Annotated in this window: 51 protein-coding genes (1 of these 51 cut by a window edge); 15 read left to right on the forward strand and 36 right to left on the reverse strand. The window is 45.1% G+C overall.

The features are described 5' to 3' along the window. Nucleotides 1-27: 27 nt before the first annotated feature. The 3 genes from MHH89_RS20845 to MHH89_RS20855 are packed head-to-tail and all read left to right on the forward strand — an operon-like array spanning nucleotide 28 to nucleotide 3,379. Nucleotides 28-936: a LysR family transcriptional regulator gene (locus MHH89_RS20845; protein ID WP_305953676.1), complete on the forward strand. Its 909-nt coding sequence runs from the start codon at nucleotides 28-30 to the stop codon at nucleotides 934-936. A gap of 36 nt (nucleotides 937-972) precedes the next feature. Continuing rightward, on the forward strand, nucleotides 973-1,947 hold the full coding sequence (locus MHH89_RS20850; protein WP_076278279.1) for an aldo/keto reductase: 975 nt from the start codon (nucleotides 973-975) through the stop codon (nucleotides 1,945-1,947). Nucleotides 1,948-1,987: 40 nt separating this feature from the next. After that, a complete protein-coding gene (locus MHH89_RS20855; RefSeq protein WP_076309979.1) occupies nucleotides 1,988-3,379 on the forward strand; it encodes an aldehyde dehydrogenase in 1,392 nt (463 codons plus the stop codon). Nucleotides 3,380-3,430: 51 nt separating this feature from the next. On the opposite strand, the gene pgmB is transcribed toward MHH89_RS20855, so the two are convergent. The 5 genes from pgmB to MHH89_RS20880 form a co-directional block, all read right to left on the reverse strand. Next, nucleotides 3,431-6,436, reverse strand: a complete 3,006-nt coding sequence (gene pgmB, locus MHH89_RS20860) for a beta-phosphoglucomutase (RefSeq protein WP_081390533.1) — start codon at nucleotides 6,434-6,436, stop codon at nucleotides 3,431-3,433. A 46-nt stretch (nucleotides 6,437-6,482) separates the two neighbouring features. Then, nucleotides 6,483-7,574: a carbohydrate ABC transporter permease gene (locus tag MHH89_RS20865; protein ID WP_076124061.1), complete on the reverse strand. Its 1,092-nt coding sequence runs from the start codon at nucleotides 7,572-7,574 to the stop codon at nucleotides 6,483-6,485. Next, nucleotides 7,574-8,692 carry a carbohydrate ABC transporter permease gene (locus MHH89_RS20870; RefSeq protein ID WP_254847721.1) on the reverse strand — a complete coding sequence of 373 codons (1,119 nt, stop codon included), beginning with the start codon at nucleotides 8,690-8,692 and terminating at the stop codon, nucleotides 7,574-7,576. Before MHH89_RS20870 ends, MHH89_RS20865 begins: the two co-directional genes overlap by 1 nt. 143 nt (nucleotides 8,693-8,835) lie before the next feature. Next, nucleotides 8,836-10,257 (reverse strand): ABC transporter substrate-binding protein, encoded by a 1,422-nt coding sequence (locus MHH89_RS20875; RefSeq protein WP_038574978.1) that lies wholly within the window; start codon nucleotides 10,255-10,257, stop codon nucleotides 8,836-8,838. Nucleotides 10,258-10,592: 335 nt separating this feature from the next. Beyond that, entirely contained in the window at nucleotides 10,593-11,597 is a 1,005-nt protein-coding gene (locus MHH89_RS20880) for a LacI family DNA-binding transcriptional regulator (RefSeq protein ID WP_036682112.1), read from the reverse strand. A gap of 258 nt (nucleotides 11,598-11,855) precedes the next feature. On the opposite strand from MHH89_RS20880, the gene MHH89_RS20885 reads away from it, so the two are divergent. From MHH89_RS20885 to pepT, 4 genes are all read left to right on the forward strand, one after another. Then, nucleotides 11,856-12,869: an LLM class flavin-dependent oxidoreductase gene (locus tag MHH89_RS20885; RefSeq protein WP_081383185.1), complete on the forward strand. Its 1,014-nt coding sequence runs from the start codon at nucleotides 11,856-11,858 to the stop codon at nucleotides 12,867-12,869. A gap of 477 nt (nucleotides 12,870-13,346) precedes the next feature. Continuing rightward, on the forward strand, nucleotides 13,347-14,357 hold the full coding sequence (locus MHH89_RS20890; protein WP_076282159.1) for a hypothetical protein: 1,011 nt from the start codon (nucleotides 13,347-13,349) through the stop codon (nucleotides 14,355-14,357). 36 nt (nucleotides 14,358-14,393) lie between these two features. Next, nucleotides 14,394-15,047, forward strand: coding sequence for a sortase (locus MHH89_RS20895; RefSeq protein WP_076124065.1), 654 nt, complete (start codon nucleotides 14,394-14,396; stop codon nucleotides 15,045-15,047). A gap of 95 nt (nucleotides 15,048-15,142) precedes the next feature. Further along, nucleotides 15,143-16,375 carry a peptidase T gene (gene pepT / locus MHH89_RS20900; RefSeq protein WP_076220750.1) on the forward strand — a complete coding sequence of 411 codons (1,233 nt, stop codon included), beginning with the start codon at nucleotides 15,143-15,145 and terminating at the stop codon, nucleotides 16,373-16,375. 95 nt (nucleotides 16,376-16,470) lie between these two features. Here pepT and MHH89_RS20905 read toward each other — a convergent pair whose 3' ends face one another. From MHH89_RS20905 to hxlA, 3 genes are all read right to left on the reverse strand, one after another. Further along, nucleotides 16,471-16,848: a winged helix-turn-helix transcriptional regulator gene (locus MHH89_RS20905; protein WP_036682121.1), complete on the reverse strand. Its 378-nt coding sequence runs from the start codon at nucleotides 16,846-16,848 to the stop codon at nucleotides 16,471-16,473. Nucleotides 16,849-16,932: 84 nt separating this feature from the next. Continuing rightward, nucleotides 16,933-17,481, reverse strand: coding sequence for a 6-phospho-3-hexuloisomerase (hxlB, locus tag MHH89_RS20910; protein WP_076191679.1), 549 nt, complete (start codon nucleotides 17,479-17,481; stop codon nucleotides 16,933-16,935). Nucleotides 17,482-17,488: 7 nt separating this feature from the next. Beyond that, nucleotides 17,489-18,121, reverse strand: coding sequence for a 3-hexulose-6-phosphate synthase (gene hxlA / locus MHH89_RS20915; protein ID WP_036682127.1), 633 nt, complete (start codon nucleotides 18,119-18,121; stop codon nucleotides 17,489-17,491). A 263-nt stretch (nucleotides 18,122-18,384) separates the two neighbouring features. Between hxlA and MHH89_RS20920 the strand changes: the two genes are divergently transcribed. From MHH89_RS20920 to MHH89_RS20940, 5 genes are all read left to right on the forward strand, one after another. Beyond that, on the forward strand, nucleotides 18,385-19,776 hold the full coding sequence (locus tag MHH89_RS20920; protein ID WP_076124068.1) for an MATE family efflux transporter: 1,392 nt from the start codon (nucleotides 18,385-18,387) through the stop codon (nucleotides 19,774-19,776). Between the two features lie 152 nt (nucleotides 19,777-19,928). Further along, nucleotides 19,929-21,602, forward strand: coding sequence for a GAF domain-containing sensor histidine kinase (locus MHH89_RS20925; protein WP_076181935.1), 1,674 nt, complete (start codon nucleotides 19,929-19,931; stop codon nucleotides 21,600-21,602). Between the two features lie 16 nt (nucleotides 21,603-21,618). Further along, entirely contained in the window at nucleotides 21,619-22,311 is a 693-nt protein-coding gene (locus MHH89_RS20930) for a response regulator (protein WP_076309978.1), read from the forward strand. A 153-nt stretch (nucleotides 22,312-22,464) separates the two neighbouring features. Beyond that, nucleotides 22,465-23,028 (forward strand): NADPH-dependent FMN reductase, encoded by a 564-nt coding sequence (locus MHH89_RS20935; protein WP_076219647.1) that lies wholly within the window; start codon nucleotides 22,465-22,467, stop codon nucleotides 23,026-23,028. Next, nucleotides 23,025-23,486 carry a VOC family protein gene (locus MHH89_RS20940; RefSeq protein ID WP_076282161.1) on the forward strand — a complete coding sequence of 154 codons (462 nt, stop codon included), beginning with the start codon at nucleotides 23,025-23,027 and terminating at the stop codon, nucleotides 23,484-23,486. The genes MHH89_RS20935 and MHH89_RS20940 overlap by 4 nt, the downstream gene beginning before the upstream one ends. A 69-nt stretch (nucleotides 23,487-23,555) precedes the next feature. On the opposite strand, the gene MHH89_RS20945 is transcribed toward MHH89_RS20940, so the two are convergent. The 3 genes from MHH89_RS20945 to MHH89_RS20955 form a co-directional block, all read right to left on the reverse strand. Then, entirely contained in the window at nucleotides 23,556-23,786 is a 231-nt protein-coding gene (locus MHH89_RS20945) for a cold-shock protein (RefSeq protein WP_036682139.1), read from the reverse strand. A 118-nt stretch (nucleotides 23,787-23,904) separates the two neighbouring features. Continuing rightward, nucleotides 23,905-24,105 (reverse strand): cold-shock protein, encoded by a 201-nt coding sequence (locus MHH89_RS20950; protein ID WP_019914790.1) that lies wholly within the window; start codon nucleotides 24,103-24,105, stop codon nucleotides 23,905-23,907. Between the two features lie 259 nt (nucleotides 24,106-24,364). After that, nucleotides 24,365-24,643, reverse strand: coding sequence for a hypothetical protein (locus MHH89_RS20955; RefSeq protein ID WP_038573758.1), 279 nt, complete (start codon nucleotides 24,641-24,643; stop codon nucleotides 24,365-24,367). Nucleotides 24,644-24,881: 238 nt separating this feature from the next. On the opposite strand from MHH89_RS20955, the gene gdhA reads away from it, so the two are divergent. Further along, nucleotides 24,882-26,267, forward strand: coding sequence for an NADP-specific glutamate dehydrogenase (gene gdhA, locus MHH89_RS20960; RefSeq protein ID WP_036682144.1), 1,386 nt, complete (start codon nucleotides 24,882-24,884; stop codon nucleotides 26,265-26,267). A 93-nt stretch (nucleotides 26,268-26,360) separates the two neighbouring features. On the opposite strand, the gene MHH89_RS20965 is transcribed toward gdhA, so the two are convergent. Beyond that, nucleotides 26,361-27,074, reverse strand: a complete 714-nt coding sequence (locus MHH89_RS20965) for an HAD family hydrolase (protein WP_076124076.1) — start codon at nucleotides 27,072-27,074, stop codon at nucleotides 26,361-26,363. Nucleotides 27,075-27,108: 34 nt separating this feature from the next. Further along, nucleotides 27,109-29,682, reverse strand: coding sequence for a DUF2339 domain-containing protein (locus MHH89_RS20970; RefSeq protein ID WP_076282162.1), 2,574 nt, complete (start codon nucleotides 29,680-29,682; stop codon nucleotides 27,109-27,111). Between the two features lie 191 nt (nucleotides 29,683-29,873). Here MHH89_RS20970 and MHH89_RS20975 point away from each other — a divergent pair, with 191 nt between their 5' ends. Further along, nucleotides 29,874-30,914, forward strand: coding sequence for a stalk domain-containing protein (locus MHH89_RS20975; RefSeq protein ID WP_076140656.1), 1,041 nt, complete (start codon nucleotides 29,874-29,876; stop codon nucleotides 30,912-30,914). 459 nt (nucleotides 30,915-31,373) lie between these two features. Here MHH89_RS20975 and MHH89_RS20980 read toward each other — a convergent pair whose 3' ends face one another. The 8 genes from MHH89_RS20980 to MHH89_RS21015 form a co-directional block, all read right to left on the reverse strand. After that, entirely contained in the window at nucleotides 31,374-34,091 is a 2,718-nt protein-coding gene (locus MHH89_RS20980; RefSeq protein WP_081390532.1) for a CHASE3 domain-containing protein, read from the reverse strand. A gap of 214 nt (nucleotides 34,092-34,305) precedes the next feature. Then, complete coding sequence (locus MHH89_RS20985; protein WP_076305882.1) at nucleotides 34,306-35,013, reverse strand: DNA alkylation repair protein; 708 nt, start codon at nucleotides 35,011-35,013, stop codon at nucleotides 34,306-34,308. Between the two features lie 33 nt (nucleotides 35,014-35,046). After that, the gene (locus MHH89_RS20990; protein WP_076278267.1) at nucleotides 35,047-36,621 is read right to left on the reverse strand and encodes a histidine kinase N-terminal 7TM domain-containing diguanylate cyclase; all 1,575 of its coding nucleotides are present in this window, start codon (nucleotides 36,619-36,621) and stop codon (nucleotides 35,047-35,049) included. 83 nt (nucleotides 36,622-36,704) lie between these two features. After that, a complete protein-coding gene (locus MHH89_RS20995; protein WP_076124082.1) occupies nucleotides 36,705-37,226 on the reverse strand; it encodes a YcxB family protein in 522 nt (173 codons plus the stop codon). 131 nt (nucleotides 37,227-37,357) lie between these two features. Beyond that, entirely contained in the window at nucleotides 37,358-37,606 is a 249-nt protein-coding gene (locus MHH89_RS21000; protein WP_036682161.1) for a type B 50S ribosomal protein L31, read from the reverse strand. A 223-nt stretch (nucleotides 37,607-37,829) separates the two neighbouring features. Next, on the reverse strand, nucleotides 37,830-38,618 hold the full coding sequence (locus MHH89_RS21005) for an SDR family oxidoreductase (protein WP_076181913.1): 789 nt from the start codon (nucleotides 38,616-38,618) through the stop codon (nucleotides 37,830-37,832). Nucleotides 38,619-38,634: 16 nt separating this feature from the next. Then, a complete protein-coding gene (locus tag MHH89_RS21010) occupies nucleotides 38,635-39,405 on the reverse strand; it encodes a DODA-type extradiol aromatic ring-opening family dioxygenase (protein ID WP_076309975.1) in 771 nt (256 codons plus the stop codon). Next, nucleotides 39,402-40,055: an alpha/beta hydrolase gene (locus MHH89_RS21015; RefSeq protein ID WP_076191656.1), complete on the reverse strand. Its 654-nt coding sequence runs from the start codon at nucleotides 40,053-40,055 to the stop codon at nucleotides 39,402-39,404. Before MHH89_RS21015 ends, MHH89_RS21010 begins: the two co-directional genes overlap by 4 nt. A 144-nt stretch (nucleotides 40,056-40,199) precedes the next feature. On the opposite strand from MHH89_RS21015, the gene MHH89_RS21020 reads away from it, so the two are divergent. Beyond that, on the forward strand, nucleotides 40,200-40,751 hold the full coding sequence (locus tag MHH89_RS21020) for a helix-turn-helix domain-containing protein (RefSeq protein WP_076191653.1): 552 nt from the start codon (nucleotides 40,200-40,202) through the stop codon (nucleotides 40,749-40,751). 6 nt (nucleotides 40,752-40,757) lie between these two features. On the opposite strand, the gene MHH89_RS21025 is transcribed toward MHH89_RS21020, so the two are convergent. From MHH89_RS21025 to MHH89_RS21095, 15 genes are all read right to left on the reverse strand, one after another. Continuing rightward, complete coding sequence (locus MHH89_RS21025; protein WP_036682174.1) at nucleotides 40,758-41,609, reverse strand: diguanylate cyclase domain-containing protein; 852 nt, start codon at nucleotides 41,607-41,609, stop codon at nucleotides 40,758-40,760. Then, nucleotides 41,599-43,695: a cellulose biosynthesis cyclic di-GMP-binding regulatory protein BcsB gene (locus MHH89_RS21030; RefSeq protein WP_081390530.1), complete on the reverse strand. Its 2,097-nt coding sequence runs from the start codon at nucleotides 43,693-43,695 to the stop codon at nucleotides 41,599-41,601. Before MHH89_RS21030 ends, MHH89_RS21025 begins: the two co-directional genes overlap by 11 nt. A 52-nt stretch (nucleotides 43,696-43,747) precedes the next feature. Continuing rightward, nucleotides 43,748-44,998: a glycosyltransferase family 2 protein gene (locus tag MHH89_RS21035; protein ID WP_036682179.1), complete on the reverse strand. Its 1,251-nt coding sequence runs from the start codon at nucleotides 44,996-44,998 to the stop codon at nucleotides 43,748-43,750. Nucleotides 44,999-45,026: 28 nt separating this feature from the next. Next, the gene (locus tag MHH89_RS21040; protein ID WP_340033797.1) at nucleotides 45,027-46,580 is read right to left on the reverse strand and encodes a hypothetical protein; all 1,554 of its coding nucleotides are present in this window, start codon (nucleotides 46,578-46,580) and stop codon (nucleotides 45,027-45,029) included. Then, the gene (wsfD, locus tag MHH89_RS21045) at nucleotides 46,577-48,130 is read right to left on the reverse strand and encodes a glycan biosynthesis hexose transferase WsfD (RefSeq protein WP_076124090.1); all 1,554 of its coding nucleotides are present in this window, start codon (nucleotides 48,128-48,130) and stop codon (nucleotides 46,577-46,579) included. Before wsfD ends, MHH89_RS21040 begins: the two co-directional genes overlap by 4 nt. A gap of 31 nt (nucleotides 48,131-48,161) precedes the next feature. Further along, the gene (locus tag MHH89_RS21050) at nucleotides 48,162-49,316 is read right to left on the reverse strand and encodes a glycosyl hydrolase family 8 (protein ID WP_340033798.1); all 1,155 of its coding nucleotides are present in this window, start codon (nucleotides 49,314-49,316) and stop codon (nucleotides 48,162-48,164) included. A 169-nt stretch (nucleotides 49,317-49,485) separates the two neighbouring features. Beyond that, the gene (locus MHH89_RS21055; RefSeq protein ID WP_076278262.1) at nucleotides 49,486-51,531 is read right to left on the reverse strand and encodes a catalase; all 2,046 of its coding nucleotides are present in this window, start codon (nucleotides 51,529-51,531) and stop codon (nucleotides 49,486-49,488) included. A gap of 137 nt (nucleotides 51,532-51,668) precedes the next feature. After that, nucleotides 51,669-52,682: a potassium channel protein gene (locus MHH89_RS21060; protein ID WP_076181897.1), complete on the reverse strand. Its 1,014-nt coding sequence runs from the start codon at nucleotides 52,680-52,682 to the stop codon at nucleotides 51,669-51,671. An 87-nt stretch (nucleotides 52,683-52,769) separates the two neighbouring features. Continuing rightward, complete coding sequence (locus MHH89_RS21065; RefSeq protein ID WP_038573772.1) at nucleotides 52,770-53,162, reverse strand: DUF350 domain-containing protein; 393 nt, start codon at nucleotides 53,160-53,162, stop codon at nucleotides 52,770-52,772. After that, nucleotides 53,159-53,752 carry a hypothetical protein gene (locus MHH89_RS21070; RefSeq protein ID WP_232061559.1) on the reverse strand — a complete coding sequence of 198 codons (594 nt, stop codon included), beginning with the start codon at nucleotides 53,750-53,752 and terminating at the stop codon, nucleotides 53,159-53,161. Before MHH89_RS21070 ends, MHH89_RS21065 begins: the two co-directional genes overlap by 4 nt. A 69-nt stretch (nucleotides 53,753-53,821) precedes the next feature. Then, nucleotides 53,822-55,024, reverse strand: coding sequence for a glutathionylspermidine synthase family protein (locus tag MHH89_RS21075; RefSeq protein ID WP_076282170.1), 1,203 nt, complete (start codon nucleotides 55,022-55,024; stop codon nucleotides 53,822-53,824). Next, complete coding sequence (locus MHH89_RS21080; RefSeq protein WP_076124098.1) at nucleotides 55,021-55,710, reverse strand: hypothetical protein; 690 nt, start codon at nucleotides 55,708-55,710, stop codon at nucleotides 55,021-55,023. The genes MHH89_RS21075 and MHH89_RS21080 overlap by 4 nt, the downstream gene beginning before the upstream one ends. A gap of 28 nt (nucleotides 55,711-55,738) precedes the next feature. Further along, complete coding sequence (locus tag MHH89_RS21085) at nucleotides 55,739-55,957, reverse strand: hypothetical protein (protein ID WP_036682196.1); 219 nt, start codon at nucleotides 55,955-55,957, stop codon at nucleotides 55,739-55,741. Nucleotides 55,958-56,024: 67 nt separating this feature from the next. Continuing rightward, nucleotides 56,025-57,380 carry an MFS transporter gene (locus MHH89_RS21090; protein WP_254848694.1) on the reverse strand — a complete coding sequence of 452 codons (1,356 nt, stop codon included), beginning with the start codon at nucleotides 57,378-57,380 and terminating at the stop codon, nucleotides 56,025-56,027. Nucleotides 57,381-57,472: 92 nt separating this feature from the next. Further along, on the reverse strand, nucleotides 57,473-57,671 hold the final stretch of the coding sequence (locus MHH89_RS21095; protein ID WP_076181893.1) for a CdaR family transcriptional regulator. It continues 836 nt past the right edge of the window; only the last 199 of its 1,035 coding nucleotides appear in the window; its start codon lies off the right edge, out of view; it ends in the stop codon at nucleotides 57,473-57,475.

A 57,671-nucleotide genomic window follows, 5' to 3' on the forward strand; every position in this document is an offset into this window, starting at 1 on the left:
GATACAATAAACAAGAGCATAAATGAAATGAATAATAATCATAAGGGGCATATCATATTTGTTATGAACAATACTCAAATTCGTTTATTCGTCAAAATCGCCGAAAGCGGCAGCTTTACTAAAGCTGGTGTAGAACTGAATATGACACAGCCTGCGGTCAGCCGGGCGATCTCGTCCCTCGAAGCCGAATTAGACGTGAAGCTCTTGCTTCGAGACCGGCGTAATGGCCTGATGCTTACGGATATCGGCAAACGTATTCTTGTTATTTTCCGTGAAATTCTAATGGGCTTTGATAAGGTCAATCAGGAGATTTACGCGGAGAGAGGTCTTGAAAAAGGAAGTATCCGCATTGGAGCTTTCCCTGTGGCATCGGCTCATTTTCTACCGAAGATTATTAGCTCTATCACTAAAAGATATCCAAATATTACAATTAGCTTACAGGAGGGTTCTATCGCTGAAGTCAGAGAATGGCTGGATTCAAAAGAAATTGATGTTGGCTTATTGCTCGCTCCCAGTGCAGAATTCGAAACCATTCCATTATATAGAGAGAAATTGTTTGCCGTTTTTAGAGATGACCATCCCCTGCAAAAGCGATCCATTGTATGTGTGCAGGAATTAGCGAACGAGCCCATGTTGATTTGCAAAGCAGGATATGAACCGCCTGTTGTAGAGCTATTCCGCAGAAGTAATAGCCATCTGAATGTAAAATATGTGGTTAATAACTTTGCAACAGCTCTTAATATGGTTCAGGAGGGACTGGCGATCGGCGTGATGTCTGAACTGTCCTTGTTATCTCTGCCTCCAAATGTGGTTACCCGTGAGCTGCAACCGGATGCTTATAGAGATATCCAAATTGCGGTCAGCTCGCTTGCCGACACTTCAATTGCTGTAAAGCTCTTCATTGAGACAGCGCTGGATCTTTTCACTCAAAAATAAAATGGATTAATTAATAGATGATAAGGAGTGCTGAAGATGGACTTTAAAAGACTTGGAAATAGCGGATTACAGGTATCCGCATTAGGACTGGGAACGAACGCTTTCGGCAAACGTGCGGATCAAGAGACCTCCATTCAGATTGTACATGCTGCGCTCGATCATGGAATTAATTTCATAGATACTGCTAATATTTACGCTGGCTCAGAATCCGAGCGAATCATCGGTCTGGCCTTGGAAGGTAGGAGACATGAGGCTGTTCTCGCAACTAAAGCAGGTTTAGTCAAAAATGAGGGTCCTAACGGTAGCGGCTCCTCCCGTCGCCATTTGCTGCAGGAGCTTGAAGATAGCCTTCGCCGCCTTAAGACGGACTATATCGATCTATACCAGATTCATACCTTTGATCCCTATACGCCGCTTGAAGAAACCTTACGAACCTTGGACGATATGGTATCCTCGGGGAAAGTCCGTTATATCGGGGCCTCCAACTATACAGCATGGCAATTAATGAAGGCGATTGGGATTAGTGAAGCACGCAACTTCACCAAGTACACTTCAATTCAGTGCAGCTACTCCTTAGCAGACCGGACACCGGAGAATGAGCTCCTTTCGCTCTGCCTGGATCAAGGTGTAGGGATCATTCCATACTTTCCACTAGCTGGCGGGATTCTCACAGGCAAATATAATACAAGCGACTCAGCGCCATCGGGGTCCAGAGCAGATACCGATCCTAATTTCAAAAGATTCCTTGATGCTGACCGGATCAAGCTCGGAAGCCAAGTGAGTCAAATTGCTGAGGAAATGGAAACCTCATCTACCGCGCTCTCCTTAGCTTGGCTTATGAATCGGCCTGCCGTCTCGACGGTTATTGTCGGGGCTACACGTGTGGAACAGCTGGAACAAAATTTGCTTAGTACCTCACTTGTACTTAATGAAGAAACTTCGGCCAAGCTGGATGAAGCCAGTGATTCCTTCCGTTATCGCGAGCCGTTCGCTTTTTACCGGCTCCCATAGTCGTATGCTCTAACTTCTTACAAGGATGGAGGAAAGATTAATGACAACCTATACAGCTGACAGCATTCAAGGAATGCTTGAAGAGCATAAGAATTTTTTTAATAGCGGCGTAACTAAGGAGGTTTCTTTTCGTCTCCAGCAGCTGCTCAAGCTTAAGAATATTATTAAACAATACGAAGGACGTATCATCACCGCACTACAACAGGATTTAGGAAAAGGTGAGTTCGAAGCCTATGCCACAGAAATCGGCTTTACGCTGGACAGTATCGGCTACATGATGAAACATCTTAAGCGTTGGGCGAAGCCTGTAAAGGTTCGATCGCCGCTGCACTTATTTCCTGCAAAAAGTTATATTTTAAGTGAGCCTTACGGCACAACGCTCATTATTGGCCCGTTTAATTATCCATTTCAGTTGCTGATTGAGCCCCTGATCGGCGCCATTGCCGCTGGTAACTGCGCTGTCCTCAAGCCATCTGAGAGCACACCTGCCATCTCGTCCGTGGTTGAACAGCTTATTCAAGAGACCTTCGAGCCGCAGTATATCCGCGTAATTCAAGGGGAAAAAGAGACCACTAATTTACTGATCCACGCCAAGTTTGATTATATATTTTTTACAGGCAGTGTGCCTGTCGGCAAAATCGTTATGGAAGCAGCAGCCAAAAATTTAGTGCCTGTAACCTTGGAGCTTGGCGGGAAAAGCCCGGTTATTGTTGATAAGACCGCTAATCTTGATGTTGCAGCGAAACGGATTGTCTGGGGCAAGCTGCTAAACGCGGGTCAAACCTGTATTGCACCGGATTATCTGTTAGTCCACAAGGATATTGCCAAAGAATTGATTACCAAACTCAAACATCACGTCACTGAGTTCTACGGTCAGGATGCACAGCCTAATACAGATTATGGCCGGATCGTGAATGATCGCCAGCTGCAAAGACTTGCTGACCTCATTGCGCGAGATCAGAGCAAGGTGATTATGGGCGGCACCATCGTGCCAGAAGAACGTTATATTGAGCCTACTTTAATCTATCCTGCCACTTGGACGGATGCTGCTATGGAAGATGAGATCTTCGGTCCGATTCTCCCAATATTGGAATATCATCAATTGGATGAGGCCATTCAGAGTATTAATGAACATCCAAAGCCACTGGCACTATACCTATTTACGGAGGATAAGAGTGTAAAACAAGAGGTGCTGTCCCGGGTCTCATTCGGGGGAGGGTGTATCAATGATACGATCTCACATGTGGCGAGCACTTATCTTCCGTTTGGTGGAGTAGGAAACTCTGGAATCGGGGGTTATCACGGGAAGTATAGCTTTGAGGTCTTCTCCCATCATAAAAGCATCGTCAAGCGAGGCACACGGATCGACCTCGGAATCGTGTATCCTCCTTATGGCAATAAAGTGAAGCTGGTTCGAAAAGTAATGAAATAAACAACGCAGCAAACCTCCCATGATCGGGAGGTTTGCTGCTTATCAGGGTAACTACGCAAACAGCTCTAACAATTTCTCAACACTTATCTCTGCGGTGGAAGCCAGACATAGATCCGCGGTCCCGGTTACGAGCGCCACTCCAGCTCCCACTGACCTCATACCAGCAGCATTAATTGCGGCTATTCCTTCCTCGGTATCCTCAATCGCCACACAGCAGTCTGGGGATATGCCCAGCATCTCCGCAACCTGCAAGTGAATCTCTGGATCTGGCTTGCTTCTACGCAAGTTGCCAGGGTCAGCCACCGCCTGAAACCAATGCCCGATCTGCAAGCGTTCGAGAATCAGCAGCGCATTCTCATTCACTGAAGCCAGTCCGATAGCAATCCCTCTTTGCTGCAAATCGGACAACACGCTGTGGATACCCGGATACAGCTCAGCAGGCGTCATTTGCTGAACCAGCTGTCTATACTTCTCGTTCTTTTTGTTGCAGAGCATTCCCTTTACCGGTTGCGGCAAATTCAGTCCACTACTCTCCAGAATGACTTCTAAAGATTCCATTCGACTTAGGCCCTTAAGACTCTTATGCTTCTCTCGATCAAAAGAAAGCGCAAGCTCATCCGCCAGATCCTTCCAAGCCTCATAATGATACTCTCCAGTGTCAGTAATTATCCCGTCCAGCTCGAAAATAACAGCTTCAAGCTGCTTCACATTCGAAAGCCTCAGCGGCTTCTGTGCAGACAACTGTATAAGGTTTCCCTTATGCATAATCTCAAGCTCTTCGCCCTCCAGCAGTGTATAGATCACTTCTGTATCACTCACAAAAATATCCAATAGCTGTCCAGCGCATGTTATTTTAAACCGATAGCTCTCCCACTGCGCTGGCACACTAGGATTAAATGATAACATCCCGCCGCATAAGCGCATGCCACCAAAACCATTCACAATCGACAGCCAGGAGCCTGCCATAGCAGCAGTGTGCAGTCCATCCTTTACGTTGCGGTTGATATCATCCAAGTCCATCCGTACCGTGCGGTCAAAATAGGAATAGGCTCCCGTCAAATCACCAATCTCAGCAGAGATTATACTGTGAATACACGGTGACAATGAAGAATCATGCGTCGTCAGCGGCTCATAATAATTATAATTCCGGATCTTATCCGCCAAGCTGAATTGGTCACCCAGTAGAAACATCGCCATTACCAAGTCCGCCTGTTTCAACACCTGATGACGGTAAATTACCAGCGGATGGTAGTTGAGCAGCAGCGGATATTTGTCAGCTGGTGTATGCTCGAAATCCCATTTTTTCTTGGAGAGAAACGTGTCGTCTTGAGCATAAATACCAAGTCCCTCATCAAAGGGGATAAACATTTTGTCCGCCGCTTCCAGCCACACTAATGTCTCATGCTCAGTCAGACCGATTTTTTGCTTCAGGCGTTCAAAATGCTCAGGATACTGCTTAGATAATATCCCTGCCATCTCGTGTGCATAATAAAGCTGATCCTGTACCATAAAGTTGGTGTATGCATTATTGTTGACGATAGCTGTATATTCATCAGGACCGGTTACTGCATCAATACAAAAGACACCGCCCCTAGCCGGATTAAAGTACCCCAAGTCCAACCAAAAGCGGGAAGTTTCGAATAAAATTTCCGCTCCCTTCGTAACCAAAAAATCATAATCTCCGGTAGCCAGTACATACTGCTTGATGGCATACGCAATATCCGCATTAATATGCATTTGCGCCGTGCCTGCCGGGAAATACGCAGAGTTCTCTGCCCCGTCTATAGTCCGCCAAGGGAACAAGGCTCCCTTCTGCGACATTACCGCTGCACGCTCCCGTGCTTTGTCTAACGTGGCATAACGAAATTCGAGCAGCTTTCGGCTAATCTCCGGCTGTGTGAACGTAAAGAAGGGCAGCATATACATCTCGGTATCCCAGAAATAGTGCCCTTCGTATCCTTCACCCGTTAATCCCTTGGCTCCAATATTCGTAACCCCATCACGGCCTACGGATTGAAGCAGTTGAAAAGCATTAAAGCGAATGCCCTGCTGAAGCGCAAGATCACCATGAATCTCCACATCCGTATGTGCCCAGTATCGATCCAGATAAGCCTGCTGTTCCTGGGCAAGCGCTTCAAACCCGCTATGGTCTGCTAAGTGTAATATTTCAGTACTTCTACTAAGTAGTTCGTCTTCTGGATAATCTTTAGAGGTATGGTAAGAGATATATTTGGTTAGCGAGACGCTTTCCCCACGCTCCACCGGGACGACAAACTGCACGGATAATTTCTGCCCCTCATGCTGCACGGTCCTTTTACCCTCAGATCTTGAATCGAGCTTATGACTTACCCCTGTTAATAGGGCAAACCGGGTATGCCGCGTCCGCTGCTTCATCCATAAGAAGGAGTGTCCCGGTTCATGACCGGTATCCTCCAGGAGCAGACTGGGCTCCTTGCCTCCCGAGCCCAATCTGGGATCATCCGTTACCTTAGGTTTTTGGATCTTGCCGTCGATGGATGAAGTGAAGGTAAGCACTCCGCTGAAATTCAGCGCTTTAACCTCATAATCTATCGCCGCCAGATGTTTGTGCTGCAAAGTCACCATCCGCCGGATATGAAGCTGTACCCGGTGACCAGCTGGAGATTCCCAATCTACCTGCCGATGCAGAACCCCGCTTCGCATATCCAGCTTTCGTTCATAATGGTGCACTTGCCCACTGTTTAACTGAAAGGTCTGCCCTTCAATACTCAGTTCAATAATCTTGGCATCTGTTACGTTCAGCATCGCTTGATTGCGGGATGGATATCCGTAGGCTCCTTCTGGATATACAATGGGCTCCGAATCAAAAAAACCATTCAAATAATTGCCTGTTACAGACGAGCCTGAGCTGCCGTGGTAACCTTCTTCGAAATTACCGCGCATGCCAATATATCCATTGCCAAGCGCAAAAATACTCTCGCTTCTTTGATTGTTCTCTTCACTATAAGCTTCCTCATCAAGACTCCACTCCCGGTAAGGATATACCGCCGCCGGATGTACGTATGGTTTCATCTTCATCTCTCTAAGCTCCCCCTGATCACAGTTTCATTCGGGTTCTAAATCATTAACCTTTCACCGACCCACCCATAAGCCCTCTGACGAAATACTTTTGCAGCAGGAAAAAAATAGCGAGCGGCATCAGCATAGAGATAAATGCAGCCGAAGTAAGTAAATGCCAATCGTTGCCTCGTGAGCCTACTAAATCGGCAATTTTCATCGACATGACTTGCACAGACGGTTGATTGCCGATAAAAATCAATGAGACTAAATAGTCATTCCACACCCATAGGAATTGGAAGATCCCGATAGAAGCCAGTGCTGGCACTGATAGAGGCAGAATTAGCCTACTGAATATAGTGAAATGACTTGCCCCATCCATGAAAGCCGATTCGAACAAATCCTTCGGCAATTGACTGATAAAGTTGTACATAAAGTACGTAACCAGCGGTAATCCAAAAGCCGTATGCGCCAGCCAAATTCCCAGATAACTTCCGTTTAGCCCAAGTGCGGTATAATCCTTAAGCACTGGAATAAGCGCAACCTGTATCGGAATGACGAGCATTGCAATAATGATTACAAAAAGGATTCTGCGCCCAGGAAACCGCAGCCAGGCAAAAGCATATGCAGCAAAAGAAGCGATCAGCACCGGAATAACTGTTGCTGGAACAGCAATCGTTAGCGTATTCCAGAAGGCCTGTGACAATCCGGAGCCTTTTTGCACCGTTTCACTACCATCAGCCTGTTTCAGCTTGTATTCCTTACCGGAAAGCACATTATTATAGTTATCCAGCGTGAGATCCGGTGTCATCTTCCAACCTTGTATCTGTTCATTTACGGTACGTGCTCTACGATTCTCCCACATAAGCCGGCTGCCATCTGCCTTCACGCCAGCCTTCAGCTCATCATCTGTATAAGTTTTACCGTTCACCTCAATTGGCTCCCGAAGATCCACATCCTTGGATAGCTGAATCGTCTCTCCAGCCTTCCACTCCTGATGAGGAAAAGCTTTCCACCATCCAGTCTGCAGAATGTCAGCAGCCGGACGGAAGGAGGAAATAAATAGCCCAAGAGTCGGAAGCAGCCAAATAAAACAGATCACACCCAACACGATATTTACAACCGTTTTGCTGCCTTTTCTCTTCTTTTTACCAGCCATTAGAATCCCCCCTGCTTACGGAACTGACGTAGATTGATTATGATTACAGGCAGCACCGCGATCAGTAGAACAATAGCCAGCGTGGAGCCGTAGCCGAAATTACGGTACATAAAGAATTGCCGGTAGAACTGTGTAGCAACAACCTCTGTATCGTATTGACCTCCTGTCATCACCATGACGACGTCAAATATTTTCAACGTAAAGACGATAATGGTCGTTGTCACTGTCAGAATGGTTGATGAAATATATGGAATCATGATTCCAAAGAAAATCTTCACCTCATTTGCTCCATCCACTCGTGCAGCTTCCAAAATGTCGTCAGGAACCCCTTTGATTGCTGCCGAGAAAATCACCATTGCAAATCCCGTCTGCATCCAGATCAAAATAATAATGAGGAAAAAGTTATTCCACGGCTGAAGCATACTCGTCCAGGCTTGGGGTTCTCCCCCAAAATAAGTAACGATTGCGTTCAACAGCCCGATTTGTTCGTCACCCGGTTGATAGTAATATACGAATTTCCAAATGACTCCTGCCGCTACAAAGGAAATAGCCATCGGCATAAAGATGATCGATTTGGCGATTTTCTCATAGCTGCTGCGATCGGCAAGAATAGCAATTAAGAGCCCGAATGCTACACAAGCAAGCGTGCCAACGAATACCCAAAGTAAATTGTTACGCAATGCCGTTGCCATCAGATGATCGCTAAAGATCGCTGCATAATTGCTCAGACCCACAAATTTTTCTGAAGAAGCATTAAAAAAGCTCAAATATAATGTTCGCAGTGCAGGCAGGACCAGTAACCAGCCCAGAATAATCACTGCCGGACCAATAAAGATATAAGGCAGCACCTTTCGCCGGATATGATCAGGGTACTGCTCAACCGCCCACGTCAGCGTATAGTAAATCAGATAAACACCTAGAACTCCCCAGAGGACAGCCAGAACCGCTGTTAGCAGCGGATTTAATGTGGAATCCCGGAAGAATAAAAAGATTGCGCCGTTAACAACAATATTCGCTAACAACACAACTAGGGACAGCATTACCGCCTTCAGGCTGACGGTTGGCCTAGCTTGTGGTTGTGTTGGCATTTGTGGCTGTGGCTGTGATTGTGTACCCATATTAGCTCCAGCTCCTCCTATAAGTTTTGCGGAGCAAAACTCTTATCATAAGCATCGAACTCACTAGTTAGAAAACAAAAAGAGGGGCAGACAATCCTCTTTTCTCACTGCCCCTCTTTTTACTGTGCGCTTTAAATATTAGGTTAGTTGTTCCAGCCGGACTGGATTTGTTCCAAGGCTTGATCCAGTGTCGCTGTACCGCTCACATAGTCGGTCATCCCTTTCCAGAAGGTGCCTGCACCCACTTTACCTGGCATCAAATCAGAGCCATCAAAACGCAGTGTGGAAGCATCTTGAACCAACTTCGCCATCCGGCGATCAGATTCAGAGGTATACCAATCAAGGGAAGCATCATTCATAGGAGCAATTACGCCGCCAGATTGTACCCAGCTCTTAATCGACTCTCCAGTGGTGAAGAATTCCATGACTGCACGAACTTCTGGACGATCGTTGAACATAGCGTAAATATCACCTGCAACCAGCACTGGTTTACCATATTGCGCATCAATTGGCGGCAAGTAGAACCAATCATAATCCTGATCAACCTTTGCCGTTTCAGGGAAGAAGCTTGTAATAAAGTTACCGAGCATATTAAACCAGGCTTTAGGCGGATCAGTGAACATTGGCGCTGGGGCATCCCCGAAGGATGTCGTCACGATAGACTTAGCACCACCGTAAACATAATCCTTGTTAAGCCAAATTTTAGACATGATTTCAACAGCATTTTTTACTTCTGGTGAAGTAAATGGCAGTTCACCTTTTACCCACTTATCGTAGTTCTCAGGCGTAGTCGTACGAAGCATTATATTTTCGACCCAGTCTGTTGCTGGCCAACCCGTTGCAGCACCACTCTCAATGCCAATAGCCCAGGCAGGATCGCCATCCTTGGCAATTTGTTCAGTGAGTGCCATCAGCTCATCCCAAGTTTCAGGAACCTTGTAACCTGCATCATCAAATTGTTTCTTTGGATACCATACCAAGCTCTTTACATTACTGCGGTTCCAAATCCCCGCCATGATCTTCCCGTCTTTTCCGTCCATCGTAGACATATCGAGCCAGCTCTTGTTGTAATTAGCCGTCAATTTGTCTTGATCCAGCACACTGGTCAAATCGATAACCTTGCCCGTCTTAGCAATCGATGCCAGCAATCCCGGCTGCGGGAAGTCAGCGATATCAGGAGCATTTCCGCCGTCCACCCGAATATTTATTGTTGCTTCGAACTCCTTGGAGCCCTCGTATTGAATATCGATCCCTGTCTTCTCTTCAAATTCTTTAATGCTGCTCTCAAATTTCACTTGGTCAGCATCTACGAAGGGTCCAAACATGGTTACTTTAGTCCCTTTATATTCACCTTTCATCGCTAAATCTAACGGGGAACCCGAAGGTTCAGCACTTGGTGCATTTGTCGCTTTCTCGGTGTTATCTGCTGTTGGGCTGACTGTTGCCGCCGGTGGATCTGTAGGCGCCGCATTATTGTTGCCTCCGCCGCATGCGCTCAGCGTCATTGTGAAGGATAAACACAGTACTAAAGCCAACGACTTTTTACGTCCTGAGATCTTCTTCATCTTTTGTACATCCCCTTTAATGGTTATAGAGATAACATCTTATTCAATCATCCGGGCACCCTGGCATGTATTAGCAGCTTGTAGCAGATCACCTCCTTGCAAAGCTTTTCAGAAGACAGGTAAATATCCTAAAATCAAACTCCATCACAAATGTAATTTAATAATAGCGCTTACATTTTTTATATTATCATAATTAGTAACCGTTTCCAATCGGAAAATGAGATGTTTTTCATAAGAATTCATACTATTTTCTATCCTAACATTTAAATTTTAATTAAGACCGATACATGGCTCTGAAAAGCTTTTCAGAAGAAGGTCACAAAAATAAAGAGCCTTTATTTTTCCCGCGTGGATTCCCGCACAATCAGCTTATGCTCCATCTTTTCATTCAATACCTGGACACCACCTGTTGTGAGCAATTCATGCAGCATCTCCGCCGCACGATACCCTAACTCATAAATCGGCTGTGCAATCGTGGTCAGCTTTGGAATGAACATACTCGACATCCGCAAATTATCAAATCCAATCACAGATACCTGCCCCGGAACTAGAATATTACGATCCTTCAGATAAGAAATCGTCCCCATTGCAAATTCATCAGCAACACAGAAAACAGCGGTCAGCTCGGGATAATCAGTAAACAACTCATGCGCAGCTTGATAAGCGTGTTCGAACCTGTGATTGGCATATTTGCTCTTCACAATATTCTGCTGTAGTCCAAACTCTGTTAATGCTCTTACAAAACCCTCATAACGAGGCGGGCCAGATACGGAGTTATCATGGTTAAAACCAATCATGCCAATGTCCTTATGCCCTAAATCAATCAGAAACTTTACCGCATCGTAAGCCGCCTGTTCATCATCCACCTCCACAGATGGAATGTCGTACTCATCAGAATGCGAGGATACCAACACAAAAGGAATTCTACAACCGACTAATTTGTCATGTGTCTCAGGATAAAGGACATCACTGGCGAACACGATCCCATCCACCTGCTTCTCATGAAAGTTATCGATGTAAGACAACATCCGTTCTTTGTCGCGGTCCGTATTGCAGATCATTAAACTGTATCCGAGCTTGATGCATGCATCCTGCATTCCCCGAATAACCCCTGCGAAATACAGGTTCTCAATATCCGGAATCAGCAGGCCCAGTGTAAAAGACTTCTTGTAGATCAGGCCGCGTGCAAACGCATTTGGTTGATATTGCAAACGTTCTACAGCCTCCATCACTCGATTCCGTTTGCTCTCTACGACCGTATTCGGTGCATTCATAACCCGCGATACGGTGCTGATCGACACCTCCGCCATTCTGGCAACATCTCTTATGGTTGGCTTCATAACGATAACTTCCTTTTTTTCAGGTAACTTTTCGATGTGATTATAGCAAGCCCGTTAAGAAATAACAACAGATTTTTTAAAGCGCTTACATTTTATTTTAAAGACATACTTATTCCTTATCTAATCATTACAAAGCGCGTATAACTTACTTAAAGTGTGTATATAGTTTTATTACATGGTATACTAGGCGAGTAGCATTATTCGCAGCTACAAATACTGCTCTAGACTATCTGAGCGTTTATTATAGGAGGGATTACATTGAAGCAACAGCGCGATATTCGATTCTCCGTACTGGACTTAGCCTCTATTGTGGAGGGTGGCACAGCGGCAGACTCTTTTCATAACTCTTTAGCTTTAGCTCAACATGCTGAGGCATGGGGCTATCACCGGTATTGGTTTGCTGAGCATCACAACATGATTGGTGTTGCCAGTTCTGCTACCTCACTCTTAATTGGCCACATTGCTGGCGGCACAAAAAGCATACGCGTAGGCTCCGGAGGCATCATGTTGTCCAACCACGCACCACTTGTCATTGCGGAACAATTCGGGACCCTCGAATCCCTATATCCAGGACGGATTGATTTAGGACTGGGCAGAGCCCCAGGATCCGATCAACCGGCTTCCCGTGCGCTACGCCGTGGTCTCGGAAGCGACGGCAGTGACTTCCCCGAGCAGTTAAGTGAGCTCAGAGCCTACTTCGATCCTGCAGGTGCAGGATCACGACCGGCTGGGGTTCGTGCTGTTCCTGGTGAAGGCTTGAATATCCCCATCTGGCTGCTGGGCTCCAGCGGTTTTAGTGCTCAGCTGGCAGGGAAGCTAGGTTTACCTTTTGCTTTCGCCAGCCATTTCGCACCAGAATATTTACTACAAGCTTTACACATCTACCATAGTAATTTCCGTCCTTCAGCAGCACTCGACAAACCTTATGTGATGGTCGGAGTTGGCATTACAGCAGCCGATACCGTGAATGAGGCAAGACGACTGGCTACCTCGCAGCAGCAGCAATTCCTTAATATCATCCGCGGACGTACGGGGAAGTTACAACCACCGGTTGATAGTATGGAGGGGCTATGGACGATGCAAGAAAAAGCAGCCATGCTTGAGAAACAGCGTTACTCTTTCGCTGGTGATAAAGCAGCAATTAAAGAACGGCTTCAAGAAATCCTGCAAGAGACACAGGCCGATGAATTGATTGTTTCTGGTGGAATTTATGATCCTAACGCTCGTCTACGCTCTTATGAGATTGTAGCCGACGCTATGAAGGAAATCTAATTTATCATCATAATTAAGGCAAGACGATAGGTCTGGTATCGGGGTTTGAGCCCTATTCCAGATGTATGTCTTGCCTTTTTATTTTGCATTCATAATCGTTCTCAATAAAACACAATAAAAACAATGAATTACATAAAAATAAAGAGTTAAATAGAGAAAACTGGTGTAAACCCATTAATAGAATTGATATTTGATCAAATATGATGGATTTCCTTATAATATCCCATTTTTGTTTAGATATTATTTTGATTATACTTTAGTTATTCGCTATAACGAACGAATTGGCGGTATATCTCTACCCTCTCCTTCCACTTTCACGGAGATTCCTGTATACGCACAAAAAAGTGGTTCTGTGAGATACTACTTATTTCGACAATGTTTGATGAAAAATCCGATTAGAAGAGAAGAATTTGCCGGAAGCCCGCAAATGATGTCTACAAAATTTAATATGGGGTTCAGGAGAAAGGAGCGAGTAAAGTGAAGAAGAAATATCGCTCGGCTTTCATAGCTGCTTATATCCTGACTATTCTAGCAGGAGTCATCTGGCATGCTGGCGGAGTTAGTGCGCAAGATACCATTAAGCTTACGGTGAATTCGCATACGACAAGCACAGCCACCATGAACAATATGCAGCCTGGTGATGAAACGAACTCAGAATACACAATTATTAACGCAGGTAGTGAGGGCTTTAATTACTATGTGGACTTCAAATTCATCTCTGGAGACGCAGAATTATACGATATTCTCCAAATGACACTCGAAAAAGAGGGAGTAATCATCTATTCAGGGGTGATGAGTGAGGCTGCCGGAAGAGTTGCCATCGGTTCACTTGCCGGGGGAGAACAAAGTGTAATCCAAATGGATGTAATTTTCCCGTGGGAAGCAGGGAACGAATATCAAGGGAAAACCACCACTGTAGCCTTTGAGTTCTCCGCTTCTGGAGGACCGGAGCCATCCGCTCAACCTAGTCCTTCACCGACAGCGTCGGCCACAGCTCAGCCTACACCGGAGCCATCACCTACAGCGACTGCTACACCTACTGTAGCGCCAACTACGACACCTACTGCCACGGCTACAGCTACACCTGAAGCTTCACCGACCGCAACAGCTTCACCAACCACGACGGCTACTTCGCCAACGGCAACAGCAGCTGCCACACCAGGGCAATCAACGACGCCAACACCATCGCCAATACCTACAGCTTCACCAGTAGTAGATGAAATTAGTGTCACTGAAGCGCCGATCCCACTGGGTGGAGGCGATAATGAGCCGACAGCATCACCAAGTGCCGGCAGCCAAACTACCAGTGCAACACCGCAGCCAAGCAATGAAATCGCCCTGCCTGATGATGAGCTTCCACTGGGAGCACCAGAGGTTGGCAACAAGCTTCCAAATACCGCTGAGCCTTGGTATAACTTGATTCTTGCCAGCTTAGCCATTGCGGTACTCAGCGTGATTATCATGCGCAGATTGAAATCGAAGAAATAACCACATTTTGCAGCATAAGTCTGGAGGTGAGAGAGTATGAAGAAGCGTAATGGTGTCTTGCTAGCCGTGAAGCTAATCTTCATACTCTCTTTAGTTGTGTTGATTTACTCGGTTGTACAAGTGGTCAAAGCACCGCTCGAAGCTAAACAGGCTTTAAATGATTGGGCAAAAAAGAGGGAGGAAGCTGTCGCCCGCCCCCTTTCTGCCGAAGAAATCCCTCTTCCCATGGGAATGATCAGTTCAGCCAAGGAACAGCCGCACCCCGCTCATTCCTATTCAGAAGGTGAAATCATAGGAGAGATTCGTTTCCCCAAATTAAACAAAAAGATCGCAGTGCTAGAAGGCACGGAAAGCCCCGAGCTAAAAAAGGGAGCCGGACATTATAAAGGCAGCGCAGCTATCGGTGCCACCGGCAACAGTGTGCTCGCAGGCCACCGCGATACAGTGTTCCGTAATCTGGGAGAACTCGTCGCTGGAGATCTTATCGAGCTGGAAAGTACCGATGGGACTTTTACCTATGAAGTAACAGGCAGCACAATTGTTGACGGGGACGAACGTGGTGCTATAAAGCCAAGTGATAAGGCCATCCTCACATTGATTACCTGTTATCCCTTTTCATATGTGGGATCTGCACCGGACCGTTATTTACTTTCAGCGAAGTTAGTGAAACAAGAAATATTGCCGCATTAAACTTAAATATTACCTCAATCTTCTTCCTCAGGGATGAGACCTTATATGGAAAGTGATACTATATATATACAATAGTAAAGAGGAGATGACCCAAGGTGAAGAAAGAGGTTGTAGAACGGTTTATTTCGTATGCACAAATGGATACCCAATCGAATGAAGATAATGAGACTTGCCCATCCACTCCGGGACAGATGGTTCTGGCCCACAAGCTGGTTGAAGAGCTTAAGGAAATCGGCATGGAGGAAGTCCAGGTGGACGAGCATGGCTATGTTATGGCGACACTCCCTGCGAATACGGACAAGGATGTTCCGACCATTGGTTTTTTAGCCCATTTGGATACGGCGACTGATTTTACCGGAACGAATGTGAAGCCACAGATTATCGAGAACTATGATGGTCAAGATATTCTTTTGAATAAAGAGCTGAATGTTGTATTATCCACAGCGAGCTTTCCGGAGCTGGCGGAATACAAAGGCCACACCTTAATTACAACCGACGGCACGACCCTGCTTGGCGCAGATAATAAAGCCGGTATTGCTGAGATTATGACCGCCATGCATTACCTCATTCAACATCCAGAAATCAAACACGGCAAGATTAGAGTTGCCTTCACACCAGACGAAGAAATCGGCCGCGGGCCTCATAAGTTTGACGTAGCCGCTTTTAATGCTTCCTATGCTTACACTGTAGACGGAGGTCCACTCGGAGAATTAGAGTATGAAAGCTTTAATGCTGCGTCTGCCAAAATCTCAGTCTACGGCGTTAATGTTCACCCTGGGACTGCAAAAGGAAAGATGATTCATTCCGCCAAAATCGCCATGGCACTTCATCTCAGACTCCCTGCTGAGGAAGCGCCCGAATATACAGACGGTTATGAAGGCTTTTATCACCTAAGCTCTATAGAAGGCACACCTGAATTCAGCAAGCTACAATATATCATCCGCGACTTCGACCGTGAGAAATTCGAGGCACGTAAAGCATATCTCTCAGCTGTCGTAGAAGAATTCAAAAACATCCATGGTGAAGAGAACATCGTGCTTGAAATGAAGGACCAATATTACAATATGCGTGAAAAAATCGAGCCAGTGCGTCATATCGTCGATATTGCCCATGAGGCGATGGAGAACCTTAACATCACACCGATCATCCGCCCGATTCGCGGAGGTACAGATGGCTCGCAGCTTTCCTACATGGGCTTGCCGACACCTAATATTTTCACCGGAGGCGAGAATTTCCATGGCAAATTCGAATATGCGTCTGCGGACAATATGGTAAAAGCGGTAAATGTTATCGTGGAGATTGCTAAGCTATTCGAACAGAAAGCCTAAAGCATTATCCGCATCACTCCTTTAAAACACCAAAAAATCCCTGTAGAGGCCGATCCAGACCTCTCAGGGATTATTAATGTTCATAGGCTATCCGATTAGCATCTTTCTTCCGGCGGCGTGTCCTTCCAGATCACGTTTTCTCCGTAATTTTTACCCCAATCATACATCAATCGAAGGACGGGAAGCAGACTTTGGCCATATGATGTCAGGGAATACTCTACTTTTGGCGGAACCTCAGCGTACACTTTTCTTAGAACCAGCTGGTCCTCTTCGAGCTCGCGAAGCTGATTGGTCAACATTTTTTGCGTGATATGAGGAATTAGCTTCTTCAGCTCGCTGAATCGCTTTGTCCCTTCAAGCCCTAGATGCCAGAGGATAATCAGCTTCCATTTCCCTCCAATCACCGCAAGCGTCAATTCCTTCTCACAGTTAATTTCCTTCAAGTTTATGCGATCTTTAATCTCGGTTGCCATACCTAAAGCGCCTCCTCTCTCCTGTTATCATACTAACACAAAAACGAATAACCTCCTCATTGGAAGGCATTCGTTTCTGTACGCTCACTCTAAATTAGCATGCTTGCCGAACATTTGCTGATTCGTCTGCCCCGTCTTCTCCATCATTCGCAGAATAATAGCATCATAAAAGACCAACATCGTCTGTTCGAATAAAGAAGCCATCGGCTGGATCGTGCTGTAGCTTCCACTGGCCGGATCTTTTGGAGATCCCGGCAGCTTCACTGTGTAGCCCGCTAAACGTCCAACCGTCGAATCCGGCGCAATGGTAACGGCAACAACTTCTGCGCCTACCCCTTTGGCTTTCTCAGCCATAGAGATCAACCCTTTTGTCTCACCGGAACCGGAACCGAGGACTAACACATCCCCCTGTTCAATCCCCGGAGTCACCGTTTCGCCTACAACGTAAGCCTCTTTACCAACATGCATTAACCGCATAGCAAAGGCCCGTCCCATCAATCCAGATCTGCCCGCTCCAGCCACGAAGATCTTGTTGGACTGAAGCAGCAGCTCAGCCATTCGCTCAGTCTCTTCTTCATCAAGCTGAGATATGGAGCGCTGGAGCTCCTCTATAATTTGCTGCGCATATTTCATTGTAATCTTAAGCCTGACTAACTAGACGTTTCATTTCTGCTGCGGCAGCCTTTTGATCCGCTTCACCTGTGATGCCTCCGCCAACGATGACAAGATCAGGGTTCGCGGCGATCACTTCTGGAAGTGTGCTTAGCTTGATCCCTCCAGCGATAGCTGTTTTAGCCTGCTTAACCACACTCTTAATCGCATTTAAATCTGCAAAAGAATTTTTACCTTCCGCTTGATGGTCATATCCAGAGTGTACACAGATATAGTCTACGCCAAGTGCGTCTACTTCAGCCGCTCTTGTTTGGATATCCTTCACATTAATCAGATCAACTAGAATCTCTTTATTGGTTTTCTTCGCTTCCTCCACTGCACCTCTAATGGTAGAATCATCAGAAACACCAAGTACAGTAACGATATCCGCGCCCGCTTCCACAGCCTTCATCACTTCATATCCACCTGCGTCCATGATTTTCAAATCCGCCAACACAGTCAAAGCTGGAAAAGCCTCTTTGATTGCCTTCACTGCATGTAACCCTTCATTTATAACGATAGGTGTTCCAATTTCAACAATATCTATAAATTCGGCAACTTTTGAGACAACCTCTTTCGCTCCCGCAATGTCCACTAAATCCAACGCTAATTGTAATTTCATATTTATTTGCACTCCTTATTAATATATTTTAGTAAGTCATGTACAAATTGTAGTTCCTTACATCCCTTTAGGGAAGTAGGCACTTTATTGTGATGTAGTTACCTGGAGGATACTAATGTGCGGTTAAAGGGCTCTTTTCGACTTAAATTAAAAACGTTTTGTCATTTTTCTGTAAAAATACTGCATTTCCATGAAAGCTGTGCTAATATTACAGTTTGTTTATGAAATTTTAGGAAGTACATCATAATATAAGAAGGTGCACAATGAAGCAAAATAATCACCAGGAATTCAACCTGGTCAAACTGACCTGGCCGATTTTCCTCGAGCTATTCCTCTTTATGCTCATGGGCAGTGTGGATACTTTTATGATCAGTTCAGTGTCGGACGATGCCGTGTCTGGTGTCGGCGCAGCGAATCAGATCATTGCGATAGCAATTTTAGTCCTCAGTGTAATTGGTAACGGCGCAGCTATTGTGGTCTCCCAATATCTCGGTTCCAAAAAACCTCTGGAAGCCGCTCAAGTGACCGGCAATGCCATTACCCTAAACCTGTTAGTCGGCATTCTCCTAAGTACGTTTTTGCTGATATTCGGAGGGTCGCTACTGACTGCGCTGAATGTAAAAGGGGATATCCTCATTTACGCCAAAGCCTATATGAATATTGTTGGGGGCGGTATTTTTCTGCAAGCATTAATTAATGCTCTGGCGACTACTATCCGTACTCACGGTTTCACCAAACAGACGATGGTCGTATCCTTGCTGATGAATATCATTCACGTGGTGGGCAACTACCTGCTCATTTATGGTCATTTCGGACTTCCGGCGTTAGGTGTGGAGGGTGCGGCTATCTCAACAGTGATGAGTCGCTTTATCTGCCTGATCCTATTCTTCCTGCTGCTCTACAGAGTGATGGAGGTACGGGTGAAAGTAACCTATTACATTCATCTTTCTAAAAAATACGTGCTGCAAATTCTCAAAATCGGCATCCCGTCCGCTTTTGAATCCATCACTTATCAGTCGTGCCAGCTTGTATTCACACTGTATATTACTTATTTAGGCGCTGAAGCTATGGCTACCCGCCAGTACGCGCTTAATATTTCCAATTATATTTATTTATTCAGTGTAGCTGTCTCTATGGGAACTTCCATCGTTGTAGGACATCTCGTGGGAGCTAGACGACCTGATGAAGCCTATAAGCGTGTATTCACCAGTGTAAAGTGGGCGTTGCTGGTTACCGTAATAATAGATGCTGTGGTGATTTTCTTCCGGGTACCGCTATTCGGGCTTTTCACAGACAATGAGAACATCATTAGGATGGGGGCGCAGGTCATATTGCTTAGCTTCTTCCTGGAAACCGGGCGCACAACCAATCTGGTTATCATTAACTCTTTACGCGCCTCGGGCGATGCCAAATTCCCTGTATATATGGGACTGATCTCCATGGTCTGCATGAGCTTACCTCTTGGTTATTTCCTGGTGTTCCAACTTGATCTCGGGTTAGCCGGCGTGTGGATTGCTACTGCGGTCGATGAGTGGGTAAGAGCCGTCATTATGTATTTCCGCTGGAAGAGCCGAGCTTGGGAGAAACATGGACTTATCGAACACGAAGCTCCAGAACACTGTACACCTTCCGCTACTCCTGCAGCTGTAAATTAATATGTATATACAGAGGGTTCTTTAAGGTCATATCAGATCTTAAGGAACCTTCTATTTATTTACGCCAACATTACATAAAATTTGAGAATGAAGGAACCATTCTACGTTACAATAGATAGAACATAATTCACAAAGCTAAAGGAGAGAACTTCATGCCGGAGGAAACCGGAATCCATGAGTTACTGACGCTCAAAACGATTGCGGAGACTTTAAACAGTTCCAATGAGCTCAGACCCATGCTCGACACAGTCATGGGCAAGCTGCTTGAGTTAACCGGAAACACTGCAGGCTGGATCTTCCTGAGCGAAGAATACATGGAATATGAGTGTGCCGCTGATCGAGGCCTGCCACCTGCACTACAGCGCGACAATAAACAACCAATGCAGTGCGGAAGCTGCTGGTGCCTAAGCCGCCTATGGGACGGTCGGCTCGAGCATGCCGTTAACATTCTAAGCTGCAAGCGGCTGAGTAACGCCAGGCAGTATAACTGGGGCGACACGCTGGGCATCACCCACCACGCCACCGTCCCGCTGCATTCAGGTGAGCGTTACTTGGGACTTATGAATGTGGCCGCACCAGGCAAAGCACATTACGCCGACAGCGAGCTGGCTTTGCTGCAATCCGTGGCTTTGCAAATTGGCAGTGCTATAGAACGGATGCAGTTATATAGCACCGAGCAGCGCCGCGCGAATCTGTACGCCAAATTAGGCGAATTCAGCGCAGCTTTAAATCTAACCGCCAACCAATGTATCTCGCCCAGTATTCTGATCGAGAAAAGCGCCGCCCTGATTGGCGACTATTTCGATTGGCCCTTTGCAGCGATTATCGGGCAGCATGAGGGACAATTCGAAGTCCATGCTGCCTATGCGGCTAATATAACGCCGGAAATAGCTCCCTTCGAGCTCTCGGATTCTTTTAAAGTACGTCTAGGAGATATCACAAAAGGACAACGCTTTGCGACATTAACCCCTGATGAAGAGCAGGAAATTACGAAGTCCTGCTGTTCTGAACAACCTGTCGCGGAGCGTGTCGTGATGCTCGCTGTGCCCTTTCGGCAGATTGCCGCACAAGGTGCAGGAATTCTACTGATCACCTCACCCAAAGCACTAGCTTCCGCAACTGCGGATGGAGAGGTGCTTGAGGCTGTCGCTGAGCATATTTCCGCTACATTGGAAAGTGCTCAGCTTGGAGAGAAACGCCGCGAAATTGCGCGTCTTGACGAGCGGAATCGTCTGGCCCGTGACCTGCACGACTCCGTGAACCAGATCCTCTTCTCCCTCTCAATGACCGCCAAAGGCGTGGAAAGTATGCTGAAGCAGGAGCATATCTCCCATCCTGCTACTGAGGCTGTCCGCGATATTCAAGCTTTATCCCAGTCTGCACTCAAAGAAATGCGTGCATTAATTATGCAGCTTCGGCCTGCCGGACTGGAAGCCGGTTTATTGACTGCGCTGCAGGCTCATGGCCAGCAGCTAGGGCTGCTGATACAGACGCAACGGAGTGGTGTTCACGAACTTCCCCGCAACGTGGAGGAAGGGCTGTGGCGCATTGGCCAAGAAGCTCTCAATAATGTACGAAAGCATTCCGGAACCTCTAAAGCGGAGGTATCTCTGCATCTGAATGCAGCCGAGGTGGTACTGAGCGTTGCCGACCAAGGTAAAGGCGGAGCCAAACGGCGTTCTAACACAGACACTAATGAATCTCTTGGTCTGCATATTATGAAGGAAAGAGCAGAAGCTCTCTCCGGTCGTATTCATATCCACAGTGTGGAAAATCAGGGCACAACGGTTGAGGCAACCATACCTCTGCCCATCCAATCTACATGAAGTCGGGTGATCATAAATGACGATAAACTTATTATTAGTAGACGACCATGCAATGGTACGCCGTGGGCTGCAAGTATTTCTCTCCACACAACCCGATATCAAGGTTATCGGGGAGGCCTCCAACGGCCGCGAGGCACTGGAAAGAACAGCCGAATTGAACCCGGATGTCGTATTAATGGATTTGCATATGCCCATTATGGACGGCATTGAGACCGCTCAAGCGCTGAGGATCTCCCACCCGCAGGTCAAGGTCATTGTATTGACCTCCTTTTCGGATCAGGATCATGTACTCCCGGCTATCCGCGTAGGAATCAAAGGCTATTTGCTTAAAGATATAGAACCAGAAGCGCTGGTAGTTGCGATCCGTAAGGTACATAACGGGCAAGTGGAGCTACATTCACAGGCTGCCAGCCAACTGATGAATCTAATGGCGACTTCTACACTAGAGCAAATGGAACTTAATACTTCCGATCCGAACGGCCCAAACACAACACCTGCTGCGATCACCGGATTAGAGCTTCTTACCCCACGCGAGCAAGAAGTATTAGACCTGATTGCGCTCGGTATGAGCAACAAAGAGATTGCCAGCAAGCTGGTCATCACCGAAAAAACCGTTAAGACCCATGTCAGCCACGTTCTCGGAAAGCTAAACTTAGCGGATCGGACTCAGGCTGCCATTTTCGCATTGAAAGGCGGCTATAACGCCTAGAATCAAAACTCCTCTACAACTTTAGTCTTAGACGCTCAGCACAATGGCTGAGCGTTTTTATTATGTATGTTCATTCCATGTGCTGATGTTAACAGAGGCCGATTCAACTATCATTGGTTTATAGCAACTGACCTCACATAGGAGTGGATACAGATGAAAGTGATGATCCTGACAGGCAGTAATCGAAAAGAAGCAACCAGCACGAAGCTGGCAGAACATGCTGCCCATTTCATTAGTCAGCAAGGAGAAAAGGTTACCGTGTTTGATCTCTACAAACGCCCACTTCCCTTTTATTCACCAGACGAGGTTTACACAGAGCATGAACATTTAAACGAGCTTAAACAAGAGATGTTAGCAGCGGATGCAGTAATCTTGGTTACTCCGGAATATCACGGCTCGGTAAGTGGCGTATTAAAAAATGCGATTGATCATCTAGGCCAGGCGCATTTCAACGGTAAAGTTGTGTTATCCGCCAGTTCAGCCGGGGGAGCGGTAGGGATAAGCTCTTTACTTCAATTGCAAGCCATCGTACGCAACCTGCACGGCATCAATACACCAGACTGGATCTCCATCGGTGGACTGCAACGCAAGCGTTTCGAGGTCGGGTACGACGGATACGAGGGTGGGCAAGAAATCGAAGATCGCATCCACCTAGTATTAGAAGCATTCCTGAACTTAGCCCGCAAAATTGGCAGACCGGCAGGTGCTATCCAATGATCAAAGGACTATATGAAGCACATTTACCAGTAAGCAATCTTGAAGTATCCATCGAATTTTATGAAAAATTAGGTCTGAGAATGGCTTGGCGGGATGAAGAAACTGTATTCTTCTGGATCGAGGAAGGTCGAAGCTGGATTGGTCTTTGGGAAGGCCAGGAGGTCCAAACCCCATACCATCCGTCCTTGCGGCATATTGCCTTCCGTGTCACTTACGAGGATTTGAAGCAATCACTGCAATGGCTGGAATCGATTGGTGTAGAGGCTGTTCCGTTCCGCAACCGGACTTCTGTTGAGCCTTTTATCCGGGCTTATCAAGGAAATGCTTCTGTCTACTTCAACGACCCTGACGGCAACAGCTTGGAATTTATGTGCCACGTAGAGGTTCCTGAACATCTGAAGAATATCTCAGAGAACATAACCTTAACGGAATGGGAGAAATTACTGCACAGTAAATAAAATACTCAAACAAAAAAACAGCTGCTCCCGTCCAAGGGTCCAGCTGTTTGAGTATATTAGCTTCTTCGATTACTTAATCGAAATGCCCTTCTTCATGGCCTTCATGTCTGCATTCGTATTCACAAGCGTTGGCAGTATCTTCATACTTCTAGTCATGGGAGAGTTGCATTGCCAGCAGGTAGGTACATATTGAAAGGCGAAATTATCGCGCATCCAACCTGTGCAACCTTCCTTGGTACAGGACCAAATAGCTGTGTCTTCTTGCGGAAGTTCCTCCAGTGCTTTTTTACGAAAATACATAAGTACCCCTCCTTGGATCGAATCGAGACGATATCGCTACCCTATTAGGGGCAGATTCATACTATGAAAATAAAAAAAGCTGCCCTCAACTTGTGTTAAGGGCAGCCTGATTTTTAAACTACAGTTTTACAACGTTTTCGGCTTGTGGTCCACGAGCGCCTTGAGTTACGTTGAACTCAACGCGTTGGCCTTCGTCCAAAGATTTAAATCCGTCGCCTGTGATTGCGGAGAAGTGTACGAATACGTCGCTTCCACCTTCAACCTCGATAAAACCGAATCCTTTGTCTGCGTTAAACCATTTCACTGTACCTGTTTGCATGATATTACCTCCAATATTTTATTTAACACATGTCCTTTTATTCCTACGTAGTGTACGAACAAATAAAAATTCACACATTGGAAAAGGACTCATACGCACAAATGATAACCTTTTACAATATGTGAATTAAGGGTTAAATTTATGATTGATTTCATTGTACCACACTAAATCACTAAAAGCAATGCGTATGCCTATTTAATTTTCACTCCGGCTCTTATTGCCTATAAACAGCAGCAGCCGAGCCGGACGAACACCCATGTTAGTCGATATAACCTGCCAATCCTTTATCCATCAAGTAATCCATTTCTGCATCAAGAATGGTCTCTACTGTGATTTCATCCAGCTTCACATCACGTTGGGCAGTGACATAGTCGACCAGATCATCGCTGTCGATGTCTACCTCACCCTTGGCGTTCGCCTTGGCCTTATTGATAAAGGTCTGTTCATGCTTCAATACTAAGCGGATGATTTGCGGATCCACTTTGGTTTTGGCAGATAATACATTTACTAGCTCCTGCTCATTTACTTTGTCACTCATTTTTTAAATTTCATCTCCTTACAATTATTACACAATCATTGTAGCATATTTCGCGCTTTAACGCGTCATTACGCGAAGTATACCGCGGTTTATTCACACTTTTCTTATCATCCCAACGTCTATAACGTTCCACTTGAAGTAAGTTATTTAATAAAAACAGTTGTGAGGAACATTGACTTGTGCCAAAATATAAAAAAAGTGTTGGACCAAATGAATACTAGAAAAGGCGGTTGAATTCATGAGCTCTGTATCTACCCAGCAATTAGACACAAACAGCAACAAGGCACATCGTTATATCGAAGACGTATACGCACAGGTTGTTGCGCGTAATCCTTTTGAGCCCGAATTTCATCAGGCCGTAAAGGAAATCCTTGAATCTTTGCTTCCAATCCTCGCTGCTGAACCTAAGTATCAGGAAAATGCCATTCTGGAAAGATTGGTTGAGCCAGAACGTTTGATTATGTTCCGTGTTCCTTGGACAGACGATCAAGGTAAGGTCAGAGTTAACCGTGGATATCGTGTACAGTTCAGCAGTGCAATTGGACCTTACAAAGGTGGACTTCGTTTTCACCCATCCGTTAATGCTAGTATTATCAAATTCCTTGGTTTCGAGCAAATCTTCAAAAATGCTCTTACCGGCCAACACATCGGCGGAGGTAAAGGCGGATCCGACTTTGATCCTAAAGGTAAATCCGAAGGCGAAATCATGCGTTTTGCACAAAGCTTCATGACTGAATTGCAAAATTACATCGGTCCTGACCAAGACGTTCCTGCAGGAGATATCGGTGTAGGTGGTCGTGAGATCGGCTACATGTACGGACAATACAAGCGGATCCGCGGAGGATATCCGGCTGGCGTATTGACTGGTAAAGGTATTGGTTACGGCGGAAGTCAGGCTCGGACAGAGGCTACTGGTTACGGTACAGTTTATTTCGTAAACGAGATGCTGAAAGCAAAAGGCCTTTCTTTTGAAGGAAGCCGCGTTGTTGTCTCCGGTTCTGGTAACGTAGCGATCTATGCGATCGAAAAAGCTGTACAGCTAGGCGCTAAAGTCGTAGCTTGTAGTGATTCCGCCGGATATATCTATGACGAAAATGGGATTAACCTCGAAACTGTCCGCCGCCTGAAAGAAGTCGAAAGAAAACGGATTAGTGAATATGTGAATGAACATCCTAACGCTGTGTATACTGAAGATTCCACGCAAATTTGGACCATTCCTTGTGATATCGCCCTTCCGAGTGCTACTCAGAATGAGATTGATGAAGCCATGGCATTGAAACTGATTGAGAATGGTGTAAAAGCAGTAGGCGAAGGTGCCAATATGCCGTCCACCCTTGAAGCTATTCATCAGTTCCAACAAGCTGGCGTACTATTCGCACCTGCTAAAGCTGCTAATGCTGGCGGCGTAGCTGTCTCTGCGCTTGAAATGGCACAAAACAGCATGCGGTTGTCCTGGAGCTTTGAAGAAGTAGATACGAAGCTGCATGAAATCATGGTTTCCATCTACGAACAATCTGTAAATGCATCCGAGCAATATGGACAGTCCGGCAACCTTGTTGCAGGAGCGAACATCGCTGGATTCAAAAAAGTGGCCGACGCTATGCTGGCTGAAGGTGTAATCTAAATAAATTACCGGCGCTCTAGTCACGAACGCCCGACATACAAAAGTCCCCGTAACCGGTCAGCAAGAATCCGGTTACGGGGACTTTTTGTGTGTCTAAGCGTTCCATCCGGGGATCTTCCGCAAATCCCCGTCCCAAATCGATTGAGTACTCTCCACAGTCGTATCGTGGGGTGAAGAAGCCGTACGAATGTAACAGGAATCTATTCCTATCGTTAGCGCCCCTGCAATATCGGTACGGGGATCATTCCCGATCATGATGGCCGAACGCAAATCCGCTCCATAATGTTCAACTAAATAACGATAAAATAGCGGATCCGGCTTACTCACTCCTACTTCGGAGGAAATGGCAATGCCATCGAATAAAGGAAGAATACCCAGCATCATTAATTCTGCTTCTATAAAGGTTTTCTGGCCATTGGAGAGCAAAAACACCTTTTTGCCACGTTCTCTTAATGTTTGCAGAATTTCAACCACACCCTCATAAAGTGAGATATGGATCATCGATAATGTCCGCAGCCATCTAACCGTTTCATGTAACCACGCTTGATCCGGTTCCCCACCCAATTGACGGGCCACAGAACGAAACACATCCTCCATTACGAAATCTGGATACTGACAATTCCGTGCGGCTTCGGCGAGCTGTAAATCCCTCTCCCGCAGAAATTGTGCCTGTAGCTCACTTCCTGTTATGGACATCCCCTGATATCCGAAATGGAGCGATAATCGATCCCATACCTCCTGCTTCTCCTCATCTGTCTGAATATCGATTAATGTGCCATACAGGTCGAAAATATAAGTCTCGTACATCCACCGTCTTCCTTCCTATTATTCTCTCTGTGTTTTATCCCTTAGTACCATTGCCATTGTCGGTGGTTGTCTGGCCCTCCTCCATCCGGTTTGACACCTTTTGATAGAGATAGGAGATACCGAGCAAGCAGATACCAAAGCTGGCATAGGCTATGATTTTGCTGCCAGTATTCAGCAGACCCAAATCATAGAGCAGCAGCTTGCCCGTGGCCAGCAGCGTTAATCCAAGGCCGAAGCGCCGGATGTACACATACCTTTTGCGGAAGCCATACATGATAAATAGAACGGCTAACAGTAGATAAATGAGACTAAAAATTAACCCTGCATCACTCAATTGCAATTGCACTCCTAAGAAAGCGGTGATAATGCCAAGTAAATAAATCGCCATGAAAACAGGATAGATCTCCATACTCTTAAACTGACGATTCAGCGCTGCAATCAGCAGATCACGTCCGCTAAACCAAACAAAGATATTAAAGATAATCAGTACGGCCAGTGCGATATAATCAGCTGCTGTATTTTGCGCGAAATTATTTTGCAGACTTGGCAGTCCTACTGTAATCACTATACAAATGACGTAGCCAATCCCAAACAGAAGTCTCACAAAATATTTAACAATCGTGTCATACAGCACCTTCACCTTTGGCAGCACGTAAGCCAGAACCAAGGTCCATACAGCGGACAGCAGCAAATTATAGAAGGTTCTATGCGCAAAATCCTCCGGTACAACCAGATGATACAATCTTCCCGATTCATACAAGCCGTAGATCCAGAAATTTAATAACGCCGCATATTTGAACCACAACGCTAAGGTGATTTCATAAGGTTCGCTGCGCTGAAGAGCATCCTTACGGTTATGCTGAACAGCATACAACACCGCGACAATCAGCATGCCTGCTGTGATAAAGACATATTTTAGCGGGAAGTAGACATCTCTAAAATTCGTCCATTGATAGTCTGCAACCCACTGCGTCGGTACATTTAGACAGAAGAATACTACAAGGCAGAGCATCATAATGCCCCAGCCCGCCCTTTCCATCCCCTTAAAGCGGTTCAGATTGCCATACAGCGTAAGAACGACGCCCTCAATCAGCCAACCGATGGACCACCAAGCCGCTCCAAATTGAAATGGAATCATCAATATGCCGAAGGTCAGTGAAGTGGCATAGAACAGCAGCATGCTTTCTTTTTCCTGTGGCATCAGCTTCTCAAGCCCTCGACCCAGACCGAGATACAGCAGGCAGAAAAGCAACGCCAGTGCTCCATTGTAATCCTTCAGTCCTGCATCCATAAATAAAATATACAAGGTGAGACAGCTAATAAACGTATTACATCCTAAGAGAGAGAAATCCCACCAGGACAGCTTGGAACGATATTTGAACGGGTACCACAAGGTAATTCCCAGATACATCGCAAAAGTCAAAACAGCATAACACATATTAATTCCGTTGCTATCCGACAAAGCTATTAATATGAGCATGGAGGGTGTATTAAATAAGTAGCTGATATAATTGACAACGTTCCAGCGTTTGCGGAAAGAAATCAATAAGATGAATAAATTCAATAAAAACAAGTAACCCATAGCCACATAAACCGCGTTGCCCGAAAGGCCAAACGCCCCCAGATAAGAGTATAAGGGCAGATATCCTCCGATTAAGCCCAGCGCACAAATACTCCGTGATTCATACCTTAAAGACAGGAGTACCGCAGTTAAAGTAACGAGTACAGACAAGGATAACCCTACATATATACTAATAATATCAAGCAGAAAATAGCTATAAAAAATAGAGCCATACAGCACCGAAATCCCGCCGCCAAGCAGCCCTAAAGCGAAGGTGCCTTTTCCTTTGCGGTATAACCACTCCCCGCCTCCCAGCATCAATAATCCCAGTAGAAAAAAAGCGCTTCCCTTCATATAACCTGTGAACCAGTTGGAATAGGTATACCGGAAGCCTGCCCCCACCGCCAAAATCAACAGTAGAATACCCAGCTTGTTAATCCAGCTTAGTCCAATCTTCATTTCGATCTGATTTTGTTTTCTTCGGCGCTTAAGCACCTCTTCACTGATCTCTTCCGAAGCAAAATCATGTAATCCATTATCCATGCCCGAGTTGAGGCGAAGCTCCGCTTCCCTCAGTCTCTGCCGCTGTGCCAGCACACGCTCATTTAATTCTGCCGCCAACGCCCCGAGTCGACTGGATATCTCTGCTTGTTCCTCACCCAGCTGCCTGGAGGCTGTGTGGTACAGCTGCTGAATATGGCGTTTCGTCTCCACTTCAAAAGCCGTCAGCCGATCCGTATGAGCGTGGCTTCTAGAGGCAAAATAAGTTTGCAGCTTCTGCCTCGACACTTTTAGAATGCCCAGCTTTTCATCTAAAATTTGTTCCGTTAGCGCAACTCTTAGCTCAGTATTCTCTTCTTGAAGCTTACCTACCTGAGTCTTTAGCTCGACCAAAGCGAGCTTATGCTTCTCATATTGCTTCTTCAAGTATTCATTCTCGTTGACCAGATCGTGACTTTCATATTCCGCGATCAGAGCCTCATATTCCTTAATCAGCCCGTCCTGCTGTACCTTCATGAATCTCAGTCGATCTTTGAATGACTCCATAGCGCCTCCTTATGTGAGCGATTGTTAATACTTACATATTACTACATATAGCTGGGGGGTCTTATGCTTTTTTTATATTTGCAGTGAATGAAGATTACAATCGGGATGCAAAAAAACTGCAACATTTTGGAGGGGTGTCCCGTCAGAATAATAACAACACTAACAAAAGATTTTAAAAGGAGCTCACAACCATGAACAACATTTTAAAAACAAGTACAGTTCTTTTAACTTTGTCCCTAGCACTTTCTACAGGAGCAGCTTATGCTGCACCCACCACAACTTCTGCTAAAAATGAGGCTACACAAACCTCCGCTAGCGTTAATCAAAAGACGTTTGCGATTGAAATCAACGGATCGACTATTAAAGAAACAGGCTTCCAAAGCACAAGCGGTAAAGAGCCGATGGTACCACTACGTTCAATTACTGAAGCCCTTGGATTTGAATTAACCTGGAATGCACAGAATAAATCCGTTGAACTTATCAATGGCGCTGTATTCACTACAGTGAAAGCTGGAGAAGACCGTTATAGTATCAACAAAATGAATACAACACTTGGAACTGCACCACAATTGGTTGACTCCACTTTGTATGTCCCAGCTTCCTTTTTAAGCGAAGTAATTCATCAAAACATGACTGTGAAGGGAGATTCCATTGTGATCAACACAAATGCCGCCGAGCAGCACATGACTAAGACTGGTGTGATTACAGCAGTCTATGATGGTGGTAAATACCAATCCGTTCAAATCCAAGGTGTAGGTACGGATGGAATCGTATTAAATGTAGGGGAAGATACGGCTATTGAGATGGCTGACGGCACTAAAATTGCACTCAAAGATCTCCATATCGGGATGACAGTAAAAGCAGAACACTCCATGGTCATGACTATGAGTCTTCCGCCACAAACACCAACTTACAAAATCACCGTTCTGGATAAGCAAAAACAAGATGATCTTCTAGGTACTGCTGGTACTATTGAAGAAGTTCAAAAAGACGATAAGGGAAATATCAGTATCACTGTTAAAGGTAGTGGCCTGAGCGAATTGTCACAAAAAGAAGTAGTACTGCGCATTAGCGAAGACACAGTGCTCATTAACAAAGACGGCGAAGCTGTTAAAAGCAGCGAGCTTGTTAAAGGCACAAAAGTTATCGGATTCTACAGCCCAGTGCTGACCAGAAGCCTGCCACCCATCGGCACAGCTGTCAAAGTTGTAGTAGATTCTGCACAACAATAAGAGAGAGACTGGAATCTTATTAAAAAGATTCCAAAGAGACATTAAAACAGCGATCCTTCCGTTATGGGAGGATCGCTGTTTTGCGTTATAGACTATAGGTTGGCTGACTCGCTTCAGCCGATTTGTGAGGTAAACGAAAGCCGGCTGAACGCTTGGTCACACTTTTACTTGCCTTGCTGCAGAGTTTGGGATGATCATAATCGCGAGCCTTACGGACCCAGCTGACGTTATTTGCGAATTTTCTGCCTTCAGAGCAGCGTTTCGGACTCCAGCGCCACTATTCATTAAAAAGAGGGGCATATTCGATGTTTTTTATGCCAATAGCGTCAGTGGGGTCCGTTAGAATTACAAATGTGGTAAAAAGCTGCGTTAACGGTCAGCTGTGTCCGATAGCAGAGCAGATTATAGTTACTTCGTTCGCGCAACTTCACTCGAGTTGTCCGAAGTTGGAGGTCTAGCTCATGAATCGCTAGCCAGTATCAATTGCATCAACGCTAATAAACGCTCCAAGTTAACAGGCTTACTGAGATAATCTGTTGCCCCTGCCTGAAGGATTTTAGCCTTATCTTCCTTCATCGCTTTTGCAGTCAGTGCAATGATGGGAATATCCTTCTTTGCGGGCATTTGTCTGATCCGATTGATTGCCTCATACCCGTTCATCACTGGCATCATAATATCCATAAGAACGATATCTATAGAAGCCGCTTGCTCCAGTTCATACAGGCCGCTCTCTCCGTTAGTAGCTGTAGTTACATGCAGCCCGCGCTTTCTTAGGGTATTTGATAAAGCGAACAAATTCCGTTCATCATCATCTACGATAAGTACATGCTTTTGATTTAGAGAAGTGAAGTCAGTACGTATATCCTCAGCCGTTGTAGCGGCAAGTACCACTCCACTCCCGATCTCTTGAATAACAGTCGCTTGATCAGCCACTTCCTCAAGGCTTGGAGCCTCAAGCTGCAAAGGCAAATACACTGTAAAGACACTGCCCACACCCTCTTGGCTCTCCAGCGTAATTCTACCACCAAGTAAGGTTGCCAGCTCTCTGGATATGGATAAACCAAGCCCAGTTCCCCCATATTGACGTTCTGTATTTCCATTCGCCTGTTGAAATGCTTCGAAGATGATGGACTGTTTGTCTTCTGCAATCCCAATTCCAGTATCCTTGATGGCGAAGGCAATAAATACCCCAACACCCAAATCTGCCAAATCCAGCAGCTCGTCCTTAGTTGCTAAACGGATTTCCAGAGTGACTGCACCTTCCGCTGTAAACTTAAACGCATTGGACAGCAGATTTATAATAATTTGCCGCACCCTTTGAGCATCCGAATAAAACAACGGGGGTAAGTCCTCTCCTAGCTGTATGTGCAAAGGAATCTCTTTTTTATGAGCAAGCTGGCTGAAGTTCTGAGTCATCGCCTCCGGAATCTCCGATATATTTATCGCTTCAATTTCAATATTCAGCTTCCCCGCCTCAACCTTGGACAAATCCAGAATGTCATTAATCAACGCCAACAGATCTTGTCCCGAAGAATGAATAGCTTTTGAGAATTCAATATCCTCTTCACTTAAGGCTCCCGACTGGTTCTCCATAAGAAATTCCGAGAGCAGCAAAATGCCGTTAAGCGGAGTTCGCAGTTCATGAGACATATTAGCCAGAAACTCCGACTTATATTGTGAGCTTTGCTGCAATAACTCTGCATATTGACTAAGCTCCGTTCGTGCTTTTTCTGCCTCAACTGACTTTTGTTCTGCAAGCAGATTCTTATCTTCCAGCTTTCTATTCGTTGCATGCAGCGTCTCTGTCTGGATCTGCAGCTCCTCTGACTGAGTTTGTAGTTCTTCCGTATATACTTGAAGCTCTTCGTTAAGACGTTGAGATTGCTCCAGCAGCTGATCGATTCTCATACTGCTAATCGTGCTGTTAATGGCAGAGCCAAACGCATTCGAAATAGATTTCAAGAACCTGATCTGCAGTTCCGTAAGTGGAGCAAAGGAGGCGATTTCCACCACAGCAACTACCTCACCTGAAAAAGAAATTGGCAGCAGCAACAGCGACTTCGGTACAGAGGCGCCTAGCCCGGACTCAATACTGATATAACACTCCGGCAGCTCCTGTACATGCATCAGACGTGCCTCTTTAGCACATTGTCCAACTAGTCCTTCACCGATATAGAAGGTCTGCGAATCCGGGAAATTGCTGTTTCCGGCAAAAGTAGAGACTCTTTTTAAAAAGTCCTGCTCATGTTCTTGTGTCCGCACATATAAGGAACCATATGGATAATCAATAACTTCTGCTGTTTTGCCAAGAAAAATGTCCCCCAGTTTCGGAATTTGTGTTATACCCTGATACCTAGCCAATAAATCGTTTGCGTTATCCTGAATCCATATCCGCTCTTGTTGCATGTCTATCAGATGATTCGTTGCTATGCTCAGATCTCTAATTTCATCATTTGTGGTAATCTCTATCCTTGTCTTCTTATCCTCGATAGAATCTAAACCCACAATCGTATGGGTAACTTTATGAATCGTACTAACGATGGCACGTGAATTGATCCATGAGGCAATTATGGAAGTAACAGCTATAAATGCCCAAGCAATATAAAGAAGCTCAAGCAGAAATTTATTCTTGTCTGCTTGTCTAGCTATCAGGCTGTTAGTGTTCTCATTCATCGTCTCGCGGTAAGCGCTGATTTGATTACGAATCCGGTCCATTTGATCTTTGCCATCGTCTGAATTGAAGTATCTTAGGATCTCAGCTTCCTGTCCCTCTTTTTTTAACTGGATCAAATAATCACCAGATTGCTTGATCCACTGTTTAATATCACTTTCGATACCCACAAGTCGCTGAAGCTGAAAGGAATCATTAGCAGTCAGCACGTAAAGCTTATCATAATTAGCTTCCCATTCAGCCTTACCCAAATTGTAGGGCTCCAGATACTTGTTATCGCCAGTGATGACATATCCACGTTGGCCCGTTTCCATATCTAAAACATTCTTTTCGATCAGATTAGCCAAATTAGTAATCTCTCGGTCCTGATGAGAAATAAAGCTGGTCTCCCGCTGCAGCTCATTAATTCTTCCATGCATGACAAAAACAAATCCTAATAGACAGATCACGATTAAAACTGTAATTGACAGTATTTTATACTGCAATGTAAATCGGCGTTTGTTCACAACTAGCCCCCGTCCTGTCTTCTAACTATAAACCCCTTCCTATTCTACATCATTACAAAGGATTACTTGAACTACGGCTTTATTTATTCTTCTATGTAAGTTTTGGCTGTGGCTAATTTAAACAATTTCAGCAGGGTTGAAACACTTGTTTTTCCCGGAATAAAAAAAAACCCACAAGTGCCTTTCACCTTGAAGGGTTACCTAAATATCTAACTTAGCAAATACAAGTTTTCTTCTTCACACCAAGCTTCCCAGACTGTTCAACCTTAGCAATATAATCAACAGCCATGGGAACTTTACAAGCGGTTTGTCCCATGTTCACCTGGACCTTACCTATACCTGCTGCGATCTTTGCTGTCTCCTCATGCAGTTCTGTGATACTGCTGCCCACCATAATTACGAAAGTATTCATCGTATAACGGACACGATTTCGCTCCTGATGAATAGTAGCACCCACTTGTTGTAACAACTCCCTAATCTCAGCAATGTCCAGCTTATCATCCGGTGTAATTGAAATGTAATTGGCATAAGTGCTCCAGCCGCAAATAGCTATTAGTTCATCTGAGGAACGAATCCACTCTCTCGCAAGTTCCAATCCATATGGACTCTCTGCGGCGAGAGGGGATACTATATATTCCACTACCGCATGCCAGTTGGCCGCCGAAGCCCAGCTTTGAAGCTCTTCCTTCGTCATAGTCTTAGGATTGACCGTTAGCCCAGCCAAATACATTGCATCGTAATTGCCTGTCTGATACAAAGCCCTTGCCAGACTCTGATCTTTTTTCACATCCTTAACCAGCTTCTTCATATCTCCTACCTTTACTCCAAATAAAGGTTCCACAGCGCCATGTCGTAAAAAGGTATGTTTCGTCTGCTCTGTACCCATCTCCTCAAGCTTGCTCATCACTTCATCAACAGTCAGATTCATTAGGACACTCCTTTATCTTCAATGTTCTTATCCCTTTACTGTTTCTCTTATGATCGGTTCACGACCTAACGTAACTCTGTTCTTCCCTGTATTCTTAGAGTGATATAACGCTTCATCCGCTTCCCGATATAAATCTTCGAAAGTCACCTCTCTACGCTCCGTAAAAGAGATTCCGATACTTGCGGTAAGATGAATGCTATCCTGTTCATTCAAGATTATCGTGTAATCACTCATCATTGTACGAAAATCCTCTGCTTCTTTTAAGGCTGCACGTTTATCTTCAGCGAAAAAGCATACAGCAAATTCCTCGCCACCTACTCTTCCAGCAATACCTTTATTCTGGTATACCTGAAGGATTTTATTCGAGAAATCAACTAACGCCTGATCGCCCGCTAAATGACCATAAGTATCATTAATTAATTTAAAATCATCGATGTCAAATAGCAGCAGAGCCAACCCTAATCCATCCGGGATCGTTTGATTCTGGACCCTTTGCATGAAATGCCTGCGATTATAAAGCCCTGTCAGATCGTCAACCGTTGCCTGATAGACCAGTTCACGCTCATATCGCTTTTTCTCACTATGATCACTAAACACAATAAGCATACCCTTATTCTCTGTTGCCGCATGTTCCGTAGCAATTAAAGAAACCCCATAACAGAGCTCCTCTGCGCCAGAACAAACTACCTCAAACTGTCCTTCCGTCCTCTGATTGTAATGAGCTGCAATGTCTTTGTGAGATTTCATAAAAAGATCAATGTTTTTTCCCATCCAGTTATCGTTCGCTATTCGGGTAATGTCGTATAAAATAGCAGTCGCCGCATCGTTTATGCCAATGATATTATCATAACGGTCAGTCAGAACTACGCCGTCTTTCATGTGCTCTAGAATTTTGTTTTTGGTTAGAGGGAAGATGGTTAATTTGGAGCTAACAAAAAGTGCGAAATAAGCCGCTATAATCGCAGGCAAATAAGTAAACGCCGTAAAACCTGTAATGGTAATCTTCAAGAGGGGAAGTAAAAAGACGGAAATAACCGGAACCAGCAAACCCGCCAACAGCAGGATATTAGTCCGCAAATAAACTCTCGGGGTATTCAGTAGGGAAACTGCCAGCAAGCAGACCGCATATAGCCCAAAAAGCTGATCATACGCAATAAAAGCCATACTAAGGAGCGTAGGCTTTACAGCAATTCCACTAACACCCGCGACCGTCAGGACGGACACTTCACTGCGCATCAGATGATGATAGCTATCCGTAAAAATAAGAAGTACATCCATAACAATAGGGATAGAGAAGATGGCAAGCTTCACGGGCAGGCGCCCTGTGGAAGGAGATACGTATTCTTTTACCACAGCATAAGTAAAGAGCGCACTAAAAAAAAGCGGAGCCTGCTGTACATTCTTCCACCACAGCTTAGACTGAAAAGAGGGTGACATAATCTCTCCCGCCGTTGCAACAAATATAAGGCTGACTAACAGCATTAAGATCCACAAATAGCGTCTCCCTGCTAACTTACGGTGCCGATAGGAGCTGACGCCCATGTACAGACTTAGAACACTGCCCATTAATAAGTAATACGGATATCCCTGAATCCATGGCATGCCATATTTCTCCTATTTTTCAAGTCGCTCCTATCATTATAGCCTAATCCTTGGTACAAATGAATCAACAATAACAGCACATCTTATGCTTTAAATTTCACCCGATTGGAGAACATATATTTTCTGGCTAAATCCTTAAATGTTATTTTATCTTGTGCCGATTCAAAGAAACGTTTAGGGATAATCAGCGCTCTCTGTGTGGACACAAAAAACACAAACAAGTTCGTAGTTTCACCTATCTTATGTATCTCTTCCCACTTCACTTGCCCAGTGCCCGCTTCGGAAAGATAAGATATGCCTTCATCTGAAATCGTATAATTTTGCGGTTGCTGAATTAGGTTATCTGTTTTGAACGCCTTTTTCGATTTTTTGATCAAGCTTGCCTTGGTCATATACCATAAGACAGCGGCAAGAATTATAGCAGTCACAGCCAGGATTGAGATGCTTTGAGTACTGTAATCCTTAGTAATTAATAACAAAATCATAAAGTAAGCGACTACGCTAAAAGAGTTGAGTATAATCCGGCTATTCAAGCTGAACCATAAGTTAAACTCCTGAACGTCTTCACTCTTTAGGACTGTATCTACTTTTATTACATTTTCCATCACTGATCGCTCCCTCGACGCCATGTATATTTTTAAATTCATCTCATTTTAACATGCCTGAACACAAAAAAGGGACATCCCCGAAGCGATTGCTTCTACATGGGTTGTCCCTCTTCAATCCGTAAGGATTCTTATTTCTTTTGTGCAAGACGTTGTTTGAACTTATCAACACGGCCGCCTTGTTCTGTATCTCTTTGTTTACCAGTGTAAAATGGGTGGGATGCGGAACTTGCGTCCACACGGAGCACTGGGTAAGTGTTGCCGTCTTCCCATTCCATAGTTTCATTGGATGATTTAGTAGATGCACTCAAGAACTTGAAGCCTACGCTTGCATCCAAGAAAATCACTTGGTTGTACTTAGGATGTATGCCTTCTCTCATTCTGATCGTCCTCCTTCTGAATAAATTCGTGGAGCCTTTATGGTAAATTATCCAAATGATCTGTAGGTTTATATATAGAATAACCTAATAAACGTAGGAAAATTCGTAAATCTTACGATTTAGACCACCGCTCCATCATACGCTTATTTAGAGCACAAAGCAACTAATATTCAAATTACTAATTTTTCCATAACCTTTCAAAGCCTACCCATAACGCCGGAGGTTAGAGCGATTTCACCATTCCTCCATCGACTAAAAGAGATTGTCCCGTAACATAAGTATTCGCAAAAGAGCCTAGAAAAACAGCAGCCTTGCCGAATTCTTCGGGCGTGCCCAATCTTCCTAACGGGATTTGCAGCAGCGCTTCCTCTTGAATCTGCTCCATAGGGATCCCCTCTGCTTGTGCACGTTTGCCGTCTAGTTGAAGAATCCGGTCGGTTGCAATACGCCCTGGTGCGATCGTATTAATTAAAATGCGATCCGCAGCCAGCTCAGTAGCCAAGCTCTTGGTCAAGGCATACACGCCAGCGCGAAAAACATTGGAAAGAATTAACCCCTCAATAGGCTGCTTGATAGAAATCGAGCTTATATTAACGATTCGCCCTGCCCCAGAAGAGCGCAGATGCGGCAGTGATTCACGGATCAAACGAATGGTACTCATCAGTGTGAGCTCAAACCCCTGGTTCCAATCCGCGTCTTCCATATCAGCGAAACCTCCGCCATGAGGCCCCCCCGCATTGGTCACTACAATATCAAGCCCACCGTTTAGGGCTACAGCCGTTTGAATAGCATGTACGATATCCTCTGGGACAGTCACATCCATCTGAACCATGTTCACCTGCTGTCCTGTGGCTGCCTGAATCTCTTTCTGTGCGTCTACAAGCTGCTCCATACTCCTGCTGGCGATCATTACCTTCGCTCCCTCACGGGCGTACTCCAGCGCAGTTGCGAGTCCTAATCCTTTACTTGCTGCGGCTACAAAAACTGATTTCCCACGAAGTCCCAAGTCCATCATTAATGCCTCCTTCTTAATTAAACTCCCAACAGCTAAGACTTAAATTGCCATACTGATAACTTCGGTGCAGCAGCTTCGCTTCCTTCCCTTTATCGCCAGCTCCCATAGCTATTATCAAGGGGATAAAGTGCTCACTAGTCGGCACTGCATCAACGCCATAAGGAGCAAGCTCCTGATAGTTAAATAGCGACTCTGTATCCCAAGCTTCCAACCTGTGCTGCAGCCAGTCATCGAATGTCTCCGCCCATTTCTCGACGTTCTCCATTCCCCACTTCACGCTACGCAAATTATGGACGGTTCCACCGCTGCCAATAATCATAATATCCTGCTCACGCAGCTCAGATAAAGCCTTACCCATTAAATATTGCTGTTCATTGGACAGCTCTCGATTAACTGACAAAGACACGACAGGAATATCTGCATTCGGATAGATTAATTTAAGAATAGCCCAAGCTCCGTGATCTAGTCCACGCTCTGTATTTAATTTGCTGACAATCCCATTCTTGTGGAACAGAGACATAATTTGCTGTGCAACCTCATTGTCCCCTTTGGCAGGATAAGTCATTCGATACATCTCATCTGGGAAGCCATAGAAATCATAGATGGTGTCGAAAGTCTCCATAACTCCAACCGATTGTGTGTGTTCTTCGAAATGTGCAGAAAATACAACAATCGCTTTCGGTTTGACATTCCTCTCAGCGAGCTCCCCAAGAAATTTCGTATATGCATTGTTATCAAGTACCAGAGAAGGAGCACCATGGGCAATAAAGTAAGAAGGTATCATAGTTTATCACTCCCTAAGTTCTGCCGTAACCAAGCGATCAGGTCCTGCTGATTCTGCGGTAATACCCCATGATCCGAAGGATAAGTTTTAAAGGTTAATAATGGGGTTAGACCTTCGAAATAAGCGGCTGTTTCTGTCCCCACTGAAATTGGAAATACAGAATCATATTCACCATGCGAGATGAAGACCGATAACTCCTGCACACTCTTCAGCTCATAATCCGTCTTCACAAACCCCGGAACATAACCGTTCAGCGCTACAATTCCCCGAAGCAAATTCCCCATTGTAAGCGCGAGAGTCATGGACAAAATGGCTCCTTGACTGAAGCCAAGCAGATAACGGTGTTTAGCATCTATAGGGTATTTGTCGGTGGCGTATTCGATAAACTGCTGCAATTGCGATACAGCCTGATCAAACTGCTCGCGGATGGGATGACCTAGACTTTTGAGATCATAATATTGAAATCCTGCCCCTAAAATCATATTTCCCCGAATCCCGATAATAATAAACTCTTCAGACAAGGACTCAACAAGCCCGAACATATTCTTCTCATTGGAACCTTTGCCATGCAAGGTGAAGATAACCGGATAAACCCGATTCTCATCGTAACCGGAAGGTAGACTGACATCATATATATAAGGTGCCTTCATAACTAAACACTCCTTCAAAATATTTGTAATACAAAAATAATATTTGTAAAGATAATATTATAAACCTCTAGCTAGTATGTCAATTAATAATTTGTTAATATAAAAATATATTTGCTATTACTAATATCAAAAGGGGCTTTACTAATGAATATAGGTTCAAACATTCGTACAATCCGTAAAAGAAAACATATTACGATTGCCCAAATCTGTGAAACTACTGGCCTGTCACAAGGTTTTATGAGCCAGGTTGAGACTAATAAGACCTCTCCTTCGATTGCAACCCTTAGCCTGATTGCGGATGCGCTGAACGTTCCATTGGCTTATTTGCTGTTAAAAAAGGAAGAGCGGATGCAGGTGGTACGCTCCAAGGAGCGGCAAATCACCAGTAGCGGAAGTGATAAACTGCAAGTTGAGCATTTAAGCTCGGCAGGTGGTGTACGAATGGTGCTTGTCCATTTCCCTCCGGGCACTTCTACGGGTGAAACTCCGCAGGCGCACGAAGGCAAAGAGGTCCATTTAGTAATAAAAGGTGAGGTTTATGCGGAGCAAGGTGAAGATTTCGGGATGTTCCAAGCGGGGGATTCCTTTAGCTGGAATGCCTGTGTGCCACATCTGGTCATAAATAAAGGCGATGAGCCGGCAAGCGTGCTCATCGCCATCCATACAGAGGCTGATAGTGAAACCGTTGATTTTTAAGCTGGTCTACACGTCGTACTCCAGCTGTTTTTTGGCCTGAACAATGAAATCCAGCGGATTCTCAATCGTGCCGGCTTGGTATTCGACCGCCCCAATCTTAAGACCCAGGCTGACCTTATATTTTCTGGAGAAATTATTGTCATTCAACTCCTGAAGCTTGAGCTTAATCCGCTCGATCACAATCTTCGCCCCATCGCTGTCCGTGAACAGCAGCAGGCCCCATGTTGCTTCATCCTTATCTAGCAGATAGAGTGCATCATTGGTACGAATACTCGCCTGACTAAGCTGAGACACGTCATAGATAGCTTCTGCCAGCTGATCTTCAGGAATGATCCGTCTGATCTCTTTCCAATACTTCACCTTCACCACTAGCAGGGTGAGCGGAATCTGATAGCGGGTCGAAATGCTTGTAAATAATGTAGCATCCGTCTGAAAAGAAATACTGTTCCGCAAATTTGTGTTTTCATCTACGATAGCCATATTGGCAGTCTTTTTGCGTAGCTGCTCATTCTCCACCTGCAAATCACGGCTGCTTAAAGTGAATACCCATAGAACGACCGTTAATAGCGGAGTCATAATTAGCCAGAAATAAGTATTCAGGCTAATCGTTTCCCCCAGCGTTATCGTCTGGTACATCGTGTAGAATCCGTAAGCAAAGATAAACACCAGATTCAAGACCAGACCCGCAGTGACCGTCGTAAAATACGTAACAATGGCCAGAATAAAAGCCACCGTTAAAATGATAATATTCTGGAGGTAATCATCCGGTGCCCCGGCAATGAAGACGATACAGAGGAACGATAACACCAGGAATGATAAGAGAGCGATGTCCGACACTAAGCTGCGATTACGTCTCACGCTTATCACCACGTTTCTTCATGTGTTTGCGAAGCAGCAGGATCAGCGATAGAACCACCAGCGTCAGCACCAGTAAAATCACGATGATAAAACTGAGTACATCCGACCGTTCCATTATTTTCTGGGCCACAGAGTCCTCGGCTGCTCCAGTGATTGTTTTGAAGCGGTGTGCGCTGACATTACCGTCTTTATCAACGATTGCACCATCGCCAAACACCTTCCACTTGTCCCGTTCTGTAGCGAGCAGTTTAGATCCTAAGTAATACTCTTCCGAGCTGACCCCCGTAACCGCGAGCAATGCACGTCCCGCCTCAAATGGCGAATCAATCAGCTGCAGTGTTCCGATTCGTGCGCCGTATTGCTCTTCAATACTCATTTTCTCATTGGAGCGAATTGTGGTTCCATCTCCGTTATATTGAAAATAAAGCTTAGCATTCTGATCACGGATCACCTTATTATTCTTATAAGCACCAATAGCGATGATATTATTATTTTTCAAATGATCGGCGTTGACGGTATCGGTATAGAACTGGATATTCCCTATATTTCCGCTGGCATATTTACCAAGCAGATTAAAGATATTCGATACACTTAAATAGGCGTAATCATCCATTTGTTCGGGCAGTACAACCGCCACATGATTATAGATCCCATCGCGGATGAACGGATATGGATAGTTATTAAATAAGAGATCCGTGCGATCCTTCGTATTCAGCTGCATTACAGAATCTTTACTGATATAAGCCCACGGCATTTGGTCCCGATCGATAATACATCTGGCTCCTTCGATCTCCAAATCAAAAGCCACTGTCACCGAGAAATTTCCGGAGATATTCAAGTTCTGAGGCACCGAGAGATTAAGAATATCGCCATTCGCCAGTTCCTTAGTCAGCTTCTTACTGCCAATCGGAGTATTGTTGATGCTCACGGTAACCAATGAACGAGTAAAATCCAAATTCTGTGCATAACGGAAATCCAATCTGATTTTACCGGAATCGGCAATCGAGCGGTTCGCTGGCAATGAAATAAAATACGTCTGCTCCTGATGATGTGCCCCGGTCAGTTTATCACCTGTCTCAGTGAACGTGATGTTAGAGCTAATCGAAAGCGCAGGTGCTGATACTTCTGTAGCATCCGTTACTGTTTTTAGATCACTGGTGATCTGCCCGATCAGCTCTGGATTAGCAATCAAGCGACCTGCTTTAATCAGCAAGTTCTCATCCTTCGAGGTTACAACCAAGGTGGGCTGGGTATCCTTATTCACTAGCTGGAGCAGCGCGTGCGTACCCAAATCTTCAGTGGAGCTTAGCTGAGCTTTCAGTTCGCTTGGTACTCTGTCATACATAGCTACCAGTACAACTGCGGCCTTATTCTGCACAGTGTCTGCCCGGTAGGGAAGCAAGGGAATAGTCTCATCATTTAACGTAATCCCCTTAACAAACCCGGAGAGAGCATAAGTGGCTGCTTCCATTTCTGCCGCCGTGCTTTTGTCCGGTACAGTCAGAATACTCTGATTCTTTGTTAAGGTATCTATCCCGGCGAATCGCTCGCTGAAGTCACTGATCCCTCCACTCAAGGGCTTTGCGGTATAAATCACGTTAACACTGGACGTATTGAACAGATGTAGCCAATTATCCGACGTTTCATCGACCGAACAAAAGAGGTCATCTTGACGATCTGTCTTCAAATAGCCCTGAATGCCCAGCGTATTCGTCCCTTTTTTCAGAAACCCCTTGGGCGCCGCGAGGGTCAACAGCTGTTCGCCGTTGTCTTGTAGTGACGGACGAAACGTATAGAACGGGCTGCCGTTTAGCGTTAAGGTAACACTAGAAATCTGCTCTTCGGTAATTTGTGAAATTTGAAAATGCAGTTTGATCTTTACTTGATCCACATTCCAATAATCCAGAACCTCAAAATATTGCTGCTGGGCACTCGAACCTGTTAAGGACGAGTCCGTTCCCGTAAATGAGGTTGTGTAAGTGGACTTATGATCCTGCGGCAACGTCTCTGCGGCAGCAGGATGGATTGGAATTAACAAAAGGGAGAGGCAGGTTAACAGTATAACCAGCTGTTTTTTTATCTTCATGTTCTGTTTCTCCTGTGATTACATTTTTCTCATATGACTTTTTGGTGCCTCGTTAGTAGCGCTCCGTCTTATACCATTTGGCTTCTCTTTTGAAGATGAGGTCTTTCAGATATAGATATAATCCGTTAGCCGCGACAACCATCCACAGCTGGCAATAAGACACATACATCAACATTACAATCCCTAGATTGGACAAGCTCATCTCGCCCTTTTCTGTCGTTAGCGTGATGAAGGTCCCCACAACGAAAAGAATAATAGCGAGCAGCCATAAGAAATTACTAAGACCTGCAATAGTAGTATGCACATAACCCAAAGCATGCAGAATCAGCAGCACATCCGAGGTGATTAACGACAGCAGCAGTAAGAAGTAAATGGATAGAAAATAAAGAATATCGAACCGCACCTTTGCGGCCGATTTATTGAACAGCAGCGGAATATTTTTGACAATGACATAAATATTGCCCTTCGCCCAGCGGGTTCGCTGCTTGAACCAGACCTTCAGGGTCTGTGGTTCCTGCTCCCACGTGACGGATTTCGGCTGGAACTTGATTTGGTAACCCATCATATAAATCCGGAAGCTGATTTCTGTATCCTCGGCTATCGCTTTAACATCCCAACCACCGATGCTTTCCACAATTGACCTGCGCATAATGAAATTGGTTCCCGGAATAGTGCAAAGCTTGAACAGCTTCCAGCGTCCCGCTTGAGCCATCCATTGAAAGGATAAGGTCTCAATATTAATGAACCGGGTCAGTAAACTTGCATCACGATTACGGGTCCGGAACTTCCCAATCACCGCACCGAGGCTGGAATCATGCATGATCTCAGCAACCAGATAACGCAAAGCTGTTTTCTCCGGAGTATTGTCGGCATCATAAATGGCGATTAGCTCCCCTTTACAGCTGGTAAAGCCTATATTCAAGGCATTGGATTTGCCTTTGCCTCCTGTAACTGCATCCGTATTAATGACTACCAGCTGACGCCCCGGATTTCGGGATTGTATGCCCGCAAGCAGCTCGGCACTGTTATCAGAGGAGTTATCATTAATCACAATAATCTCATACCGATCTTGCGGATAATCCAGCGCCAGCAGAGATTCAACCGTCTTACAAATCACTACCCCCTCATTGTGAGCGGGAACCATAATTGAAACAAAAGGATATTCGCCCTCTATCTCTGGTATATCCTCATTTTCGGATTTAATGTAATATAGATAGCCCGCGATAATGAGGGTCACATTCACCAGCAGCAGAGACCAAATACAGATCACCGCAATCACCATCAGCACGTCTGAAATCGTCATAGGGTCCTCCAAATCACGATTAGTTGTCTCATTTCAAAAACTTTCTGCGATATAACCGGTATCCGATCATCAACAATCCGCCAAACAGCAGCAGAGAAATCATGATCACAACAATAAAAAATTGATTCTGAATATTAAAAAGTCGGGTGAAGCTCTTTTGCTGCTCCTCTGTGTAGCGATAATCGCTATCCACTGTTTCCGGTGTATAGTCCAGGCTTAGAGGTTGTCCATTAATAGAAATCATTCCATCTAATGAGGAGATTGTGTTCTGATCAGTAACGACCTGATGCTCTTCTTGCTTATAATCGGCAAAAGAAACCCAATTCCGTTCCAGACTTTGCAGCATTTCTTCAAGCTGACGCTCATCCTCGGGCATGTCGACGGTGATTACAGTATCCATCGGCAAATGCGGTATCACTTTATTGGATGTATGCAAAGCTTGAAGAAATTCCAGCGGAACGCTATATAAAGAGGATGGAAAGGATTTAGAGGTGTCGCTCTGCTCCATATAATCAATCTGTTCATCTGGATATAACACCACAGAATCAAAAAAGCTCATCCCCGCTTCTGAATACTCTTTGTCATACGACCAATGCATTTCCGCTCCGACTCCAAGCGGCCCAAGCCCGTTTTCGGCCAACAGATTGATGAAATCATTCATCTTTCCTTTAAGCGTATGGTCACCGGAGCTTATCGTTGGCATCACCACTGGGGCATTGACCAGAATGCTTCCATTGCTGGATTGCACACTTTTCATAGCCACTAAATAACGCTGCATGGCCGGATAGTCGGTATTGCTGAACACAGGCCGCACACTTGCAAGAAACGGAATCCCCAGTTGATACAGCCGCTCACCCGTTTCTGCCAGCAGTCGCAGATCGGAGAAAGGATAGATTTCTTTGATCGCAAGGTACATTTTAGGAGCAGCAGCAGTGATATGTAGCCAATCCTTCAGAACATACGCCATTCCTAGCGTACTGATATTCCCTTGTTCAAAATATGGGGCATATGTATCATTCCCCTTACTCACAGCGTACGGTGCTTGCAGACCCTCCTCCGCAAAAGAGAGTTTCCCAAAGGATTTGACCGCCTGACTCGCTACAATATAAGGCATATCCTGCACCTTAGCTTGAATTCCGGAGAACTGTCCAATTTCGAGCTCAGCACTCCCGTCATAGATCACATCAGTGGTTAGCTGTAACGCCTTCGTTAGACTAGCGGGTGGGTTGTACCCGATATGCAAATACTGCCCCTGATAATGCTCCCAATCCTCTATGTAGGATTTATTCGTGATCGAAATATCCGCTTCGTTACGGACCATGATCACTCTGGAGTAATTTTTCAGCATCCCCTGCTCGTATTGATCTAGGCTTCGAAGTGTAACCTTTGTCGAGTAAGCTGCCAGCAGACGTTGAAGTTCAGTCACATTTCCATCCTTAGAGGTCCCCTTGGCAAGGCTATCATAGAGCAGTAAGACTTGTTGTGGCGATGCAGCAGATTGAACAGGAGTGGCGGGAAGCAATAGGATGGTTAAACTCAGCGTCAGCAGCAATATACAGTATAAGATCCCTCTGCGCTTCAAACACTCACATCCTTTTGAGGCTTTGTAAATGGACTAGACATGGTGGGGCTCTCGTTAACCGGCTTTTTGCGATTTTTGGAGAATCTGCGTCCGATCACACTAGATACTGTCAGAAAGGTCACCAAATCAAAAGATAAAGTGAACAAGAATTCATGCTTGGAAATGTCGGCATCACCGGCACCGATAATCGATACAAAAATGCCTGAAAGACCAATGCCTATCGTAGCGACAATCAATACCATCCGCTGCAATCCTCTAAAATTGCGTGCCTTAATGGCTGTTACAAAGGAAGGCATATACAGACCGATGACAAGCACTGTCCAAAGGAAGATAAAACCTATCGTTCGTGGTGCTAAAGCTTTTTTCAGCTGACTGTATCCAGTAAAAAAGTGACTCTGTGCTCGAAATTCCTTCCCAACAGATTGCTCGTAATTGCCCATCGCCGCTGGTTTAATCGAGAATGCACTTTGAGCAGCTACATTAAGAATCGAGTTAAGCTGATCCGGATTCGATATATAGTATTTAAGGATCGAAACAAATCCGTAACGACTGTAAAAGTTCTCTTGGAGGATCGGCGAATTCACATCAATAGTTCCGTATTTCTCGTAGTAAATGCTATTTTTCAAGATGGCATATTGTTCATCAATATCGAATGACTTCAATGCCTTCTCCGGATCGGAGGAATCCTTCAGCACCCCTCGGGTCATGGCATGGAACTGGTTAATATTCACGAATTCATCCGAGATATTCAAATAAGTGAACACACCTGCGAACAGGATCAAGGCAAGGGAAACCAGGGTCAGAATACGAAAGATCTTATCCCTGCGAATCCAAAGGATTGAACACCCCAGAACCGCAATGATTATACCCACTGGCGCATTTTGCTGTTTGGAAGTAGTCAGGATGATCGTACTGATCAAGAACAGGGCCAGCAGCACATAGTCATTGTATCTTTTTTGATATAACAACAACCAAGCTGCGAACATAGTAATCATCGTGATCATCACGACGCTCTCGCCGTAAAAGGAGTTGAAATAAGCGGTATACCCGGTATCTCCAAATATAAAAATAGCAATACCTGCAGTGACCCATCCCTGCTTGCGGGTCATCCCCCATGTAATAGCCTCTATTAATAAGTAGATCGCCGCAGCATATAAAATCGTGTAAATGACTGCTTGAAACCGGATATCGAAAACCTCGCTGCTAAAAAACAGCTTATTAAGTCCAATGGCCAGCTGAATAAATAGGGACTGTGAAGAAAATAATGTCGCGCCATTCTCATTAAAATATTGAAAGATTCCATATTGCTTTACAAAATAACCAAAGTATTGCTCGTCATAATCCGGCAGATTGAAATAAATTCCGTTACTATAGATGCTGCGAAAAAAATCACCATTATCCGCCATTCCGACATACGGGGCGGTAAATAAGGCGATGATGGTTATAAGCAACACTCCAACAGCAGTGATAAAAGCCGGGGACAATGGCAACGGTAGGTTAGCGAGTGTCATCCCCTGCCTCAGAGGTGATTTCACCGTGTTGTTTATCATGCAGATTCACCTTCGTTACTATAGGTTTAAATTAATAGACATAGGCCAATGCTGCCATCAGATTGTCAAAGGAATAGGCTTGGCCACTAGCTACATCGCCGAAGCCTCCATACAGTGAGCTGCCGGCATCGGTTATTCTGAACTCGTTCATTCTTTCAATGCTTTTGCGATAGAGTGCATCGTCTCCGATCTCGGCACCAATCATAGCCGTAATGGCGTAAATGGCTGTTGAGCGAATATCGTTAAGCGGCTTTCCCTCACGCGAATATTGTCCATATAATGTGCCAGCCTCGACCTGCTGCTTGATAAAATTAATGCTGGAGGATTTCTGCTGGTCTACCTCTGCCAAAGCCAGAATAGACAGTAGCGATTCTACTGTATTGATATTCTCCGAACTATAGGTTCCACTCTCATAATTAAACCTTGTTTCATAGAAGGGAAACTCATCTGATAAATATCCATCTTTCAGAATAACGCTCATATTATTCAACAAAAAGTCACGAGATTCTCCAGAAACCGACAATTTTTGCATTGTACCTAAATCAATATAACATAAAGTAACGAATGTGTTGGTTTTTTTGTAATTTTCATCATAGAAGTCATACATATATCCATTTTTTACATTATAGTTATAAAACCTCTCACCATACTTAGCCGCTCCTTCTGTATATTGTTTATCTCTAAACGTATCCCCCGCTTCATAAAGCGCACGAATGATACGTAAGTCATCAACGGCAGCATTCACAGGATATAATTTCTGCTGTTTAGGGCTATATCGGTAGCTAAAACCACCCTTCATATCAAAGGTTTGCTTAGCCAGCGCCCATTCTTCTGTAAATCGCTCTTTCTCACCACTCCGTACGGCTGCCAGCATCCTCAGAGAGGCAGACTCACTTAGAATCTCATGGCCGCTTGCTGCTTCTCCGGATTGCTCTGTTTCAATTAAATTCGTATAAACACCGGACGAGCCGGTAAGCTTCGTAACAATAAATTGCTCTAAAGCATCCAATTCCTGTGAAGGGTCCCCCATATCATTATTAGCCGAACCCGTAGGATTCGGTGGCTCTGTTGTATGAACATTTGCGGAGGGCGAGGGTGTTGATGCCGGTATTGCTGTTTGCTCACATGCTGTTAATGCTGTAAAACCTGTAAGTACCACTACAGCAACAGCTATCTCTTTCCTCAAAAAATCACCTCCCTAAGCATCTGCTTATATTGCCTAGTATTATCTATAACGGTAATATACATCACATCCTTAATCCAAATGTTAAATTTATGAAACCATTAGATGAAAAAAAGAGGCATCCACACGCCTTCTGACGAGCAGATCCTCCTTTTTCTGTCATCTACTTACTTTATTCCATACGTTCCCAAAAACGATGGGCAGTAATGGCTGCAACGAAGCTAGCCGCGAAAACTTCCCCACCATCGCCTATTATGACTCCCGGACTGCTTCTATGTTCATCTGTTGCAAGCAGCTCAGCAAGTATTGTCGTCATCGCGATAGGTTTAAAATGTGCATAGGCTTGGTTGAGGAATAACGCTGCATCTTTATGGAATTTCTTGCGTTCCGCATTTCCACCAGCCGCATAAATCGCATCGAAGAGCACCGAATCTGTAGTGGACAAGGTATGGATGACTTCAAGCTCTGTGCCGCTTGAGCCTTTAATAAATCCAAGCTTATCACTGATTAGCTCCGGTTGTATCCCAGCTCCCATAAGCGTGTCCAACACAGGCATTACCGCAGCTTCATCAAAACCATCTCCGATAATCACGCCTACTTTCCGCGTGTTGGGATGTTTTTTCGTATTAGCCTGACTTAAGGCAGGGGAAGCTTGAGTGACCTCGGAACCGCCAACTTCTGGAGCCGCTACTCCAATGGCTTCTGCCACAGGTACAGCAAGCTCGGAGGTAATGTTAGCAAGCATATTTACGACCTGCTGTCGGACCGACTTACTCTTAACCTTTCCAAGCTCAAAAGAATAAGCTTCGATAATATGCAATTGTTCCGGAGGGCTCATACTATTCCAGAATAACTTGGCTTGTGAAAAATGATCCTCAAAGCTTTTACTCCGGCTGCGTACCTTACGGCCCTCAACCTTTTCTTGATAATGCACATAACCGCCTTCAGCCTCTGGGACAGGTCTCGGCGTATTTTGGGCCAGAGAATTATTATGATAACTCACAGTGCCCTGATTAATCGTCTGCCGCCCATATCCGTCACGCTGGTTGTTGTGGAAAGGACACACCGGTCTATTAATCGGCAATTCATGAAAGTTAGGACCCCCAAGCCGAATCAGCTGGGTATCCGTATAAGAGAACAATCTGCCCTGAAGTAGGGGGTCATTGGTGAAATCAATCCCTGGCACTACATGTCCGGGGTGGAAAGCCACCTGCTCCGTTTCGGCAAAAACATTATCCACGTTGCGGTTCAAGGTCATTTTCCCAACGATCTGCACGGGCACGTCTTCCTCTGGCCATAGCTTTGTAGGGTCCAGCACATCGAAATCAAACTTGAATTCGTCTTCTTCACTAAGAAGCTGAATGCCCAGCTCGTATTCCGGAAAGTTGCCGGCTTCAATCGATTCCCATAAATCACGGCGGTGAAAGTCAGGATCCGCTCCGGATATTTTCTGTGCTTCATCCCACACCAAAGAATGTACACCAAGTACTGGTTTCCAATGAAATTTAACAAAATGCGCTTTCCCCTGTTCATTGATCAGACGGAAGGTGTGAACTGCAAACCCTTCCATCATCCGGAAGCTGCGTGGAATGGCGCGGTCAGACATCAGCCACATCGCCATATGGGCCGATTCCTGATTATTGGCGATGAAATCCCAGAAGGTATCATGGGCTGATGCTGCCTGAGGCATTTCATTATGCGGCTCCGGCTTAAGCGCATGCACTAGATCAGGGAATTTAATCGCATCCTGTATAAAAAAGACCGGCATATTATTGCCTACCAAATCATAATTGCCTTCTTCGGTATAAAATTTGGTCGAGAAGCCCCGGGCATCCCGCACAGTTTCGGCTGAACCCCGTGATCCTGCTACCGTTGAGAACCGGACAAACACCGGGGTCTTCACGGACGGATCTTGAAGGAATTTCGCCTTCGTATATTCTTTCAACGATTTATATACTTCAAACTCCCCGTGGGCGGCAAATCCGCGTGCATGCACGATCCGCTCAGGAATCCGCTCGTGATCGAAATGGGTCATTTTTTCCCGAAAATGAAAATCCTCCAGCAAGGTTGGCCCCCGGTCACCGGCTTTTAGGGAGAACTCATCCTCGGACACTTTCAATCCCTGATTGGTTGTTAAAGCGTGACCTTCGTCCTTACTGCGAAACTGTTCCAGTTGCTCATTTTTGCTATTTCCGTTCACTTTTTGCTGTTCACTCATTAACAATGGCTCCTTCCGAAAGGTAGAGTAACGATAATATTCATCTCTTACCCTTAAGGAAGGAACGGCAAACAAAAAGAAGCGGAATTCCGAGAAGCCATTCTCCCGAAAATCCGCTTTACTCGCTTATCACTGACCTAACCTTTAATTCTCCGATACGTCTCTTCATCCGAAACAATATATAATCTAGCCTCTTTAGGAATAGGCTGGTCCAGCTTGCGATTGATGCTAAGGTCACTACGATCCGAGAGTAAAGTTGCACCTTGAAGGAGCAATTCCTGAAACGCCTGCCCATAGGTCTTCCATGCACTATTCACTGGAATCTCATAAATATCATCCCCATACTGGCGGCTCAGCAGCTGCGTAATCACCTCTGAATTCCCCTCTTGCAGAGCGGATCGGACAGCCAATCTAGAAATGGCATCATGCGACAGAACGAATTCATTGACCTGAACATGCCTGAAATTCTGTATATTCTTCTCCTGCATAATTTCTACGGTAGTATGTACTTGTGGCGCTATGCGCTCAATGCTGGAGGCGATAAGCAGAGATTTCCCGTCAATTAGCGATGCTTCATCAATCCGTGTGTCTCCGAACACAATGGCTGCCCTGGCTTCGTGTATGTTAGCTTTAAGGAGAATCTCATCGCTGGAAGCATCACCGCTTACAAAGTGGACCTGTTCCATATGCTCCAGCGGATGCCGTCCTATCTCATCAATGATGACGATATGACATTTAGGTGAATAGCATAACACCTCATCTACCGCAGCTTGCGCTTTCTTACTCCAATTGATTAATATCACATGATCCTTTCCCCGGAAGCTCAATGTTCCTGCTCCTCTCCTTCTCTGCACCTCTGCAATAGAGTCAATGACCTTGCCAATAACCAAGCTGAGAAGACCAATCCCAAAAATATATAGAAACATGGTGAATAGCTTACCCACTACCGTCTCGGCAAAATAATCCCCATACCCAACGGTGGCCATCGTTGTCATAACCCAATAGAAGGCATTAAACCAGTTGTGGAATGTACTCGGTTCAAGCAGGTAAGCTATCGATGCGCTAAGAATTATAAAGATCAAAATAATCAGACCGATCGACCGTTTGCGTAAACGCATCATCCTGGTGGATATTCTCAGAAAAAAATGCATCTGCCATCCCTTCCTCACATTAATAAAGCTGCCTCTCGAGGTTATTACTGAGGGCAGCCTTATTAATGTCCATCTGCGATTTGTGAACTAAACAATCAAACTGCTGACTGCAAATGCTGTGCCGATAAACACCAAGCAGAGCATGGTGCCTACTGCCACATTGCCTTTTTCCAGATGTTCTGAAATTTTAAAGCTTGGGGTTGCCAATTCAAAAATCCAATAAGCAGCGATGAGGCACACATAACCGACAGCAAACCAAATGATCATATGCAGAATAGAGGTATTCGTATACGCCGCTACTCCAATGATAATTGCTGTAGCGAGAAATTTGCCTCCAAGCGCTAGAGCTACAGCCACATTCCCTTTTTTCAGCTCTTCCATATCCTTGAACGGGGTCATCAAGCCAAAGATAACCATACCCAACAATTGCAGAAGAATAATCACAAATATACTGACTATTAAATTAACAACAATCGTCACTTTGCCCACCCCCGAAATTTCGCATATGCCGAGTCATAATCGGCGAAATCATGTACTTCCTCAAGGACTACGGAAGCGGTCTTTTCTTTCTCTAATGCTGCATAACGCTCATCGTCTATCGGCTGCTTGATCCGGTTGCCGGAAGGCAGCTCGAGGACGGCAAAGTTTCTTGTCTTCTCATTATATTTTGTCTTGTATACTCCTACAAGATCAACATCTGTAGTTACCGATACCTTAAGGTTGGTAAGATCCTCGACTGCTGTTTTTTCATCGGGATACGATTTAATGGTCGTCCAGGAAGAGAGGCGGACTTCATTGCGTTGGTCGGCATCTGTGATCAGCTCAGCGTCCATGAACTGCAGTGTCCATATTTTATCGCCAGTAGCATAATTCTCATCATTCGGCAGCAGCTCATTATCCGGCAACACCGTCATATCGCTACCAATTAGATCACCTACAGTACTCTCCACAACCCGGTAATCCCAAGGTACCCGTGCAACACTGTCAGAAGTTTCGGCAGTGCCTGAATCAAACACACTCCCCTGATTACTGGAACATGCACTAAGCAGCAATACCGTTAGAAGCATCATACATAAAGCCCCGATCCGGGCCTTTACTAATCTAGTAGACGACTTGTTTATAGCCTTACTTTTATCCAACTATCTCACTCCCAACGCGATAAAATGACTGGCATTGCCCGTAATCAGTCCGCCAGCCCGGCCGAGCAGCCCACACGGCTTCCCATTAATCACGAACATGCCTGTCAGTAGGTGGAATTCACCTTTGGCGGTGTGTATTCGGGCTAGTTCAGCTCTTTTTTGATATACAGAGGGAAAAAGCTGACTGCTATCATAACCCTCTTCGTCCTCAATTTCTAGAGTTCCACTATCGTCAAAGAGACGTACAGAACCGCCTTCGCGGCCAAATACAGATTTGGACACAAAGCTGCCAGAGAACACAGGCTTATTATAAGTCGGCAAAATATAACGTGAGATCGCTTCACGCTCTTCATTGTCAAATAATAAGCCAAGCTCATACATTCCCCACACAGCTGCAATCAATCCCTTAGACTGCAACAGGATACTGTGTGGTCCATTAAAAAGCTGAAGATTTCCCTGTTCAACAGCATAGGCAAGTGCATCTCCACCCTCATCGACGGCCATCCACTCTTTAGGATATAGGGCGAACATCCGCTTTATCACCAGGTCCTCCCCGTCCTTCAAAATGCCCTCATCGACCCACAGATCGAGACAATCCACACACTGAATAGTAAGCCCGCTATGTCTGGCCAAGGCTTCAATCGTACCCGAATCTTCAAGATGAGAGCCATAAGCAACACAAGCTGCGGTATCTGGTCGTTCTATCTGCCAGGCTGCGGCAAGTTGTTCCTTCATCGCATGATTTGGACTAGTCACACCCGCCTGTTCACAGATCCAAGGTGTTGCTATGGAAGCCTCCACATAACCTGTAGGTGTATCGGCATTCAGTTCCAGAAGCTTGATGGTTCCATCATTAGCTATCGCAAAATCGAACCTTGCATACCGACTGATTAGACCTTCTTCCGGAATAGGAAACCCATCAAGCATCTCCCAAAGAACAGGAGGAATGCCCAGCAGCTCATACAAATCGCGTTTTAGATGTATATACCGAACCGCTTTATCGAGGATAGCCCATAGCTTTGCGGAGGCTTCCTCAAGCTCTTTATAAATGTCGCTGCGCATCACAGCTATTGCATCCATCCAGTACTCTTCTTCCTCTAGATCTGCCCAAGTGAACCCAAGCTCATGCAGCGCTTGTACCCGTGGGCCCCGCTCCAGATCAGACAAATCTAGAATCTCAAACACGCTCTGCTGATCACTCATCCGCCGAAACCACTCTTGCTGGAACCAGATCTCGATGAAGATTTCGAGCCTGAGCTTGATTTAGAGTTCTTCGAAGAGTTTAAGCCACTGGAAGTGCCACCGATTCCGTTCTTTGAAGAGGAACCTCTTCTCGTGATGGAACCCGTGGATGAGGTTGAGGTTTTAGGTTTCACTACAGAACCGGGCACCTTTTTATTCTGGAACTTTTCGCTGCTATAAGTAGGTGGTTTATAAGTGGTTCTCGTGCCTCCATAATAGGTAGGACGGTCCTTAGCCCATCCTCTGGAGGAGTAATTGGCACCGCTGTTAAACAACATGTGATACAGAAGCAAATCCGTCCAGCCAAAACCTGAATGATAACCGCCATAGTTATTCACTACCGTTGTTCCGTTTGAAGTTACTACGCCTTGGCCTTGCTCCTCTACCTCTTTCGTACCTTCTTCGGGGTAGGGAATATTCCAATCCACATTTTTATCAAAATAAGCTTTAACCTCTTCATTAGACCAAGAGACTAGCTGTGGTTCGCCCGCAGAAGTATTCGCGCTAGCTCCCGCTCCGCCAGGAATAAACATAGCATTCGCTAATAAGGCTATGCCTAGCGATGTTGATAATACACGGATGGGTTTGCCATCTGCGGTAAATAATTTTGATGCAGGCAATTCCTTATCCCTTTCTTCTTTAGCCATCGTAAGGTTCTCCTTCCCTGATGATCTTCTATCCCTCAGTGTGCATCGGAACAAGCAAAAGCTCCAGCTTGCCTTCATCCACATTCAGTCGTCCTTCAACCGCCTCATATTCCTTACTGCCCACCACTATATAATTGACATGTTCAAGTGCAGTTATCATATTCATGCTCCACGTACGCTCTTCAATCACTCGTAGATCACCTTCTGGCATTTTTTCGATTAAAACTACACTCATCCCGTTATCCATTATTACCATTCCTTCCTTATATCTGCTATAGCATCTGATACGTTTTTATCACCTTTTCGTTTCAGTTCTAAGCTTGTATAGATTGCCCAGCATTACTTTTGGAATAAGAACGTCTATATAAAAGGAGAACTCCTAACGAACACAAGCTGACAAGGAGCAACAGTCCGTATACATGCTCATAGGCTTTTGCCGGCGCAAGATCACGCTGAGCATGCAGCAACAGCCCACAGACCGCAACAGATACAGAACCTCCAAAGAACTGAATCAGTTGTAAAAGCCCCATACCTGAACCAATCCAAGTTCGCGGAAGAACCCGAGAAGCTTCATTATTTAAGGATGCCATTGTCGCCGAGAAGGCCGGAGAGAAGCAAAGATAACCAAGCAGAAGAACTACAGGAGATACAGAAAGGTTCAGCGCAAATGCAGCCATAACAGCGGCAAGAATACAATGCCCTATGATTAAGAAGCGCAAGTTGCCATACCGGTCAATAAAACGTCCAACAAAACGGGTAAGAAATGCGGATAATAACGCACCTGGTGCGATAAACAAACCAATCATCAACGCGGATTTACCAAACAGATTAGCGAGCACAAGCGGCATCAGGAACAAATTCCCCAAGTTCAGCACCAGAATACAAAAGCCTATGGTAACTAGCTTCAAGTATCCCGGCATTTTTAGCAGCTGCGGGTTAATAAAGGATTCCTTCGCCTTCTTCAAATACCAAGCGTGCACGATAATAGACACTACGCCCACTGCCAACCATACCAGAGATTGGGTGGTTACGGCTACCAGCAGACTTGCTGCATTTACAACGGTCAGCGCCGCCCCAATAACGTCAAAGCTTGCAGGCTTCGGCTGTTCCTTAGGTAATAACCGCAGCAGTACTGGCAATACAACAAGCACAAGGCAAGTAATTCCGAATAACCCGTTCCAGCCAAAATACTGACTGATGACACCACCAAAAATCGGGCCCAAACCAAAGGCCATTGCACTCCCTGCGGAGATCATGGCGATAGCCGCACCACGTCTTTCAATAGGCACATAACGGCTAGCCAGTACGAGACCCAATCCAGCCATCGCACCCGCGCCAGCAGATTGTACTATTCTCGTTATCAATAATGTATTAAAGTCATGCGCAAATAATCCAAACACTGAGGCCAACCCGAGAGTAATTAAGCCAACGGTCAAAAGTCTCCGAATCGGCACCACGTCTGATAAGCGGCTATAAATAACCGTCGATAAAGCATATCCAATCGAATAGCTCGAAATTACCCATGAACCTAGATCAGCAGAAATTTGGAGATCCTGAATAATGGTTGGAAGTGATACATTAAACATCGTTGTGTTCATCACTACGATAAAAAGGCACATGGTCCATAATGGCATGACTACTTTATCATTCATTACTACTTTCTCATTCATTCCTATCCATCCCTGTCCTAATTTATCTATACAAGCTTATCTAAGTTTATGCCTATAAAATCAGGATGGCAATTGGAATAGGGGGATTTAGACTACTTACGCCACATCAATCCGCACAACAATTCAAACAACTCCATGTAGTTGCGTGGATTTTTGCCCGTTAATGTATGAATGCGATTAAGCCGGTAGTTCAGTGTATTTCGGTGAATATTCAGCTTCTGTACAGTACGATTATGGTCCCCATTCTCAGCAATAAATACTTGCAGTGTTTCAATCAGGCCTGTCTTATCG

The organism is Paenibacillus sp. FSL H7-0323 (assembly GCF_038002725.1).
GTDB classification, from domain to species: domain Bacteria; phylum Bacillota; class Bacilli; order Paenibacillales; family Paenibacillaceae; genus Paenibacillus_AQ; species Paenibacillus_AQ odorifer.

Coding starts and splice junctions, on each gene's coding strand:
- MHH89_RS20845 (WP_305953676.1), top strand. CDS start 28: ATGAATAATAATCATAAGGGGCATATCATATTTGTTATGAACAATACT.
- MHH89_RS20850 (WP_076278279.1), top strand. CDS start 973: ATGGACTTTAAAAGACTTGGAAATAGCGGATTACAGGTATCCGCATTA.
- MHH89_RS20855 (WP_076309979.1), top strand. CDS start 1,988: ATGACAACCTATACAGCTGACAGCATTCAAGGAATGCTTGAAGAGCAT.
- pgmB (WP_081390533.1), bottom strand. CDS start 6,436: ATGAAGATGAAACCATACGTACATCCGGCGGCGGTATATCCTTACCGG.
- MHH89_RS20865 (WP_076124061.1), bottom strand. CDS start 7,574: ATGGCTGGTAAAAAGAAGAGAAAAGGCAGCAAAACGGTTGTAAATATC.
- MHH89_RS20870 (WP_254847721.1), bottom strand. CDS start 8,692: ATGGGTACACAATCACAGCCACAGCCACAAATGCCAACACAACCACAA.
- MHH89_RS20875 (WP_038574978.1), bottom strand. CDS start 10,257: ATGAAGAAGATCTCAGGACGTAAAAAGTCGTTGGCTTTAGTACTGTGT.
- MHH89_RS20880 (WP_036682112.1), bottom strand. CDS start 11,597: ATGAAGCCAACCATAAGAGATGTTGCCAGAATGGCGGAGGTGTCGATC.
- MHH89_RS20895 (WP_076124065.1), top strand. CDS start 14,394: ATGAAGAAGCGTAATGGTGTCTTGCTAGCCGTGAAGCTAATCTTCATA.
- MHH89_RS20905 (WP_036682121.1), bottom strand. CDS start 16,848: ATGGCAACCGAGATTAAAGATCGCATAAACTTGAAGGAAATTAACTGT.
- hxlB (WP_076191679.1), bottom strand. CDS start 17,481: ATGAAATATGCGCAGCAAATTATAGAGGAGCTCCAGCGCTCCATATCT.
- hxlA (WP_036682127.1), bottom strand. CDS start 18,121: ATGAAATTACAATTAGCGTTGGATTTAGTGGACATTGCGGGAGCGAAA.
- MHH89_RS20920 (WP_076124068.1), top strand. CDS start 18,385: ATGAAGCAAAATAATCACCAGGAATTCAACCTGGTCAAACTGACCTGG.
- MHH89_RS20925 (WP_076181935.1), top strand. CDS start 19,929: ATGCCGGAGGAAACCGGAATCCATGAGTTACTGACGCTCAAAACGATT.
- MHH89_RS20930 (WP_076309978.1), top strand. CDS start 21,619: ATGACGATAAACTTATTATTAGTAGACGACCATGCAATGGTACGCCGT.
- MHH89_RS20935 (WP_076219647.1), top strand. CDS start 22,465: ATGAAAGTGATGATCCTGACAGGCAGTAATCGAAAAGAAGCAACCAGC.
- MHH89_RS20940 (WP_076282161.1), top strand. CDS start 23,025: ATGATCAAAGGACTATATGAAGCACATTTACCAGTAAGCAATCTTGAA.
- MHH89_RS20945 (WP_036682139.1), bottom strand. CDS start 23,786: ATGTATTTTCGTAAAAAAGCACTGGAGGAACTTCCGCAAGAAGACACA.
- MHH89_RS20950 (WP_019914790.1), bottom strand. CDS start 24,105: ATGCAAACAGGTACAGTGAAATGGTTTAACGCAGACAAAGGATTCGGT.
- MHH89_RS20955 (WP_038573758.1), bottom strand. CDS start 24,643: ATGAGTGACAAAGTAAATGAGCAGGAGCTAGTAAATGTATTATCTGCC.
- gdhA (WP_036682144.1), top strand. CDS start 24,882: ATGAGCTCTGTATCTACCCAGCAATTAGACACAAACAGCAACAAGGCA.
- MHH89_RS20965 (WP_076124076.1), bottom strand. CDS start 27,074: ATGTACGAGACTTATATTTTCGACCTGTATGGCACATTAATCGATATT.
- MHH89_RS20970 (WP_076282162.1), bottom strand. CDS start 29,682: ATGGAGTCATTCAAAGATCGACTGAGATTCATGAAGGTACAGCAGGAC.
- MHH89_RS20975 (WP_076140656.1), top strand. CDS start 29,874: ATGAACAACATTTTAAAAACAAGTACAGTTCTTTTAACTTTGTCCCTA.
- MHH89_RS20990 (WP_076278267.1), bottom strand. CDS start 36,621: ATGCCATGGATTCAGGGATATCCGTATTACTTATTAATGGGCAGTGTT.
- MHH89_RS20995 (WP_076124082.1), bottom strand. CDS start 37,226: ATGGAAAATGTAATAAAAGTAGATACAGTCCTAAAGAGTGAAGACGTT.
- MHH89_RS21000 (WP_036682161.1), bottom strand. CDS start 37,606: ATGAGAGAAGGCATACATCCTAAGTACAACCAAGTGATTTTCTTGGAT.
- MHH89_RS21005 (WP_076181913.1), bottom strand. CDS start 38,618: ATGGACTTGGGACTTCGTGGGAAATCAGTTTTTGTAGCCGCAGCAAGT.
- MHH89_RS21010 (WP_076309975.1), bottom strand. CDS start 39,405: ATGATACCTTCTTACTTTATTGCCCATGGTGCTCCTTCTCTGGTACTT.
- MHH89_RS21015 (WP_076191656.1), bottom strand. CDS start 40,055: ATGAAGGCACCTTATATATATGATGTCAGTCTACCTTCCGGTTACGAT.
- MHH89_RS21020 (WP_076191653.1), top strand. CDS start 40,200: ATGAATATAGGTTCAAACATTCGTACAATCCGTAAAAGAAAACATATT.
- MHH89_RS21030 (WP_081390530.1), bottom strand. CDS start 43,695: ATGAAGATAAAAAAACAGCTGGTTATACTGTTAACCTGCCTCTCCCTT.
- MHH89_RS21035 (WP_036682179.1), bottom strand. CDS start 44,998: ATGACGATTTCAGACGTGCTGATGGTGATTGCGGTGATCTGTATTTGG.
- wsfD (WP_076124090.1), bottom strand. CDS start 48,130: ATGATAAACAACACGGTGAAATCACCTCTGAGGCAGGGGATGACACTC.
- MHH89_RS21055 (WP_076278262.1), bottom strand. CDS start 51,531: ATGAGTGAACAGCAAAAAGTGAACGGAAATAGCAAAAATGAGCAACTG.
- MHH89_RS21060 (WP_076181897.1), bottom strand. CDS start 52,682: ATGCATTTTTTTCTGAGAATATCCACCAGGATGATGCGTTTACGCAAA.
- MHH89_RS21070 (WP_232061559.1), bottom strand. CDS start 53,752: ATGATGCTTCTAACGGTATTGCTGCTTAGTGCATGTTCCAGTAATCAG.
- MHH89_RS21075 (WP_076282170.1), bottom strand. CDS start 55,024: ATGAGTGATCAGCAGAGCGTGTTTGAGATTCTAGATTTGTCTGATCTG.
- MHH89_RS21080 (WP_076124098.1), bottom strand. CDS start 55,710: ATGGCTAAAGAAGAAAGGGATAAGGAATTGCCTGCATCAAAATTATTT.
- MHH89_RS21085 (WP_036682196.1), bottom strand. CDS start 55,957: ATGGATAACGGGATGAGTGTAGTTTTAATCGAAAAAATGCCAGAAGGT.
- MHH89_RS21090 (WP_254848694.1), bottom strand. CDS start 57,380: ATGAATGAGAAAGTAGTAATGAATGATAAAGTAGTCATGCCATTATGG.